Below are 57,278 nucleotides of genomic sequence, written 5' to 3'. Positions count from 1 at the left end.
GCAAGCCGCCGAAAAGGGAGGCGTCGTTGTCCAGGAGTCGGTCGATGGTATGCAGCGCATAGCAGAGGTCGTGAGGAAATCTGCCGGGACAGTTAAAGAACTGGGAAAATCAAGTGACCAGATCGGCGAGATCATCGGGGTCATCGACGATATCGCAGATCAGACAAATCTCCTTGCCTTGAACGCTGCCATCGAAGCGGCGCGGGCTGGCGAGCAGGGGCGGGGTTTCGCCGTGGTGGCGGACGAGGTTCGCAAACTGGCCGAACGCACGACGAAGGCGACAAAAGAGATCGCTCAGATGATCAAACAGATCCAGGCGGACACGCAGGGGGCTGTCTCTGCGATGGATGCCGGGACTCGTGAGGTGGAAGCGGGAATACAGCTCGCTGACAAGGCTGCATCCTCCCTTGGCGAAATCGTTCAGATAAGTCAGCAGGTCACGGACATGGTGACACAAATAGCAGCAGCGAGTGAGCAGCAATCGACCGCCAGCGAGCAAATCAGCAAGAATGTCGAAGGAATCAGCGCGGTCACGAACCAGACGGCATCGGGTACACAACAGATTGCGAAGGCGGCAGAGGATCTCAATCGTTTGACCGAAAATCTCCATCAGCTTGTGTCTCAATTTCAGCTGGGAGATCACGAGGAAAAGCGCCGTCCGGCAGCCGCTGGGACATCATCGCCGGCCAGGCAGTCTTACGCATCGCCGCACATCCAGTACGATGCTGCGTCGTTTGCCGAGGCAGTTTCATAACTGAGAGATTGACATAAACCAATAATTGCGAAAGTGAGGATCAGATGAAAAAAGCCCTTCTATTGTGCTGCGTTTGTTTCGCAGCGCTCGTAGGCGTATCAGCCCAGGACAAACCCGTGGAGGCCAAGAAGCCGGCGGAAAACGCAGCTGCTCCAAAACCGGCAGCGGGAATCGTGCCGACGTTCGGCGCCCAATTCTTCGGAAACTACACCTATGTCATCAATGGGACAGATGGAAAGGACTACAACAAGTTCGACATGGAACGCGTCTATTTCACCATGAAGAGCCAAATTGCGGACGATTGGAAGTTTCAGATAACGACCGATATCTACCGCAACGCAGCTGCGGGTTCGTACTATGCCGGGTTGGCGGTGCGTTTGAAGTTCGCATACCTGGATTATGCTCCTCTGCAGGGATTGTCGGTGAAGTTCGGTATGATTCCCGGCGTTTGGAACAGCACGGAAGAGACAGCGTGGCGGTACCGTGGAATCGAGAAAACGATCAGTGATAAGAACGGATATTTCTCGACTGCTGACGTTGGCTTGTCTGCAACCTATGCCCTTCCCAGTAAGCTCGGTGAAGTCGCGGCCTACATGGTGAACGGAGACGGGTTCAGCGCTGTTGAAGCCAATCGATTCAAGGACTATTCGGTCAGGGCAACTCTCACCCCCTTCGGATCTGTCGAATTGCTCAAGAGCTTTGCAGTGAGTGGAGTGGCCTCATTTGGTGCAGGAGGTACAACGCGAGCACTGCAACGGGACCGTTACGGTGCACTCGTGGGGTATTCCTATTCCATTTTCTCACTCGGCGCTGAGTATCTTGTCCGGAAAGATGCTCCAACCAATCCCGACACAGTCAGGACGGGCAATGTCTATTCGTTGATCGGTGAGATCAAAGCTCCGTTTGCCGACCTCCAGTCGAAACTGTCGCTCGTCGTCCGGTTTGATGGCATTGAACCGAACGTGGACAAAGGCGGGGATCAGACTCATTACCTGATCGCCGGGCTTGTCTGGAAAGTGACCGACAAACTCACGCTGGCACTCGACAACCAGATCCTGTTTTGTGAAACAAATTCGCTCAAACGTGCCCCTGACAACGTATTGCTCGATACCGACAGGCGGTGGTTCTTGCATACCATTCTGAATTTCTAACGCGAAGAACATCACAGGCCTAGCCGAAGAGAAGGGTACGGTCTGCGGACGCTCGAGCCTGGAGCGTACCCCTCTTTTACATAGGTTTCTTCAGGAGGACAAATGCAGTGGTTCTATGATTTGAGCATCGCCAAAAAGGTGATTGGGTGTTTCATGATTGTCGCTGTCATCGCTGCGGCAAACGGCTATCAAGGAATCACCAGCCTGCAAAAGGTGGGAGCCGCTGACCTCAAGCTCTATGAGGAAATGACGCTCCCACTCGCAAACTGCGAAGGGATCTCAACCAACTTTCACCGGTTACGATCGGATTTGTTCACGATTCTGCTTGCAACGGACCCGCAGCGGATAGCCGAATCCGCGAGCAAGATCTCCGACAGGAGGGCAGATATCGAAATGAATGTCCTGGAGCTCAATGCGAAGTTAAACACGGGAGCGGACAGGCAGTTGATGGAACAGTTCAATGTGTCACGCAAGCAGTTCTATGGATTGGTTGAACAGGTCATCGAATTGGCCAAGTCGAACCAAAGAGAACAGGCTATTGCATTGACCAACGGGGAAACCGACAAAGCGCGCAAGGTCGTCCAAGAACAGATCACCCAATTCGTGAAGTTGCAGAAGGATGAGGCGAAGCAGACGTCTGGGGAAAATCAAGCGACGGAAAACGCTTCAGTGATGGTGCAGTTAATCCTGGTGTCCGTTGGTGTTGCAGCTGCAATCGTGCTTGGCTTGTTCGTTGCCCGAATACTTAGCAAGCAAATACAAGAACTGGTAGGCAAGGTTGAGGCGATGGCGAGAGGCGACCTGAGTGTGACACTCACGCAGCATTCCCAGGATGAAATCGGACAGTTGACGGGAGCATTCAGCGAAATGGTGAAGAGCATTCGAGGCATACTTATTCAGGTGGCGGAGTCGTCGTCCGCTGTCGCAAGCGCCAGCAGCGAGATCTCAAGCAGCACAGAACAGATGGCCGCCGGTGCTCAGGAGCAAACGAGCCAGGCAGGAGAAGTTGCGAGTGCGGTCGAAGAGATGACTAAGACTATCATGGAGAATTCAAAAAACGCGGTCGATACAGCTGCGACTGCGAAGGATGCGAAGGAGGCTGCAAGGGTAGGAGGGGCGGTGGTCGAGGAAACAGTCGAAGGAATGAAGGGAATCGCCGAAGTCGTGAGGAAGTCTGCTGAAACTGTGCAGGCGCTGGGGAAATCGAGCGACCAGATTGGGGAGATCATTGGCGTTATCGATGACATCGCTGACCAAACCAACCTTCTTGCCCTGAATGCTGCGATCGAAGCCGCACGAGCCGGGGAACAGGGGCGGGGATTTGCAGTGGTGGCGGATGAAGTGCGGAAACTCGCCGAGCGGACGACCAAGGCGACGAAGGAAATCGCTTCGATGATCAAGTCGATTCAGAACGACACGGCCGGTGCGGTGGAATCGATGGAGCAGGGAACGAAGAAGGTCGATGCGGGAATTCAACTGGCTGACAAAGCGGGGGCATCGCTGAAGGAGATAGTCGGGATCTCACAGAGAGTGACCGATATGGTCTCTCAGATTGCCGCAGCGAGCGAAGAGCAATCAAGTGCCAGTGAACAGATTTCGAAGAATGTGGAGGCAATCAGTACGGTGACATCACAGACGGCAAGCGGCGTCCAGCAGGTTGCGCGTGCCGCAGAAGACCTCAATCGTCTCACGGAGACATTGCAGAGCTACATAGCGAGATTCAACTTGTCCGGCGGGCCTGCGCCGGCTTCGCGGAGTACGGATCATCACGATCCGGTAAAAACGAGAGAGCCGCTGGGGAGCATGACCGTACGCGCGAACGGAAAACTTGTTCACCATACCTAAGCATAGGCGAAGGGAACGCAGCGATGAATGCCTCAACAAGAGATGGTCGGCCTATGGGCGAGCTTCAGTTGGTCAGTTTCAACCTCAGCCAGGAGGAATATGGGATCGACATACTGAAAGTCCGGGAAATCAATCGGATGCTCGACGTGACGCACGTTCCGAATGCTCCTTCATTTGTCGATGGAATAATCAATCTGCGGGGTAAGGTAATCCCGATCATCGACCTTCGGGGACGCTTCGGGATGGAAAAGAAAGCCCACGACAAAAACACCCGCATCGTTGTCGTGGAGTTGTCTGAGAACGTCGTGGGTTTCGTAGTAGATGCGGTACGCGAAGTGCTGCGTATTCAAAGGGACGTCACAGAGCAAGCTCCCCAATTGAGCACCGCCGCCGGCGAAGAGTATATCACCGGCATTGCGAAGCTCGAGGACAGGCTGCTTATTCTGCTCGATCTCGACAAAGTGATTGACGCGGGCTCTCTGGGACAGTTGGATGGAGTCGCGAACAACCAGATGCAGGCATGAAATCCAAATCTAGAAAAGGGTGCATACCATGGCAGATGTGCATGATGCGAAAGCGGCCAGCCAGAACGGCGCCGAGGAACTTCTCCAATTGGTGAGTTTCAAGATCGGTGACGAGGAATTCGGCGTCGACATCCTGAAGGTTCAGGAAATCAACCGCATGCTCGATATCACGCGGGTTCCAAACGCCCCTCCCCATGTCGTGGGGGTCATCAACCTACGGGGGAAGGTGATCCCTGTTGTTGATCTGCGTGAGAAGTTTGGCATGGAACGAAAAGATCATGATAAGAACACCAGGATCGTCGTGATGGAACTCGGCGGCAGGATCATCGGCTTTGTGGTGGACGCCGTCAGCGAAGTGCTCCGTATTCCGCGGAGCGTGACCGAGCCGCCCCCTTCGGTGGCTTCCACGAGTAATGTTGATTACATCACGGCGATTGGCAAGCTCGACGACCGATTGTTGACTCTGCTCGATCTGGAGAAAGTGATCAATAATTAAGGTTGGCTGAGACGTAGAACTCGATCATCACGGGATGACTGTTGCAGCCACGTTCCGGTGACGCCATCCCGCATAATCAAAGTCCTGGAGAAAACGATGAAGCTCTCAAGCATTAGAATGAAAGTCTTCCTGCCGACGGCGCTCGTCATCGCAGCTTTCGTCACGGTGGCATTGGCATTCGCAATAACCTGGCAGAACAGGGAATTCGAGCATGTGTTCGGTGACAACGTCGCAACCATAGCCAGCACGTCAAGATTCATGATCCACAGCTCCGCTGACGATTTCGCGAAAAGCAGGGGTTACACGTTTCACCGGGTTGCAGAAGGGTCGCAGAACAAGAACTCAGAAGCGAATGCGGTGGAACGGGAAGCGCTCAAGGCGTTTGAAGCAGACCCGAAACTGGATTTGTTCTCGAAACAGGTCGATCAGAGTGGGAACAGGGTCATGTATGTGTTCGCTCCCGGACGGAATCTGGACGAATGCATGAGCTGTCACATGTCAATGGGAGTGGACACGTTCAAAGATCGCAAGGCGGGCGATCTTGTGGGGGCATTCGGAGTGTCAGCCTCGATGCAGGAATTGGATTCCCAGAAAGCCAAAATGCTTCTCGCTGCATCAATCGGGGGGGTGGTGCTTATTGTCAGCGTACTTCTGTTGATCGGGTACTTTCTGGACAAGGTTATTGTACGGCCTCTCAAGGAGTTTGCGGTTCAGTCTGAGCGAGTGGCAGAAGGTGATTTGACGGTTGTAGAGACCCCGGAGATCAGTAAGCGGATTGACGCTGCCGATGAAATCGGTCAAATGGCTCGTGCGTTTGCCAAGATGATAGGCGGACTGAGAACAATCATTGGAGAGGTACGTGAGGCGTCAGCTGCAGTAGCGAGCGCTAGCACAGAAATCAGCTCGAGCACGGAGCAGATGTCCGCAGGCTCGCAGGAGCAAAGCACACAGGCCGTGGAGGTGGCATCCGCCGTCGAGGAGATGTCTAAGACCATTGTCGAGAACTCCCGCAACGCCGCAGCCACCGCGGATACAGCGCGGAAGGCAAAAGATGCGGCCGCCAGCGGTGGCGAGATAGTCGCGGAAACCCTTCAAGGAATGACGCGGATCGCTGATGTCGTTCGCAAATCGGCCGTCACCGTACAAGCGTTGGGGAAATCGAGCGATCACATAGGTGAGATTACCGGAGTCATCGGGGACATCGCGGATCAGACTAATCTGCTTGCGTTGAATGCTGCCATCGAGGCGGCGCGGGCCGGGGAGCAGGGGCGGGGATTCGCTGTGGTGGCAGATGAAGTCAGGAAACTCGCAGAACGCACGACAAAAGCTACTCGGGAAATCGGATCGATGATCAAGAACATTCAAACGGAGACCACCGGGGCGGTGCAAACGATGGAAGCAGGCACGAAGGAGGTGGAGGAGGGGATCGCGCTTGCGGATAAAGCCGGAGCGTCCCTGCGTGGAATCGGCACGATCTCTGAGCAATTGATGGACATGGTCTCGCGCATCGCAGCCGCCAGTGAGCAGCAATCGAGCGCGAGTGAGCAGATTAGCAGGAATGTCGAAGCGATCAGCACGGTCAGCGGCGAAACGGCAGGCTCGACCCAGCAAATCTCTCACGCGGCTGAAGACCTCAACCGATTGACCGAGAACTTGCAGGGGCTCGTGGACAGATTTCGGCTGCCTGGAGAGAAGCAGGCCAGGCCGGTACGCCAGACAGGTCGACGGGACCAGGGTCTGGAGCAGAGGCAGGAAAAGGCCCGGCAGGCCGTAAATGAGGAAGGCGGTCTGGTCAGATACCAGGCGTGAATGTGGTGAGCATAGTACGGATTGTTTGAATCAGCTCGCGTTCAATCTGGGAGAATTGGGGTGAGATCATCGTTTGCAGCAGCCAATGTGATGCGCGGGGATCATACACCGGAGAGCACAATGGAAATCGATGCGCTGCCTGAATCGGCGCATCGATTTCTTTTTAGGCCGCGATAGAGTCTCGTTGATTCTCCGCCAGCGTCTATCAAGTTCCCGCTGAAATTGCCGATTATCTATGTGTGGAAGTGTGTCGATCGGTGTCTCATGATCGTACCCAGGGTAACTGCGGAATGCAATCTGAAAGGGCAGAGAGATCATATGGGCAAAATTGACATAGAAAGCTTGACGGAGGGGATGGTGTTGGAGGATCCGGTGAAGGATCTACACGGGCGCGTGTTGATGAAAGAGGGGAGCCTGATTACCGAAAAGTCCGCAAAGATCCTGAAGATGTGGGGAGTCGTCGAAGTCACCGTTGTGGATACAGCCGCCGCCGGAGAGCAAGTGACAGCGGTGAAGAGTCTTGACCCCAGGGTTATGGAACTCGCTGAGAACGAAGCAAAGGTTCTCTTCCGGCATACGGATCGGAAAAACCAATTTGTTGATGAATTGTTCCGGCTCGCAACTCTCCGTATCGCCAAGGCCAGGTCTAAGGAGGTGCACAATGCTCAGTAGTCCCCGGGATCTTCTGCGTGGAATGGAGAAACTGTCGTCGGTGCCGTTGGTGTACACCAAACTGAATGAAGCCATCAACAGCCCGCGCTCTTCGGTCGGTTACATGAGTACAATCATCAGCCAGGACCCCGGGCTGAGTGCGCGGTTGCTGCATGTTGTGAACAGCGCCTTCTTCGGGTTCCCGCGGAAAATCGACACAATTTCGCGCGCCGTCATAGTCGTTGGCACGCAGCAACTGCGGGATCTTGCGCTGGCGACTTCCGTGATCAAATCGTTCAAGCGAATCCCGGAGAAATTCGTCACGATCGAATCGTTCTGGAAACACAGCGTGGCGTGCGGAACAGCCGCACGCACGATCGCATCGCTCGTCGGTGAACAGAACGTGGAACAGTTTTTCGTCGCGGGCATTTTGCATGATGTCGGGCGGCTGATAATCTTCGAGAAAGCTCCCGAAAAGGCAGAAGAGATCTTCCAGAGAGTATCATCCTCAGACGAGCCGTTGTTTCAGGCAGAACGCAATGTCCTGGGGTATGACCACGCCGCCGTCGGAAGTTCACTGGTCCAAAACTGGAAACTCCCGCTGAGTCTGGAGCAGATCATTGGATTCCATCATGCCCCCGAGCTCGCAACGCGGTACAACGTGGAGACTGTCATCGTTCACCTCGCTGATGCTATCGTTCATGCCATGCGGATCGGGAGCAGCGGAGAACAATCGGTCCCCAGCATCAACGAAGATGCATGGGAATCTCTCGGGCTGTCGTTGGACGTTCTCCCAAGGTTGATGGACATGGTCGATCGCCAATCGACCGAAGTGTTCGACCGCTTCTTGTCGGAATGACGTATGATCGAATCGCACCATCATCAAAGCCCGAGTGATACGGATCTTGCAGAACGGGTGCGCTACCTTGAGGCGACCAACCAGTGGATGCTGGAGGCCTTCGAAGAGGTGGCAGCAGTCGATGAAATCCATGCTCAAACCGGGGGTGAAGAGGACCAACTGGCCCTGTTCAGTTCCGCCGACGTGCATCTGAGAAGACTCGCTGCGTTCGAGGCTGTTGCATTCTTCAAAGTGAAAGAGTCTGACAACGAGTTCGTCCTCGAGTACGTCGAACCGCGAATGGACGAGGAGCCTCTGCAGCAGAAGCTGAACAACATCATCGACGAAGGGCTGTTCGGATGGGCTGTGCAGCAGAACCGGGCCGTCACCATCCCCGTGCGCAATGAAGCAGGTCTTTTGATCATACAACGGCTCGCGACGCGTTCGCGTGTTGTGGGTGTTTTCGTGGGTGTTGTGAAGGAACCCGAGCTGATACCGAATGAGGTCACGCTGAACCTCATGTCGATCTTACTGTTCCGAACGGCAATTGGCCTCGAACAGCTTGAACTCTACAACCGGATCAGCAATCAGAACAAGCTGCTGGAACAGAAGGTGGCCGAGAGAACCACGGAGTTGTCGGAGGCCTTATCGAAGCAGCGCAGCATCGAAAGTGAGTTGCGGAAGACTATTGTGCGGGTGGAGGCGGCCATTGAAAGCAAGCTCGAAGTGGAACGTGAACTTGTCCGGTTCAATGAACAGCTGCTGAAAGCAAAGACGACCGCCGAGGAACAGGCGGCGGTGCTCGAGACGAAGGCGATTGAGCTGAAGGCTGCGAAAGAAGTCGCCTTGCAGGCTTCGCGGCTTAAGTCGGAGTTCGTTGCGAACATGAGTCACGAAATCCGCACGCCGCTGAATGGAATCGTTGGAATGGCGGAGTTGATGCTTGATACGCGGCTTGATCGGGAACAGCGCCGTTACCTAGACATCATGCGAAGCTCGAGCGATGTTTTGCTGACGCTCATTAACGATATTCTCGATTTCTCAAAGATTGAGGCTGGCAAGCTGTCCATGGAGTGTATTGAGTTCGATCTCGCCCGCGTTCTGGATGAGACACTCGCACCGCTCCTGCAGCGGGGACATGAGAAAGGCCTGCAGGTTGTCGGCAAAGTGTGCAGTGATTGCCCATCGCCCTTGAACGGTGATCCTACACGGCTTCGCCAGGTCGTCACCAACCTCGTTGGCAATGCGATCAAATTCACTGAGCGCGGTGCGGTGACCCTGACGATCGAAATGGTGTGTGAACACACTTCGTCGGTCGAGCTTCTCTTTTCCGTCGCGGACACGGGAATCGGTATTCCGGCGGACGTTCAGTCCGGCCTGTTTCAGGCATTCACACAAGCTGACGGTTCGACGACACGTAAGTACGGGGGAACCGGCCTCGGCCTCGCCATTTCGAAACGCCTTGTGGAAATGATGGAGGGGACGATTGGTGTCCGCAGCACCATTGGCGTGGGGAGCACTTTCTGGTTCTCGGCAAAGTTCAAGAAGGCTGTCCCCGCGAATACCACAGATATGCGCGAAGGAGGAGGGGGTAGCGGCGGAAGTGAGATGGGTATCACCCAGGGTTCAAGCTCTCTGATCAGCGTCAAAGCATGTCCCGCACCGCTCGGAAACGGGCAGGACAAAACGGAGAGCCGGCGCTCACGCCCGATCAGGATACTTGTCGCAGAAGACAATGCCATCAATCAGGAGGTCTGTGTTCGCATGCTCGAGAAAGCCGGTTTCCAGCCTTCAGTGGTTGGAAACGGTGAAGAGGCAGTGAACGCGCTTGAACGAAGTGTCTACGATCTTGTATTCATGGATTGTCAGATGCCCGTCATGGATGGGTACGAAGCGACAGGCCATATCCGAAAGAATGAACAACAGGGCAGGCGCACGATTATCGTAGCAATGACTGCTAATGCGCTGCAAGGTGACAGGGAGAAATGTCTCGCAGCGGGCATGGATGACTACGTCTCGAAGCCCATTAAACAAGAGGTACTGCGCAAAACTCTCCAGAAATGGGTCGCGAGGATTCTGCAATCAGTCAACGTGGAGTCAGAACCGGAAGGAATCGACGCGATGGGGGCGGAAGCTCCGGTGACGGTTCTCGACAAGGCACGGTTTGACGAGCTCGCGAGTATCGGATCCAACACACATCCTCCTCTTCTGGAACTGATCATCCAGCAATACGTGACGGATGCGCCGGAACGATTGGAAACGATGCACAAGAGTATTCAGGCACGCGATTTCACGTCCCTCGGCTTTGCTGCGCACAAGCTGCGTGGGAGCAGTGCCCAGTTGGGAGTCGTTGTTGTGACCAGGTTGTGCCAGGAGCTCGAGGTGCAGACGTTTGGTGACTCTCTGCAGGAAGCTTTCAGGTTGGTGGACGAACTGGAGCATGCTCTACAGACAGCGCTGATAGAACTTTCCAAACACTTGACAGGGGTAAAGCGAAATGAAAATCCTCATAGCTGATGACGAAGTTGTATCGCAACTGATTCTTTCCGAACAATTGAAATCACTCGGGCACACTGTCTCCATTGCTGCGGATGGACGGGAGGCATGGGAACTGTACCTGTCGACCAGGCCGCAGCTGGTGATCACAGATTGGATCATGCCAAATATTAACGGGCTCGAGTTCAGCCGCATGATACGAGCAGAGAACAGGGAGATCTATACGTACATCATCTTCCTCACAATTCTCAATGGCAAAGGGAGTTATCTCGAGGCGATGGATGCGGGAGCGGACGATTTCATTACCAAGCCGTTTGATGTCGACCAGCTCGCCGCGCGCTTGCATGTGGCTGAGCGAATCCTGGGTCTGCAGCGCGAAATCAAGCAGTTGCAGGGGCTGCTGCCGATTTGCTCATACTGCAAGAGAATACGTGAAGAGGATATGACGTGGCTCCCCATTGAGAAGTACATCACACAGCGGACCGATGCGCTGTTCTCCCACGGCGTCTGTCCAGATTGTTACGAACAACATCTCCGGCCCGAGATTGATGAGTTTCGTCGCACGAAGCAGGTGAAGGAGGAAAGCGTAGGGACCGGTGGGGATATCTCTGCTGAGACGGATCTTTGATAGGCAGCGTGTGGAAGATGTCCCTAGCGCTCGCTGCGTGCAGGAGCACGATAGCAGATGAATATCTAAAACATGATCGTGCCTAATGAAGATTCTATTGGCTGGTAGTGACAACGAATGGCGCGGTTTCCTGGCCCAATCCTTGGCGGATCAGGATCACAAAGTCCTCGAGGCGGCGACCGGAGAAAGCGCGTGGATGACGTTCAGGATTCAAACCCCTCGCGTTGTGATCACCGAACGGGCTCTTGGCGAGAGTGATGGCCTCGAACTGTGCAGGCGCATTCGGGGTCAGAAAGACACGAAGTATACCTATATCATCATTCTCACTTCGGAAGACGGCAAGGTCAAATACCTCGATGCGATGAATGCCGGGGCCGATGACGTCCTTGCCAAGCCATGCGAAGTCATGGACATCGTCCTGCGTCTCCGCGTAGCCGAGAGGCTCCTTCATCTGAAGACGAAAGTGAATCAACTCGAAGGCCTGCTTCCGATATGCTCCTACTGCAAACGGATCAGGGACGACCACGAAGAGTGGCAGCCCGTCGATCGCTTCGTCAAGTATCGCTCGGATGCTTCGTTTTCTCACGGCGTTTGCCCTGATTGCTATCACGAACACATCGTGCCCCAGCTGCAGCTGTTGGCTCGTGAAAAGTCCACTCCGGAACGATAAGTCCGGTTTTCTCGCATGCACCCGCCGCTTCAATTGCCTCGATATCTCATTAGTTCGCTTGCAATAACATTTTAGGCAAGTGTCTGCTTTTGGCCACCCCCTTTCAGTCACCTTTCGCCTTATTTCCAATTTGCACATTATTCGCGCCCTTTTGTTGGGCACGATACTTGTCAGATGATGAAAGAACAATTGTCAGGATCTCACTGCAAAATGGGACATGTGGAATCTGTGAGAAAGGGGCCGAAGTGCGTGATGCATCGGTGATGGCAGCAAAAATGTTGATCTCCGCTGACGGAATGGAGGCGTGCCTCTCTTGCAACGGCGAAGCTGAACCGATGTTGCCTTCGAGAGAAGAAATTGCCTCGTTGCTCCGCGACCATAACATCGTCTTTGGAATTCGTGAAGAGGCAGTGGAAAAGCTGATGCAGGCAGATCCGAGATCCGGACCATTTCTGATAGCTGAAGGCATGAGACCGATTCAGGGCCAGGACGGGTGGATAGAATACTCCCACGCAAAACATCCGCCGCCTCAGGAGGAAAAAGAGGCGAAAAAGGTCGATTTCCATGAGCTTGGATGGATCAACAACGTTTCGAAATCCGAAATTGTCGCAGAGGTACATCCGGCTGAGCCGGGAGTCCCTGGGACAAGCGTCACCGGTGAGAAAGTGGATCCGCAATCGGTAACAACGCCGTCCATCAAGCTGGGAAAAGGAGTCTCCCTCGATCCGGGGTATCCTGATCGTGTCATTGCTCTTGAAGACGGCAACGCCGTGCTCGACGCAGATGGCACCTTGCACGTGGAGACGACGATCACAATCAGCGGAGACGTGGACTATTCCACAGGCAACATTGACTTCGTCGGCTCGGTAATAATCACCGGAGACGTCAAGTCCGATTTTACGGTGAAGGCAAAAAAGTCAATCGAAATACACGGCAACGTGGAAGATGCCACGATCGAAGCTGGCGGAGACGTTGTTGTCAGGAATGGATTCATCGGAACCGGAAAAGGAGTTCTCCAGGCGGGAGGAAAAGCGACCGTCCATCACGTGCTTAATCAGAAGGTCACAGCGGGTTCAGAAGTAATTGTCGTGCGGGAAGCGGTGTGCGCGAAGATTGTCGCCGGGAACAGGATCACAGCCCCGACGGCAGTGTTTGTGGGATGTGTTCTGGAGGCAGGGAACGAAATCGAAGTCCTCAACCTCGGAAATGGTGAGGAGGGGCAGTCGAGAGCGCGCGTCGGCCGAAGAGGAATTCTGAATGAACGTGTGAACACGGTGGACAAGGATATCGCAGTTGTCCAGAAGCAAGCGAGTGACACAAAAGACACGCTCTACAAGATTGTCAGAATACAGCTCGACAAAGGGGGCTTGTCACCCGAACAGCAGCAGCTCAGTGCAAAGCTCAGGTTCCTGCAGACAGAGCTTCAACGGAAGATAGAACAACTGCAGAAAGACAAAGAAAGTCTCAAACTCGAGCTCAACAAAGACAGTATGGCACGCATCATCGTGCGGGATACGCTGTTCCCGAATGTTTCGCTTGAGATGAACGGCTTGAGGAAGCTGAATCACAACGCGCTCAAAGAGGTTATTCTCACCGAGTACGGCGGTAAGATCGAAGAAAAGCCTCTTGAATAATTCCAACAATCTGCTGGATGATGACACACAGCATGGACGAAACTAAACAACATCTGGCCGCAGTTTTGTCAGACAGCGATCCCGCTGCTCGGCGGCGGGCTGCCGAGGAACTGGCTGCGTGCACCGGATTTGCGCCCATAGCGGCACTCGCGGCTGCTCTGAGGGATGAGAACAAAGGGGTCCGTGACGCAGCATTGAGGTCCTTGTCCCAAATCGGCAACAAGAATGTTGCACGAGCGGTCGTCGAATACCTCGCCGATCCGAACATTACGACCAGGAACCTGGCCGCTGAACTTCTGATGCGGCTCCGCGAAGAGTCTCTGGAGGCTCTGCTTCCGTATCTATATGATGCCGACCAGGATGTCCGCAAGTTCGTGGTCGATATCCTGGGGGCAAATGGCAGCAATGATGCCATTCCGCATCTCATCAAATTGCTCGTCGACCCGGACGAAAACGTGGTGATCTCTGCCGTCGAAGCGCTCGGCAATGTCCGCTCGGAGTCTGCCATTCCCGCCCTTACGAAGGCGTTCAATGAAATCGGTTATGCCAAAGCCACAGCTGCAGAAGCCATCGGCAAGATTGGCGGCACCAAGGCGACCGATTTTCTTCTTTCACAGATCAGCACACATATCGGCGAACCGGGGTCGGACCCTCTGGTTCTCTATGCCTTGCTCGAAGCCATCAGTCTGATAGGGTACGACAAGGCATTCTACGAGCTCTGCAATCATCTCGCCGGGGTAAAAGGGAAACTTCGCCGGATCCTTCTCCATGCCATCATCAGGATTGGCGAACGGTGCACGATTGCGTTGGATCGTGCTCAGGCTGTCAAAACCGACCTCATCGACGCACTCAAAGATCGAAACTGCTCCATACAGGTGAGCGCTGTGAAGGGATTGGCAAATCTGGAGGGGGATGATGTGACAGCTGCGCTCGTCGAGGCAGTGAATCGATCCGAGGAGTGCGATTCTGTGCTGACTCCCATCCTCGAATACCGTGGAGGCGCGTTCCAGGTGATGGTGAACCTCCTGGAGGCGGGCACAATCACCCCGACAAAAGAAGTAATTTCGCTCATGGGCAAGCTGGTGTCGCACATCGAGTATGCGGCCATCCCGAAGGAATTGATCGAGTCCGATGGCCGGCTCTTGCAGCGGGCTTTTGATGCGGTGAAGGGTGCATGGGGCGATGCGACCGAGGAACTTCGGGCGGTCATCGTTGACACGCTCTTCAGGCTGGACGGGGACCAGGCCGTACAAGTCCTCGATGCGATCGTCGATGAGCCGGATCCATGGTTGCGGATTCACGTCATCGAGCTGCTCTCTCCCCTGAACGACCGTCGCATTCCTCAATTCATCGGCAGGTTCCTGGAAGATGAAGACGAGATGGTGCGCGATGTCGCCGCTTCCACGCTGGCGGGACGCTGAGCACGACATGGAGTGTTCGAGATGCGGGTAGAGGCTCAACACGTTGCAGTGAATAGTATCCACGGTTGATCATTAATCCACGGAGTCACGGTTGACGGTTACAACATCTCTCGCGAATCCATTGCAGACCACCAGCACGGTGAAGATGTCGGATGACATGTTCCGTCAAATCCGGGATTACATCTACACGCTGACGGGCATCATGTTCCAGGATACAAAAAAGTACCTTCTCGAAGGCCGCTTGTCGAAACGGCTGCAGGTGCTCAGTCTCCCGAACTACGAATCGTATCTTCAGCTGATAAAATTCGGAACCCGGCGGGCCGAGGAGTTGAAGTTCCTCTACGACGCCGTGACGATCAATGAGACGTTCTTCTTCCGTAACGAGCCGCAGTTCGAGGCATTTGAGCATACACTTGTCCCCCAGATTGTCGCGTCAAAACGCTCCTCCGGGAAGACGACGTTGCGCGTGTGGAGTGCAGCGAGCTCGTCGGGCGAGGAAGCGTACACGCTCGGCATGCTGTATCAAGAACGCCTGAAGCCGGCACATCCGGGGCTCGACATCGAGATTGTCGGGACAGACATCAATTCCACCGTGCTTGAGACCGCTCGCCAGGGTATCTACCGAGAGTACTCGATCCGGAATACCCCGAAGTACTATCTCCAGAAATACTTCAAAGCCGAAGATTCAAGGTACTACATCGATGAATCCGTGAAACGCCTGGCGAAGTTCCAACACCTCAATCTGTATGACCGTCCGAAAATGAGACTCATGGCGCGCTTCGACATTATCTTTTGTGCAAACGTGCTGATCTATTTCGACGCGAAATCGAAGATACAGGTGGTATCCGACCTCTATGATGCGCTCAACCCCGGCGGGTTTCTCTTCATCGGTTACGCGGAATCCCTGCATGGGATTTCGACGGCATTCAAGCTGATCAATTTTCCGAAGACTGTGGCTTACAAGAAGGAGTAAACTCCGTATGAACAAGACGGTCCTTGTGGTAGATGATTCCGCAACCGTGCGGAAGTTCGTTTCCGTATCGCTCGAGATGCAGGGGTTCGATGTCTCCATCGCTTGCGACGGCATGGATGCGCTGGAACAGCTCCCGAAACGCAAGTTCGATCTCGTCATTACCGATCTGAATATGCCCAACATGGACGGTTTCGAGTTCATCCGGGCGCTGCGGGAGAACCCGGAATACCACGACCTTCCGGTGATCATCCTGTCGTCCTTGTCTGATCAGGCGAACAGGGAAACAGGTTCACAGCTGGGGGTGTCCTCGTACGTCGTGAAGCCGTTCAGCCTTGAGAAAATCCAGTACGAAGTTGCAAAGTATGTAAGCTGGGCAGACTAGGAATTCGTTGCTGTTCTTTAACCATTATTGTGCAACCAGTCGAAGAGAGAACCATGGCAGACCTGAAATTTCTTATCGTTGACGATTCCCTGACGATGCGGCGTATCGTTGTCAACGCGCTCAAAGGGCAGGGATACGATCATGTCATTGAAGCATGCGACGGCAAGGATGCTGTTGCCAAGATGCTGAGCGAGGGGGCCGGTTTCGTCATTACGGACTGGAACATGCCCGAGATGAATGGCCTGGAACTGGCGAAATGGCTCCGGTCAAACGAACAATTTGAGAACACGCCGATCCTGATGATTACCACCCGGGGTAACAAGGACGATGTGATCGAAGCGTTGAAGGCGCGTGTGAACAACTACATTGTCAAACCGTTCACCCCGCAGGGGCTCAAGGAAAAAATTGACCAGATTTTGAAGTCCACGGAACTGAAACCAGCGTAGCCCTGACTTCGGTTCAGGACGAGGCAATCACTGTCACGGGAATTCGTAGAGTTCCCACTACTTTCAGGAGTACGAGATCATGGAGAACGGATCCGTCCACACGCTTTCATACGACGCGATGCGCCCGCCGGAAGAGCACAAATCAACTTTTGGCGTCGATGCGAACGATTTTGGGGTTATCGAAGACTTCATCAAGCATGTGCGCGGGGTAATCCCCCTCCTCGAAAACGTGAAGCATTCGATCGAAGAAAGCTCGAGCCGTATACCCAAGGCGTCGATGCAGCTTTCCAAAGTCACCGAGGCAACGGAATCCGCAACGGTGGAAATTCTCAATGTCGTCGAAGCTGTCACAGGCCAGATCGAAAAATGCGAGAAGGCGCTGGACGCCGTGAAGCGCTTCGTAGTGTCCGCAAGCCATGTCCCGGGGAGTGAGGAAACAGTTCAGATAATTACATCGATCCAAAAAACACTTTCGGAAACGAAAGACAATTCAATGAACATCGCCATCGCGCTCCAGGTGCAGGATATCACGAGCCAGCAGATCGCGGGAGTGTCACATACTATCGAGTCGATCCGCACACATCTGTTTCATGCACTCAAGCGCTTCGACGATCCGTCGCCGGAAGTCGAATCGGAGAATGGGGCAGGCAAGGAGAGCGAGTCAGCGGAAGGCAAGCCTTTTGACGGCGATGCCCATTTCACCAAGGCGCCCGATCGCCAGGACCTTGCCGATGAGATCATCAAGCAGTGGAACCAGACCAAAGCTGACTAAAAGCGACGTTGCGCGCGAGGATAACGACCCATGAGTACGAGCAATCCTGAGAATCAAAACGCCTTGCCGTCATTCGACAACGAAATGGCAGAAATTGTCGAAAGCTTCATCGTGGAATCAAATGAGATCCTGGACAAGCTTGGGCAGAACCTTATGGATCTCGAAAAAACACCGACGGATGCCGAGCTCCACAATGTCATTTTCCGGGCCGTGCACACACTGAAGGGGACTTCCTCGTTCCTTGGCTTTGAGCAGATGACAGGCCTCTCACACAAGTTCGAAGACGTTCTCAACAAGATTCGCAAAGGGGAACTGCAGGTCACGTCGGATAAAATGGACGTGATGTTTGAGGGGTATGATTTGTTGAAGGAACTCCTTCGTCGGATTGAGACAAAGGACGGCACTCCCGTCGATATCCATGACGTTGCTGCGAAACTCGAAGCGATCGCCCAGGGAAAAACCGTGGAGTCATCGCGGAAAGTGAACGCAGCGCCGGCCGTTGTAGCTCCGGTAGAACCCGAGAAAGAAGAGGCTGTGGTCGTCGAAGAGCCCACAGACAGCGCAAAACCCCCGGCCGAAGATCCGGCGATGAAAGCCGCAGATGGTCCGGTCGGTCAAACGGCGCAGGTTCAGCTCGCGAAAGCAGCGGATACTTCAATCCGAGTCGATGTAGCTCGGTTGGACTCGCTCATGGACCTGGTCGGGGAGCTCGTCCTTGGCAGAAACCGCCTTTCTCAGATCACCCACCAGATGAATGAGCATGAAGAAGGATTCGCCGCAGTACGGGAGCTCGCCGAGACGAATTCCCATATCGATTTCATCACGACGGAGCTGCAGATGGCCGTGATGAAAACCCGCATGCTCCCGATTGCGAAGGTGTTTAACAAACTGCCCCGCCTCATCCGCGAAGTGTCAAAAGAAATGGGGAAAGAGATAGACCTGATTGTTGTTGGGGAAGAAACCGAGCTGGACAAGACGTTGATCGAAGAGCTTAATGATCCCATGGTGCACCTCTTGCGGAACGCCGGGGATCATGGCGTGGAATGTCCGCAGGACAGAATTGCTGCCGGCAAGCCAGCGAGGGGAACCGTCACTGTCCGGGCTGAGCATGAGGGGAACCATATCGTGATATCCGTGCAGGATGATGGAAAAGGAATGGACCCTGACAAGCTCAGGCAGAAAGCGATCGAGAAAGGACTGACGACCGAAGCCCTGGCTCGTGAGTTGTCCACAAAGGAAATCTTCAATTTCGTCTTCGCGCCGGGTTTCAGCACGGCCCAGAAGGTGACTAACGTGTCGGGTCGCGGTGTGGGAATGGATGTGGTCAAGACGAACATCCTGAAGCTGAAGGGGACCATCGACATCGAATCGGAACTGAACAAGGGAAGCAAGTTCATCATCAAGCTGCCATTGACGCTCGCGATTATCCAGGCACTGCTGGTGGAAGTCAACAAAGAAGTGTTCAGCATCCCTCTTGATTCGGTCCATGAGGTCGTAAGGGTTGGACAACAGGAACTCTCAACGATCAACGGGAGAGAAGTGATCCGGTTGAGGAATTCGGTCCTTCCCCTGGCCCGTCTTTCGGAGATCTTCGGCATGCGGCAAAACGGAAATGGTAAGCGGGGGGGAGAAATGTATGTGGTCGTCGTGGGATTGGCCGAGCAGAGGCTGGGAATCGTTGTTGACTCGCTCCTCGGCCAGAAAGAAGTCGTCATCAAGAGCCTTGGTGACTATTTGGGCAACGTGCGCGGGATCGCCGGGTCGACAATCCTCGGTGACGGCAGGGTCATCATGATTGTGGATGTCGGGGAACTCATGAAGCTCTGCGCAACGATTGCCTGAGCTGACTCGTCAGGAAAGAGGTTATGACCAGGATTATCAACGCTATTGTGATCGACGATTCGGCGTTCATGCGAAAATCCATCTCCATGATGCTGGAATCGGACCCGGGGATCAAAGTGGTGGCGACGGCACGGGACGGCAAGGAAGGCATCGAGAAGGTCAAGCTCCTGCGTCCCGATATCGTCACGATGGACATCGAAATGCCCGTGATGGACGGCCTGACGGCGTTGGGGATCATCATGAAGGAAATGCCGCTGCCGGTTCTCATGATCAGCTCGTTGACCTCGGAAGGTGCCAAAGCGACAGTCGACGCGTTGAGCCTTGGTGCAGTGGATTTCATACCGAAAGAGCTCTCATACGTCTCGCTGGACATCGCCAAGATCCGGGATGAACTGGTCTTCAAGGTGAAGCAGATTGTCCAGAGCCGTTCCATGATGTTCCGCCTTCAGCGCATCAGGTCGGCGTCGTCCGGTATGCAGTCTTCATCCACCCCGTCAGCGCCGCGTCCAGGCACCTCGAAGGTTCCCGAGAGGGAGCTCAAAGCAGTGGTCCTTGGGATATCCACGGGTGGTCCATTTGCGCTGCTGCAGACGATCCCGAAGCTCCCTGAGAATTTCCCGGTTGGCATTGCCATCGTCCAGCATATGCCCCCGCGGTTTACAAAGTCCATGGCTGAGCGCCTCAACAGCCTCAGCAAGATCGAGGTCAGGGAAGCGGAAGATGGGGACGTGATGGAGAGGGGCGTGGCCTTGGTTGCCCCCGGCGGGAAACACATGACATTCAGCAAGTCCATGGGAACCGTCCGTGTCCAGATTTCCGATGAACCCCTTGGAACACTGTATCATCCATCGGCCGACGTCATGATGAAATCGGCGGTAGAAGTCTACAACGCTCCACTTCTCGGGCTCATAATGACGGGGATGGGCAAAGACGGGCTCGAGGGATTGAAGGATATCAAGAAAAAGGGGGGATTTGTGATAGCACAGGACGAAGCCTCTTGCGTTGTCTATGGAATGCCCAAAGCAGCGGTCGACGCGGGAGTCGCGGATGTCGTTCATCCGTTGGAGGAAATCCCTTCCGTATTGAGCAGAATCTTTAAAACAAACATCACTATATGAGCGGCTCAGCAAACAACAGCTCGTTTGTCGATCTCAACGCGTTCGAGAGCGTTCGAGCTGATGCAACCAGGACCAGTTCGAGCATCATCAAATCGACCGCCGTCAGCAATGCAGGTGTGGCAAAAATCGAGATCATCGAAGGTGATCAGGGCGCTCCGACCATCCAGGTCCAGCGCGAAGGCGACAGGATCAAGCAGATCGAGTTCATCTGCTCGTGTGGGAGGTCTGCCCACCTGGATTTGGAGTATGACGAAGAATAATGCTCAAGAGTTGAATATTAGCCAGCCCCCCAAGTTGCTTCCGCGTTCCATCCTTTCCATTTCCCCCTAATTTCGAATTCGAAGCCATTGCAGGTGTGGCACCATGATTGCATTGCGTTATGTGCATCTGAAAAAGGAATGGAGGGATTCAGTGGAACGTACATCCAGTCATCGCTTCGGTTCAAGCGTTGCACTTCTTATAGGCCTCGTCACCGCTGTTGCTGCAACAGCCGCTGTTATGGCATTCGTAACGCACGATGGTAGCGTGACAAACGGGTTGTCGGATGATTGGGACGACATCATTGGGGTGTAGTGCAGGACAGGACCCGATAACGATTACGATTGTCCGCAGGCAAGGGGAGGCACATCCATGAAAATGTTCGAAGACACCAAAATCCCGCTTCTTTCAAAGGCGCTCTCAGCATACACGCTGCGACACAAGGCCATTTCCTCAAATATTGCCAACATCACGACCGTCGGATATCACAGCCAAAACGTCAGCTTCGAGGAACAACTGAACGGAGCGATGTCAGGCAAAACAATTACAGGGACGACAACGAATCCAGACCATATCCCCGTCGGCGCAATGTCGGCAAGGGAATCATCACCAGAAATCGTAGAATCCGGACTGGATGGAAGCGCCGAGAGTGATCCGACAGCAAGCGGCATCAACGACGTCGATATCGATAGGGAGATGACTGAACTGGCAAAGAACCAGCTTCGTTTTAAGTTCGCATCCAAACTTCTCGGTGAGTCATTCCGGGGCATACAGAAGAGCATTCGAGGACAAGTATGAAGATTGACGGCATGTTTTCGGGACTGAACATCAGCGCGAGCGGACTGAGTGCACAGCGCAAACGCATGAACGCCATCGCGTCGAACGTTGCGAATGCGGAAACGACCCGGACGGAAGATGGCGGGCCGTACCGTCGTAAGATTGTCCTGCTCCACTCCAAGCTGCAGGAAACGTTCGGGAGTATGATGAAGAATGCGGGGGGACGCCTCACCGCCACAGATGGTGCCCATTTTTCGGAGGGCGAGGGTGAATCAATGCAGGGCGGCGCAAGTGCCCCGGCCGTAGACGCAGCGGAGTCGTTTGACTCATCGCCGTTCAGGTCGGTCTACGATCCGAGCCACCCGGATGCTGATGAGTCAGGATATGTGAAGATGCCAAACGTCAACGTCGTTACTGAAATGGTCGATATGATTTCTGCATCACGATCGTATGAAGCGAATGTCACAGCCGTGAACGCCGCGAAAACGATGGCGAAAGATTCCCTGGAGATCTGACAATGAACGTGAATACAAAATTCTCATCAGCTCAATTCCCCACCTACACGCCGCACGGGCAGTCGACGGTGATGAAGCAGCGCCGTCCCATGGCCGGCGAAGCGAAAGAAGTCGCTCCCGGGAAGAAGACGGCAAGTGAAAAGATTGTGAAGGGGGCGGCACATGAAGATGCAGCGGACAGCGTGATCTCGGACACTGAGAAACAGTATTTCGAAGACCTGTTCCCAACATCAGCGGACGAGATTCGGTCGTACTCGCCGTACGGCAGGAACGGGATGAAGCTATCTGCGGATGTCGGATCGCTGGTTGACATGAAAGGGTAATGGGCCATGAAGATTAGTCAAGGACTGACTGTACTTCCCACACTCGACGGACCGAGCAAGAGCACGATTAACAAGACTCTCAAAGAGACGAACGCATCGTTTGGCGACACGCTGAATCAGGCCATCGCCGATGTGAACGGTCTCCAGCAGCAGGCAGGCAAAGCCGTTGAGAAAATGGTGACGGGCGAGGCAACCGATCTTCACGAAGTGATGATCGCTGTCGAAAAAGCCCGGACAAGCTTTGACCTTCTGATGGAGATACGCAACAAGACGATCGACGTCTACCGGGAGATCATGCGTATGCAGGTGTGATGAATGGCCGAAAACAGGAATCTCGTTGCTGATCAGGCTTCACGACTGTTCACAAAGCTTACAGGCAGGCAGAAAGCTCTCATCGCTGCCGTGACCGTCGCAGTCGTCATCGGCATGGTTGTGCTGGTCAATGTTGTCAATCGTCCTACGTATGGATTGTTGTTCAGCAATCTGACCGAACAGGATGCCTCGAAAATTGTCGAGAAGCTCAAGGAAAAATCTGTTCCCTATACACTGGAAGACGGCGGCAAGTCCATCCTGGTCCCCCGACAGCAGCTGTACGAGCTCAGGCTTGCTCTTGCCTCCGACGGTCTGCCGCATTCGAGCACGATCGGATACGAAATATTCGATCGCACGAACCTCGGCGTCTCCGACTTTGTCCAGAGGATCAACTATCGGAGAGCGCTGGAAGGCGAGATCTCGAGGACCATTCTTCAGCTCGATGAAGTGGAAGGCGTGCGCGTCCACATCGTAACTCCGGAGAAGGCGTTGTTTCGCGATGATGAGAAGCCTCCGACGGCGTCCGTGGTCCTGAAATTGAAAAGCGGGAAGCCGCTTGCCCGCGGGAGCGCACAAGGCATTGCACACCTTATCGCCAGCAGTGTTGAAGGCATGGATGCCTCGAATGTGACCATCGTCGATTCGCGTGGATCGATGCTCTCCGAGAATACGAAATCCAACTCTCTCACAGCTCTCAGCTCCACACAGTACGACCTCCAGCATAAGGTTGAATCCTACCTGGCCCAGAAGGCTCAGACGCTGCTCGACGGCGCCCTCGGCAACGGAAACTCCATGGTTCAGATCAGCGCGGAGCTCGATTTCCGGCAGGTGGACCGGACGCTCGAGCAATACGATCCCGACAACACGGTTGTGCGCAGTGAGCAGACGACGGAAGAGAAAAGCGCCATGCGTGACTCTCTCCCGCCTTCGACGCGGTTGAACACCGTGACCAACTACGAGGTAAACAAGACTGTCGAGCGCATCGTAGAAAACGTCGGAAACATCAAGCGGATCTCCGTTGCGGCGATTGTCAATCAGAAACAACGTGTGGTGGAAAAGGACGGGGCAAAGTCCGTTGTGCATACACCGCGGCCCCAGGAAGAAATGGATCGGTTGACCGAACTCGTGAAGAAAGCGGTCGGGTTCAACTCCCAGCGGAACGACGAAGTGTCGGTTGTCAACCTTCAATTCGATCAGAACACGGAGGAAGGCTTCCTGCTGAAAGACTCGCCGTTTGCGAACTGGTACGACATCGGTGAAAAGGTTCTCATGCTCCTGGCGATGGCTGGTGCCGTCGTCGTGATGCGATCGCTGCTGAACCGCATACGCACGCCGTTCGAAATGGGAAGAGGAACCTTGGGTGATCCTGCGATCGGCTCGCTGAGCGCCGGATCGCCGTTGATGCCCCGAGAGCCTATCTATGTCCCTTCGCCTGAGGAAGAAATCTCCCAGGATGCGTTGGTACGTGCGGAACGGCGTAATCGCATCGGTGATTACATCAAAAAGTCCCCCGAGGATGCCTCCAGGCTTCTGAAGGTTTGGTTGGCGGAATAGTAACTCCAATTCAGAGGATTCAAGTCTCGACATGGATAAGAAAACATCTCCGAGCAGAGCGATCTCGAACAAGCAAAAAGCTGCACTCCTGATGCTTTCACTGGATGTGGAAGCCGCGACGCGGCTGATGAAAGGGCTGACGTCGGAAGAGATCGAGTTTCTGACAGTGGAGATCGCAAGCCTGAAAGGCGTGCATTCGCTTCAGATCGACACCGTTATCGAGGAGTTTCACCAGCTCATCACAGCCCAGGAGTACGTGGTGCAGGGGGGGTGGGAGTTCGCACAGAAACTACTCGAGAGCTCTCTCGGCGCATCGAAGGCCCGAAGCGTGATGGACAAGGTTAAAACGCTCACACACGTGACCGGTTTTGCCATGTTGAAAAAGGCAGATCCCAAACAGCTCGCGAGCTTTCTTCAGAAGGAGCATCCACAGACAATCGCGCTCGTGCTGTCCAATCTCTCCGGCGATCAGACCGCCGGCGTGTTGGCCGAGTTTCCTGATGATCTGCGCAATGAAGTCGTCCTCCGTATAGCGACGCTTGGAAAGGTATCGCCGACTCTGCTGACCGAAATCGAAGACGTGCTCTCAGAAGTCGCGGAAGCTGAGATCAGCCAGAACATGAGCACGGTCGGCGGGACGAAATCTGTCGCCAACGTGTTGAACAAAATCAACAATGCGACGGCGAAGGGAATTCTCGAGTTCATCGAGCTGAAAGACGGTAATCTTGCCAATGAAGTGAAGCGCCTTATGTTCATGTTCGAGGACCTTGTGTACATCGATGACAGGGGCATCCAGCGTCTGCTCCGTGAGGTCGACAAAAAAGATCTTGCACTGTCGATGAAAGTGGCGGACGAGAATTTGAAAGAGAAGATCTACAAAAACATGTCGGAACGTGCACAGGAATTGTTGAGAGAAGAGCTGCAATTCATGGGTCCTGTACGACTCAAAGAAGTCGAGGCAGCTCAAACCCGCATCGTGATGATTATCCGTCAGTTGGAAGACTCGGGAGAACTCGTTGTCGCCGGCCGCGGAGGCAAGGAGGAAGTGGTTGTCTGAGGTCATGAAACTTCGCTCATCGCATTCAAGGATCAGGGTAGTCCGCGCTGCCGCCGCGCTGCCTGAGATTACACCCATGAAAGGTACGCCGGTTCGCGATCAATTCTCCATCTCCGGCAAAGGGGACATCGAACATCGTCCGGCCAGGACAAGAGAAGATGAAATCGACGAATTGTGCAGAGCGGAATACAACAAGGGAGTCGCCCAGGGGAACCGCAATGCTGCCGAGCAGCTTGGAAACGAGTATGAGGAACGACTGCTTGCGGAAAAGGCCAGGATTGACGGCATCGTGAACGCTGTGCGTGAGCAGTTCTCTGCCCTGTATGGATCGACAGAAGAGGCAGTCGTGAAATTTGCATTCGGTGTGGCGGAACGGATTATTCGACGGGAAGTGAGCCTCGATCGCACGATTGTCCTGGGACAGATCAGGGAGAGCGTCCGTCGCGTCCTGGGTGTCGAGCGCTTGACCATCCGTGTACACCCGGACGAACTCGCGGCAGTGCGGGAGCAGAAAAGCGTTATTCAATCGAACGGCGATTCGATTCGTGAAATCGTCGTCGAAGGCGACGAGGGACTTGCACTGGGCGACTGTGTTCTCGAAAGCGACATGGGAAACATCGATGCGCGGCTTTCGACCCAGCTGAAGCAGATCGAGAACGTGCTGTTCGAGAGCAAGGTGGTGTCATGAGCCGGGGCGTAAGAGTCCAGAGGGAGAACGCGTGATGGAAGCCGCTACGCTATTCCAGACAGAAGGCAGTCCGAAGATTATCGGTTTCGCCGAGAACGTCGATACGTACTTGTCTCGCCTCAAACACGTTGACCTGATTAAAGTCAACGGCCGCGTCACGCAGGTTATCGGCTTGGTTGTAGAGTCGAACGGTCCGAATTCGTCCCTCGGTGAAGTCTGTGTCGTCAAGTCGAAGGGGGGCGAGGATGTGTGCTACGCCGAAGTCGTGGGATTCCGCAACAATCGCGTTCTATCGATGATCCTGGGGGATGCGGCAGCGATTAGTCCGGGAAGTGAGATCGTCGCAACGGGGCGTGCGCTGTCAGTGAGCGTCGGTAAATCGCTTCTTGGTCGTGTTATCGATGGATTGGGACGGCCATTGGACGGAAAAGGACCTATCGAGCCTGAGGAAATGCGCCCTATCAACAATGCTCCACCGAACCCGCTCGAACGTAAACGCATCGTGGAGCCTGTCGCCACCGGCATACGGTCGATCGATGCGCTTCTGACGTGTGGCAAGGGACAGCGTGTGGGTATATTTGCGGGAAGCGGAGTTGGAAAGAGCGTGGCGCTTGGCATGATTGCGAGGAACACAAGTGCAGATGTCAATGTCATCTGTCTTGTAGGTGAACGCGGCAGGGAAGTCGGAGAGTTTCTGGACAGGGAACTGGGGGTGGAAGGACTGAAACGGTCGGTCGTTCTTGTTGCAACGAGCGATCAGGCGGCCCTCATCCGGATCAAAGCGGTCTTCATGGCAACGACGATCGCAGAGTATTTCAGGGACAAGGGTTTGGATGTGATGTTGTTGATGGACTCCGTCACGCGGTTCGCCATGGCTCAGCGAGAGGTGGGTCTCGCAATTGGCGAACCGCCGACGACCAAGGGGTATACCCCGTCGGTGTTTGCGTTGCTGCCGAAAGTCCTCGAACGGGCCGGTAATTCGGTCACAGGAAGCATCACCGGTCTCTACACGGTGCTGGTGGAGGGGGATGACATGAACGAACCGGTGGCAGACGCCGTCCGCTCGATCCTCGATGGTCACATCGTGCTCTCGCGCAGATTAGCTTCCTCCGGGCACTATCCGGCCGTCGACGTTCTCGAAAGCGTGAGCAGAGTCATGCCGTCGGTTACGAGCGAAGAACAGCGGGATGCTGCACACAAGCTCCTGGACATGCTGGCGACCTATCGCGAGGCGGAGGATCTAATCAACATTGGCGCATACGTCAAAGGCAGCAATCCACGGATTGACGAGGCCATCAAGCGAATCGCACCGATCCGGTCCTTTTTGCGCCAGAAGTCAGAGGAGAAGGCGGAATTCGGCCGGAGCGTCCAATCGCTGATCACATTGATGCAGGAAGGCTAGCACGAATGATGACGGTTGACCAGAACAATACTTTCGCGACTGTCTCCGCTTCTTCAAAGTTCAGAACTGTTTTGAAGGTGAAGAAGATCCAGGAGAGGAAGGCTCAATCGGAATTGTATCAACTGGAGCTTGTCCACGCTCGGGAAGAAGCGACGCTGACAGAGATCAAGGAAACCCAGAAGACCGCGCTCACCGATGCGGTCAGGAACATGAAAATCAAAGCCACCGAAGCTCAGACGAGCAGGGCTTTTATCAAACAGCTTTCACGCGAGATCGATGAACAGAAACAAAAGGTTGCCCAGGTTCGGGCGGAGAAATTCGAGAAGCGTGAGGAATTGGTTGAGCGGTCGAAATCGTCGAACATGATCGAGAAGCTGGACAAGAAAATGCAGGCGGAAGAGACCAAAGAAACCGAACGGAAAGAACAACGTCTCATCGACGTTCTCGCTCAAAGAATACGCACCGAGATATCATGAAAACTGCAGTCATTCTCGTAGTGGGCTCGCTGATCTCATTTCTGACGCTGCTCACGGCGGGGTTGGCACTGAGGTCCGCAAAGCCGGAATGGTTCGGAGGAGCCGCGAAGGCGCAGCAGCCGGCAGCAACGACAACAAATGCCGCAACACGGGCATCGCGCGATTCACTCCTCGCCAGTGGTGGGGCGGACACGTCACAGACCGCTGCTCAGGATGTCAAAAATGACTCCTCGATGGCTCGCGTCGACACGATGCTTGTTGCGAAACTCTCATCGAAAGCTATGGACCTGGAATCCCAGGTAGATTCGCTGAAGCGACAGCTTCAGGGAGTGAAAACGAAAACCGATACGACGGCGCAGCAAGACTGGAAATCGACTGCAAAGCTGATCGAATCGATGGGCGCAGAGGAAGCATGTAAGATTCTCAAAGAAATGAACGACGCCGATGTTAAACAGGTGCTGGGAAAGGTCAAGAAAAGACAGGCGGGGAAAATCCTCGCAATTCTTGATCCGGTCCGTGCAGCCAAACTTCTGAGGTGAACAGTGGCAGATATCGTATCGATCCTGGGTGTAGCGCAGAGTCCAACTTCTCTCTCGCCGAAGAAGAGCCAAAATGAAACGGATGCCGGAATTGGTTCCGCGCAGGATGTTGCCGCTCCGCCGGGCAACACGTTTAATCCCATTCTTGAGCAGATGATCGCTGCGTCGCAGGCCGGGACCACACCAAAGGTTTCCGAATCGTCGGGCGATGCTGTGGAGACTCAGATACAATCTGCTCCTGATGAAAGTGACCAAGCTTCAGTCTCTGTGCCCTGCATCAGCGAAGAGTTGATGAAGGTAGCAGTATCAGCGCAGGGACTCATGGTTCTTCCTTCGGGAGCACAACCGGCTGCGAAGACGGACAGCGCGGCATCGACAGTCTCAGAAACTCTCATTACCGGGATCGGTATTGCGGTCAGTACGGCCGCCGCGGGAGGCGGAGCCGGGATCTCTCTTGCCAGGGACCTCGAACTTTCGCCTTCCGCAGTTGTGAATCCTCAGGCGGATTCTTCAGCCACCGTCCTGACGTATTCAGATTCGCTTCCAGCGAACGTGGCTGCGATCGCGTCCGCAGTCGACGAACCGAACTCCGGCAGCGAAACTGCGGTATCCGCCACGCTGTCGCCAGCGGGCCACGCCGATGCGATCTCTCAACTCATGGTCAAGACCAGTCCAGATCAGGTGCTGACCGAAGACGAACAGAACGCACTCTCTTCGTTGCGCCTGGTTCGTCCGACTGGCGATTCCGGTTTGAGTCAGGCCCGGGAATCGGTTCCTGATCGGACGATGAAATTTGAACCCGCGTCTGCACGAGAGAATACAATGCAGAATGCTCCAGCGAAACCGAAAGGTCAGCTCGAGTCCACCGGAACGAAATCGGAGTCGCCGTCATCACCACAGGGAAAGGTTGACGCCACACAATGGACGGCTCGCGTGACGTCTCAGAAGGACGCGGTCACACCGAAGTCGGAACCGGGGAATCAGAAGGTTGAGGTGGAGAGGCCTTTTGGAGCATCTGCCAACGCAATCAGGAAGAGCGATGTCCCCGGCATACAGCTGCCGCCTTCGCCGAGGATGGTCCAGGCGGATCTTGACTCTGGAAAATCGAATCCTGCGGAGGTCATAGCGCCAAGTGGGTCGGGAAGTCCTGTCACATTGACGCAGGTGAGTCGCGAATTGCTGAAGCTGGTTCAGGACAGACTCGGTTTGACGCGGGTTGCGAGCGGCAAGCCCGCGGTAAAAGCAGAGAACTCTTCCCATGGTGCGGTTGACATCGCTTCCTTCGCGACTGGTAATGGAACGACGGAGGTTCCGATTGTCCCTGATGGGGAACTGCCGGTTATCGATGTTGCGAAGCCGTCGCTGCAATCAGAAACCTCGAACATGCCTGGTGGCAAGCATGGCAGCATTAGGCTGGCTGAATCGGCCGTGGATGTGGTTGATCGAAGCGATGAAGACAGCCGGAGCAGTGGCGGGGTGAGGCGGAGTGCCGGGACCAATGCGGCGTCTGCCAGTGTTGACGTGGCAACGGCAGGCGGGATTGTTGGAGCAGGCGACCGTCCGATCAGTCTGCTGGAACGGAAGGAAGGTGGTGCGATCCCGTCCGGTGCTTCCGTTAGCTCAATCGTGAAGCCTGAGGTGAAACAGCAGGAGTTAGGGGCTGAAGTCGGGGAAAAGGAGAAAGAGCAGGATCAGCCGGCAACGTCCGAGAAGAGCGTTTCAAAGCAGGATGCCTCGACTAAGACTTCAGTTGATTCCAAAGGACCATCCGCCGCCGGAACCACATTCAAGGAAGCCGCTGAGATCCAGAGAAACCAGCCGACAGCGTTTCAGGCGAGGATAGAACGTCACGAGACTGTGACCGTGCAGCAGAAGCAGGCGACGTTTTCTCCAGAGCTATTGAACAGCGTCCCCGATCAGGTGGCGAAAGAAATATCTCTCAAGCTCCTCGACAAAGTGTCTGAAATGAGGCTTGTCCTGAAGCCCGAGTCCCTCGGAGAAGTTGAGCTCAACGTGAGGATGGAAGAGGGTTCGATGGTAGCCCGCATCGAGGTGAGCCATAATCAGGTCCGTACGGCACTGGAGGCGAATCTTGCTCAGCTGAGTGATGCTCTGGCCAACAAAGGTATCCGGGTCGATCGCATCGACATCCTGACGTCCTCGAATTCTTCATCCCGCGAGTCACAGAGCCAGGGTCGGGAAAAGAGCAAGGGGGGATCAAAACGCCGCGCAGATGTAGAAGGAGTGGAAGCCTACGAGTCAACCCGCTTTCTGGGTTACAATACAGTGGAATACCTCATCTGATCAGTCAGGAGAAAAACCATGGGAAACGTTCAGCCACTGACAAGCGGACAAACGGTTACTCCGGCCCGAACGCCGAAGAGCACGCTGGGTAAGGATGATTTTCTGAACCTGCTTGTAACGCAGATGCAGCATCAGGACCCTCTTGATCCTATGAAAGGCACCGAGTTCGCTGCGCAACTCGCGCAATTCAGCTCGCTTGAACAGTTGACGAACATCAATTCGAACCTCACGCAGAGTCTGACGGCTAACGCATTCCTGGCCTCCTCGATCAACAACGCCCTGGCCGCGACATTCATCGGCAAAGAGGTGCGGGCCTCAGCGAGTTCGTTCCAATACAATAACACGGGAAATGTGAAACTGGGGTACTCGTTGAGCACTCCAGCGTCGTCTGTAACCGTGAAGATCTACGATGGCGCAGGCAATCTTGTAAAAACGCTGGCCGGCTCAAAAGGAGTTGGCGAGAACAACGTTACGTGGGACGGAACGGACGAGAATGGTCAGAGGGTGGGGACAGGCAACTACACATTCAAGGTGGATGCGGCGGACAGCACCGGCGCCAGCATTGATGCGAAAACGTACGTATTCGGGAAAGTCTCGGGCGTACGGTTCAAACCAGAGGGAACTGTGTTTGTGATCGATGACGTCGAGATCTCGCTCGCAAACATACTTGAAATCATGCAAGGATAGTATATGTCGACAACCAACATCAATGGAGTCAATGTCCCCTTCCTGCCGATCGGCGGTGTGGGTGGACTAGCACAGAAGAAGCCGTTTGATGTGCCCGAGGAACGTTCGTTCAGAAAAGTCCTCGACAGCGAGTTGAGCGGGCTGAAGTTCTCGAAACACGCGCAGGACCGGCTTCAGCAGCGTCATATCGAGCTGACTGACGCGGATAAACAACAACTGGAAAAGGCCGTAACGCTCGCTGAACAGAAAGGCGCTCAGGATTCATTGGTGTTCTTGCGGGACTTGGCGTTCATCGTCAGCGTGAAGAACAAAACCGTCGTTACGGCGATTGACAATGAGCATCTGCGGGAAAACGTGTTCACAAACATAGATAGCGCGATTGTAGCATCATAACCAACAACCAGGGCTGGCCCTTTACGCCGCACACGCGGTCACAAAGGAGGCCCCTCCGCCAGGTTGACCGACCGATATCTGGCGAAGCATACACACAAAACTCTCAGGAGGGTACTACTATGGCATTTCTTCGGTCTCTTTCGGCAGGCGTCACTGGTCTGCAAAACTACACCACCATGATGGACGTAATCGGTAATAACGTCGCCAACATCAACACTATCGGTTTCAAGAGCAGCCGTATCACGTTTGGTGAATTGTTCTCTCAGACGGTACGTGGAGCGACGCAGAACACCGGAACCACAGGTGGCACGAACCCGGTTCAGGTTGGTCTTGGAGCATCTGTGATGTCGATCGATACGATTTTCTCACAGGGAGTTATCGAGTCCACTGGCAATCAGTCCGACCTCGCAATTGAAGGGTCTGGTTTGTTCATCGTCAGGAATGGCAACAAGAATCTCTACACTCGCGTCGGAGCATACGAACGCGATTCGACTGGTGCGCTCGTGATGAAAGGTACGGGAGCCGTGCTTCAGGGAAAGCTGGCCAATGGGCAGGGTGTTATTCCCGCAGGTGCCAGTTTGGGTGACGTGGTCATTGACATGTCAAGGAAGTCGGCACCAAAAGCGACGGACGTTGCGAAAATTGCCGGAAACCTGGACGCTTCGGCTGCCACGTACGTCCCGGCAGCGGCGGGCCCGCCGGCGGTTCCTGAATCTGGTGGCAAGGTCAACACGACGTTCAACGTGTTCGATTCACTCGGCATCACGCACGCATTCACTGCGACGCTGACCAAGAACGCGACGGCCAACAAATGGGACTACAAGGTGACTGACGCCGCAGGGGTATCGCTCGGGACGGGGAGTGTGACCTTCAACGCGGACGGTTCCGTCGCTACGGGATCGCCCGCTGTGATCCCGGCGGTTGCACTCACAAACGGTGCATCGAGCCTCAATGTCAGTCTTGATTTCAGTACGCTTACGCAGACCCAGGGAACTTCGGTGCTGACCCCGACCAATATTGCGGGATACGCGTCCGGAGATATGTCAAGTTGGGCAATTGACCAGAACGGCTACATCACCGGAAGTTTCACGAATGGCCAGGTCATGACGCTGGGTCGTATTGTACTCGGTGAGCCGACGAATCCGTCGGGCCTGAGCAGGGTCGGCGATGGTTTGTACGACATCTCGCCGAATTCCGGAACAATATCGATCATCAACCCGGGTGCCGGATCAACATCCCGGATCCTGCCATCATCCCTCGAGCAGTCGAACGTCGATCTGCCGGAGGAGTTCACGAAGATGATTGTGGCACAGCGCGGTTTCCAGGCGAATTCGAGGGTCATCACAACGAGTGATGAAATCCTGAATGAAGTGGTCAACTTGAAGCGGTAATCGTTTTCGCTCCGGGGAAGTCCGCGTGACTTCCCCGGAGTACTTGTTTTCTTGTCAAGAACAGAACGGATCCGGTCCGTCACCTGGCAGTTTACTGCCGTGACCTTCCGGTTCAAATACAGGAGCATCCATGATTGAGCTGCACAGGTTGCAGAATCAGAAGATCATTGTCAGTGCAGACCTGATCGAATTCCTCGAATCGACCCCGGACACTATCATCAGCACGACGACCGGGAAGAAGATCATTGTGAAGGAGTCGGTCGATGAGGTCATTCAGAAGGTGATAGCCTACAAGAAGGAGTTCACATCGCCCAGGAAACGCAAAGCCTGATCGCCACAGGCTTTCAATAATCCACATCTGCCTACTATTAGCCAACAAGCTCGACACTCCCCGGTTTCTCCCCTTTCAGATCTTCACAGTATCCAACGATTCAGCCATTTCTGGCCTTTGAGAGCGCCGACCGGTTGGCACGAGGTTTGCCCGACTAGGTCTGGATAAACGGAGACCAATCATGGCAAAAGATACGCCCGCACTCGATCCTAAAGCACCACAACCAGCACCAGCAGCGCCGCCGGCGAAAGAAGGTCTGTCAATGAAGAAGATCCTGATGTTCGGCGGGCCGATCATCCTTGTACAAATCGTCGTCATTTACTTCCTCGTGACGAAATTCCTCGCCCCGTCGCCGGCACAGGGTGGACAGGAAGTCGTTGCAGCGGAACATGACGAGAAGAAGGGAGAAGGGGGAGAACAGACGACGCAAATCGTTGTCATTAAGGATGTTATTGTCAATCCGGCAGGGACAAATGGCAATCGTCTGCTGGTCACAACTGTCGGCATCGAAGTGCTGACCGCAGAGGCGAAAACGGAATTGGAGCAGAAAGAAGTTCAAACGCGCGACGTGCTCGTCACGATACTCACCGGCAAACGCCTGGAAGAACTGGCGGCCCCGGAACAACGGGATGCCCTCCGCGAAGAAATCGGCAAGAGCGTCAGCAAGCTGCTGCGCAGCGGTAAACTGAAAAACGTCTACATCAGCAAGTTCATCATCCAATAAGAACCTGATCACGCATGCCTGAGATTCTTTCACAACAAGAGATCGATAGTCTTCTCGCCGGGATCTCGACCGGTGTTGTCGAGCCCGTCGTGCCTGAAGAAACGGAACGGAAGGCTGTGCGTGACATCATCACGTTCGATTTCCGGCTTCCGCACCGCCTTTCGAAAAATCAGCTGAGAACGCTTCAGGCGGTGCACGAAGGCTTCAGCGAGACATTTGGCTCCTACCTGATTTCGAGGTTACAGACAAACCTGAATGTGTCAGTGACTTCAGTGGACCAGATCTTCTACTCGGAATATGTCCTTTCTATCGGCAATCCAAGCTGTCTGTATTTGTTCCGCATTGTCGAATCAGACGCCCTTGCAGTGATTGAGCTTTCCCCGCAGCTCGTTCTTTCGATCGTTTCCCGGCTGCTCGGCGGCTCGCTGGAGTCTGAGAAAGACCCAAGACTTATTACGCAGATCGAACAGAGCATCATCAAAGGAATCGTTCTCAGAGCGCTCTCTGACCTGCAGAAGGCGTGGAAAACAGTCGGCTCGCTCACATTCCAGCTCGAACGGTACGAGTCGGAGGGTGATTTCGTCCAGATTGCACCGATGAGCGAAATCGTTCTCCTGGTGTCGCTCGAACTGTCATTCGGGGACCAGAAATATCTCATGAATATCTGCTTTCCGACATTTGCTCTCGATGAAGTGCTCTCGAAGTTGAACACACAATCGCTGAAGAGCATGACGATCTCGAGCAAGAGCGGGAAATGGTCCACCGCCTTGATGAAGGACATCTCGACAACCACGGTCCCGGCAACGGCTGTGCTCGGTTACACAACGATCGCGCTGAGTGAACTCTTGGAACTCGAGCCTGGTGATATTCTTCGGACGAACCTTCCCATTTCGGGCGAGGTGGAAGTGGACATCGGAGGTAAGCCCTGGCTGTGGGGCAGACCTGGTGTTTCGAACGGCCGGATGGCGGTCAAGGTTCAGCGCGTAGGGTCGGAAGCACAAAAGGATTCTCAATAATCACCAACGAAGAGATGGCACTATGGATGCACATGATGAAGAAGCGAAGGCAGAAGAACTGATGCTCGAGGCGTTTGCAGCCGGGCAGGCTCAGACGCAGGAGAGTGTGCAGGCGGCTCAACCGGCAGCGGAAGTACAGACTGCCCAGTTCCAGAAAGTCGACCCGAGTCCGCACAGCGGTTCGAAGGACCGGAAGATGGACATGCTGATGGACCTGACACTGCAGGTGTCCATCGAGCTGGGCCGGACCACGATGTTGATCAAGGATATTCTCGATCTGCAGCGTGGCTCCGTAGTGGAGTTTGAAAAGCTAGCCAGCGAGCCGGTCGACATTCTGATCAACGGCAAGAAAATGGCTGAAGGAGAAGTGGTCGTCATCGAGAAGCACTTCGGAATCCGCATCACAAGCCTGGTCGAGACGGCCGAGCGTGTCAAAGCACTGGGGAGGTAAGTATGGAATTCGCACTTGTCAAGACGATCTTCTCCCTGATAGCTGTGCTTGGGTTGATGGTCGTGGTACTGCTAGCGGTGAAGAAGTTCTCGCATATAGGCTCCGGGAGCAGGGCAAATCTGGTCGATATCGAGGTCCTGAGCCAGAAGGTTCTTCAGCCGAAGCGCATGCTGTACGTCGTCAAGGTCCTGAACAAAGTTCTGGTGATCAGTTCCACCGAGCAGGGTATCCAGCCGGTTGGGGAGATCGATGACGCGGCCGTAGTTCTATCGCTGGAAGCCCGGCAGGAAAGCGCCCGGGATCAGAAGGAGTCCTCGTTTGTGAGCTTCAAGCAAAGACTCCGCACCGCCGAGACGCTCGGTGATTTCTTCCACAAACCTTTCAATGTCATCCTCTGGAGAGGGGATAAGCCGGGGATTGCTTCCTCCGTCGACGCAGGCAAGGTAGTACACTCGTAATCCACGGGCACAGGGACTGCAGGGACGCGTCGTTCAATACGCTAAGGAACCATGATTAGAAAACTCGCAGTTGTATGTTTGTTGCTCGCCGTTCTGGCGGCAGAATTGCCGGCTCAGCAAAAGATTCTTCCGATGCCGAAAATTTCCTTCGAGGTGGGTAAAGCGACAAAGCCGGAGGATGTCTCCGTCACGCTGCAGATCCTGTTTCTGATGACGATCCTGTCGCTTGCGCCGGCGTTGCTGATTCTCACGACCGCGTTCACACGCATCATCGTTGTGCTCCATTTCCTGAAGCAGGCCATGGGAACGCCGCAGATGCCTCCAGCGCAGGTGCTCCTGGGGTTGGCGATGTTCCTCACGTTCTTCGTCATGGCTCCCGTCTGGAACAAAGTTAACACCGAGGCACTCCAGCCCTACCTCCAGAACAAGATGACGATGAACAATGCATACGACAAGGGCGTGGAACCGCTGCGCGAATTCATGTTCAAACAGACCCGGGAGGAAGATCTTGCCTTGTTCGTCAAGATGGCGAACCTGGAAAAACCGAAGAACAGAACGGAAATTCCAACCTATGTGTTGATTCCGGCGTTTTCTATAAGCGAGCTGCGGATCGGGTTCCAGATCGGCCTGGTGCTCTTCGTTCCGTTCCTGATTATCGATATGGTTGTGGCAAGCATTCTCATGGCCATGGGCATGATGATGCTGCCCCCGGCGATGATCTCGATGCCGTTCAAAATACTCCTGTTCATTCTCGTGGATGGCTGGCACCTCGTGATCGGATCTCTGATCGCCAGCTTCCATGTGTAAGTCCCCGCATTCGGTTCACAGCAGACAGAGAACATAGCATGACAGAAGATTTCATCATCCACGTGTTTCGGGAAGCATTTTATACCCTCATCCTCGTCTCAGGTCCGACGCTTCTGATATCGCTTGTTATCGGCTTGTTGATTTCGATCTTTCAGGCCGCGACGTCGATCCAGGAGGCAACACTTACCTTCGTGCCGAAGATCATTGTGATGGCTGCAGTCATCGTCCTGACGCTCCCCTGGATTCTTGATATCCTGATGTCGTTCACAATCAACTTGTTCAGCCAAATACCCACGCTGGGACACTGACCGCATGGAAGTGTATGTTTCACAATTCATGGTCTTTATTCTGATGTTTGCGAGGATCGCGTCGCTGATCGTGGTCGCACCAATCCTCGGCCATCAGGCGATTCCGGCGCAGCTCAAAGTGGCCCTGGCGCTCTTTCTGACGTTTGTGCTCTTCCCCATGCAGTCATCCGTGGCATTGAAAATCGATATCAAGTTAATCGGCATGATTGTGCTTGTTCTGCAGGAGATTTGTGTAGGACTTATCATCGGGTTTGCAGTTGGGTTGTTGTTCGCCGGCATCCATTACGCCGGTGAACTCATCGGCTTCGATATGGGATATTCCATCGCCAGCGTGTACGACCCTGAGATGAACGCTACGATTCCCGTTGTGGGTGAAGTCCTCTATACGTTTATGGCGCTGGTGTTTCTCGCTCTGAATGGACATCATTTCATACTGCAGGCACTGCAGCTGAGCTACAAAGCGGTTCCCATCGGTGGATTCTCCCTTGCGGCAGCCGCATACCAGAAGATGGTGAGTCTCTCCGGACTGATGTTTGCCGTTGCAGTCAAGTTCGCCGCCCCGGTCATCGTTGCAATGTTCCTCACCAACATAGCCCTTGCGATCATCACTAGGGTGATGCCGCAGATGAATATCTTCGGTGTCGCATTTCCATTGAAAATCGGAGTCGGCCTTGTCGTCCTGATGACGTCGGCACCCGTGATGGTATTCGTGTTCAAGAAGCTCCTGTTGGTGTTTGAAAACAATATTCTTGAACTGGTGAGGGCATTGTAGAGATGGCAGAAGAGATGCCAAATGCCGACGAACGCTCTGAACCGGCGTCGGACCGCAAGAAGGAAGAATCCCGGAAGAAGGGACAGGTTGCGAAGAGCATGGAGCTGAACTCCGCCCTGGTGCTCATCTTCGGCCTGATGATCATTTACTTCTCCGGCGGTATGATCGCACAGCAGCTCAGCGCGGCTGCAAAATCGTTTTTCGCTCACGCTGCAGAGATGGAGATTACGCGCAACACGCTGCAGAATGAATTCGCCCGCGTGTTCGCTATCATCGGTATCGCAGTCGCTCCTCTGGCAATAGGTCTGGTCCTCGTCGGACTCCTGGCGAACTTCGCTCAGGTCGGCTTTCTTCTGACGTTTGAGACCATCCGCCCAAAATGGAGCAAACTCAATCCGTTGTCCGGAATACGAAACATCCTCATTTCACGCCGTTCGGCCGTCGAGCTCGGCAAAGGGGTTGTCAAGATCTCGCTCATCGGCCTTGTCTCATATTTCACGCTCGATTCAATCCTCTCCGATTCCCTGCAGTTGATCGACGCCGACGCCAATGCCGTCATGGCCTTCATGGCAAAAGGGGCGTTTGCGGTAGGGTTAAAGGCCAGTGCAGTCATGCTCGTCCTGGCCGGGTTTGATTACGCGTTCCAGAGGCTTGAGTACGAACGCAACCTGCGGATGACGAAGCAGGAAGTGAAGGAAGAGTATAAGATGCTGGAGGGAGATCCTCTGGTGAAGGGGCGGATCAAAACCATCCAGCGTCAGATCGCCTACAAGCGCATGATGACAGACGTCCCTAAAGCTGACGTTGTGGTGACGAACCCCACGCACCTTGCGCTGGCATTGAAATACGACCTGGCAAAGATGACGGCACCGAAGGTTGTTGCGAAAGGCGCAGACCTGATTGCCCAGAAAATCAAAGAGGTCGCCAAGCAGAACAATGTTCCCATTGTTGAAGACAAGCCGCTTGCGCAGGCGCTGTACAAGGCGGTTGACATAGGCGATGAAGTGCCTGAACAGCTGTTTCAGGCGGTTGCTCAGGTGCTCGCATACATCTATCGTATGCGCGATCAACACAATCGAACTCACAGGCGGTAGGAAACTGTGGACGAACGAGCCCCCAACGGTGTCAGTGTATTGATGAATTCAGGCGCGATGAAGGCGCTTGCCCGGAACACCGATGTCTTTCTCGCTGTAGCGGTTATCATGATCATTGCGCTCATGATTATCCCGCTGCCTGCGATGCTGCTCGACATCTTCCTTTCCGCGAATATTACCATCGCAATCGTAATTCTCATGGTCTCGATGTACATCACGAGCCCGCTGGAGATCTCCGTGTTCCCGGCGATGCTGCTCGTGATCACGATCTTCAGGCTGTCCCTTAATGTTGCCTCGACGCGCCTCATCCTCGGAACAGGATACGCGGGAGACGTGATCAGCTCGTTCGGCACGTTTGTGGTCCAGGGTAACTACGTCGTTGGATTTATCGTCTTCCTCATCCTTGTGCTCATTCAGTTCATCGTCATTGTGAAAGGATCGGGGCGTATCTCGGAGGTCGCCGCCCGGTTTACACTGGATGCGATGCCCGGAAAACAAATGGCCATCGACGCCGACATGAACGCCGGACTGATAACCGAGATGGAAGCACGCCAGCGCAGGTTGCAGATCACCCGGGAGGCGGAATTCTATGGCGCGATGGACGGCGCCAGCAAGTTCGTCAAGGGGGACGCGATCGCCGGATTGGTCATCAACGTGATCAATATCGTCGGTGGTTTTGTGATTGGGGTAGCGCAGCGGGGGATGAGCTTCACCGACGCGCTGAAGAGCTACACGCTGTTGACGATCGGCGATGGACTCGTCACGCAGATACCGTCGCTGATTATCGCGACGGCGGCTGGCATGATCGTCACGCGCAGCGCTTCCGGTGAACACCTGGAGCAGGAGTTGAGGGGACAGATCCTTGGCAAGCCAAAGGCGCTTCTCATCGCTTCGGGAGCTCTCCTGGCTTTCGCAATTGTACCGGGCCTTCCGACGGTCCCATTCCTGATTCTCTCCGGCCTGTCCGGGGTTGTCGGCTACGTGAACCTGAAGAACGGTCCTGCCGTCTCCGTCGCGGTGCCCGAAGGTGGACAAACGCCGAAGGAGATCAAAAAGAAAGAGGAGCAAATTGAGGATTTCCTTCAGGTGGATCCGGTCGAATTGGAAATTGGTTACGGCCTGATCTCGATGGTCGATGAGGCCAAAGGGGGGGACCTTTTCAACCGCATCACCAATCTGAGGAAGCAGCTCGCGCTCGAGTTCGGCATCATCATTCCCCCGGTTCGGGTGCGGGACAATCTGCAGCTCGAGCCAAGTGAATATGTGTTCAAGATCCGCGGGAATGTCGTCGCCACCGACCGGATAGTGATGGATAAGTTCCTTGCCATGAACCCGGGCTTTGCGGCGGAAGAAATCGCCGGCATCGCGGTGAAAGAACCGGCATTCGGACTTCCTGCCGTGTGGGTGTCGGAACGCGAACGCGAAGAGGCGGAGCTCAAGGGATACACGGTCGTCGATCCGTGCACCGTGCTTGCGACGCATCTGCAGGAAATTCTGAAGCGCAACGCCGACAAGATTCTGAGCCGTCAGGATACCAAGAAACTGATCGAGAATCTCAAAAAGGAATACCCTGCAGTCGTCGAAGAGCTCAATCCTGACACACTGCCTCTCGGCACTGTACAAAAGGTGCTTCAGAACCTCCTGAAGGAAGGTATCCCGATTCGCGATCTCGCCACGATCCTCGAAGCACTCATCGACTATTCAAGGGTCACGAAGAATGTGGAGGTCCTGACGGAATACGTCAGACACTCCCTTTCTGAAACGATTGCAAGGATGTACGGTGACGAACGCGGGATCATTCACGCGATCGCAATGGACCCCGCGCTGGAGCAGGTGTTAACGCACGCGTTGCAGAGTAATCGCGAGAGCAGCCCGAGTCTCGGCCTTTCCCCTGTCACGGTCCAGGGTATCCATCAGAGTCTGCAGGAGAATGTGAAGACTGCAACGATTGCCGGTTATCAGCCCGTCGTCCTCTGCGTTGCAACGGTTCGACCGTATTTCTACAGGCTTGTTCATACGACGTTCCCGAATGTTGCTGTGCTTTCGTTCACCGAACTCCCACCCGAAACGGATATCGAATTCCTAGGAAAGCTGGAGGCAAGCGATGAGAATTAAGAAATTTGTCGGTCCGGACATCAAGAGCGTTACACAACAGATGAAGAACGAACTTGGTCCGGACGCTATCGTCTTGAATACGCACCGGGTCTCAAAGGGGGGTGTACTCGGAGTCCTCGGGAAAGAACTCATAGAAATCACCGCAGCAATCGACGAGCAGGTGGACCTGCAGCATTCCACGTACTCCCCGGGGGGAAGCCGTGACGCAGACGGGCGGCACGCAAGGAGCTTCGAGGCCCTGCTGAAGAATACCGGCCTCCAGGTGCCAACGGGAAATGTGCGCGGTGAAAGCCATCAGACTGTCGACGGTTTGAGAAAAGTGGCTGAGCATTTCGAAAAGCGGCATACGGAGAGCTCCAAATTGATTCCGCCGCAGGCGAGAGAAGCGGCCGAATACTACCACCTGAAATCCGAAGTGGAGGATATCAAATCCACAGTGACAGAAATTGCGCACACGCTGAGATTCAGCCAGACGCCCGCCCTGCCGGATCATCTGAAACGGGCGTATGTGGATCTGATTGAACAAGATGTCAGTGAGGAATCGGCAACCAGGTTGACGGATGCTGTCTTCAAGAGCGTGCCTCCCGGGCATCTGGACAGGAAAGAGATCATAGACCGGCGCCTGATCGAGACGATCGCCGCTTTGGTGAAAACCGGAGCCCCCCCCAGGCACAAGACGAAGCGTTCCCGGGTCGTCGCGCTCGTTGGTCCCACCGGGGCAGGCAAGACAACGACGATTGCCAAGCTTGCTGCCATTGAGAAGTTCCTGAACAGCGCGCGGGTTGGTTTGATCACCGTAGACACATTTCGGATCGGAGCAATTGAACAGCTCCGGACGTTTGCCTCCATTGCTGATATTCCCATGGAAGTAGTCTACAGGCCGTCGGAAATGAGCGCAGCACTGAAGAAATTCTCGGACAAGGACGTAATCCTCGTCGATACGGTCGGCAGAAGCCAGCGCTCCTCAAAGGACCTGACGGAGTTGAGGAAATTCGTGGAAGCTGCCAAACCGGACGAGGTACACCTGGTCCTGAGTGCTTCCACCGGCGCCAGAACACTCCTCGAAATCGTCGAGAAGTTCAAGGTTCTTCGCCCGAACAACATCATTTTTTCGAAAATTGATGAGGCGGTTACTTTCGGACCACTGTTCAATATTGCGCAGAAGGCAAATGTGAACGTTTCTTATCTGACGACAGGACAAGGAGTTCCGGACGATATCGTCGTAGCCGATGGCATCAAGTTTGCATCATTGGTGTATCAAGGCGCATTGGCTCATGCATGACGAGACACACATACAGGATCAAGCTTCAGGGTTGCGGCGGATGACATCCAGGCGTCATGTCGAAGTCGGCCGCGTCCGACCTCATGTCGTCACGATTACCTCTGGAAAGGGGGGCGTTGGCAAGAGCACTGTCGCGTTGAACCTGGCCATCACACTCTCGGAAACAGGCAAGAATGTTCTCCTGCTCGACGCGGACGCAAACCTCGCAAACCTGGACGTGATGCTCGGCATCTCACCGAAATGGAGACTGAACAACGTGTTGAGGGGCGAGCTTGGGATTGAGGACGCAGTGGTGAGCCCGTACCAGCGGCTGAAGATTCTCGCAGGGAGTTCAGGCGATCCTGCGTATCCGCAGCTCGATCTGGAGCACCAGAACCGGTTGATGCATGACCTCGTATCGACAGAGGAACATTTTGATCTCGTCGTAATTGACACGGCGGCGGGACTGAGCAGAGAGATTGTGAATTTCGCCATTCATTCAGACGACGTCTTGGTCGTCACAAACGTCGAACCGACGTCGGTGATGGATGCCTACGCGATGATGAAGATCATCCTTGCGGGAAATCCCGGCATTCCAATCAGTTTTCTCATGAACGCCGTGCGGCTCGCTCAATGTGCCAACGAGGCTGCGGAGAAACTGCAGACTGCGCTCTGTCACTTCCTGAACGCGCAGGCCAGCTACATCGGCTTCATTCCCTATGATGACAACACACTGCGGGCGGTCGTGCAACAGCAGCCATTGGTGAAGCTCTATCCTTACTCACCAGCAGCGCTGTCTCTTCGGGCACTCGCAAGGACATTTGGTGCTCAGGTACCATCCCACACGGAAGCAAGGAGGCTGGAGCCGGTATGAACAAGATCATCTTCCAAATTGGAGCATTGGCGTTCTTCGTTTCCCTTGTGGCGTTCTCGACGGAACGCTATCCGGTTCTTGACACCGTTGCCCGTGCGTTTATTGTATTTGTCATTGTCACGGTTGCACTTTCAGCGCTCCTTGCCCTTGCAGTGTTGATCGCAAGCAAAGAGCGGAGTCCGCAAAAAGAGGAGCCGCGCCCTGTGAGTAAACCATCGCAGACTGCGGCCTAGTCAGGGGGTTCCAGAATATTCATGATGACCATGTCTGCACAGAGATCCATGGAGCACCGGTCGATGTCCGGCGAAGATCTATGCTGCTCAAAGAAAGATCTGGTCGAGAGCAATCTCGGGCTTGTCCGTTATGTGACGAGCCGGTTTGGCTTTATTCATACAGCACAGGAGCGTGTTCTTGAAGAGAAGGATCTGATCCAATTCGGACTCCTCGGATTGCTGGACGCTATCGAGAAGTTTGATCCGGCAAAGAATGTACGGTTTGAGACGTATGCGGTAACCAGGATCCGGGGCACCATCCTCGACGAATTGAGAAAACTCGACTGGATTCCGCGATCTGTTCGGAAGAAGGGGCGGCAGGGAAACCGGGTAGTTCAGGAATCTGAGAGCGCGGACAACCAGACGCTCACGGCCGGGGAAATTGCGACGAAACTCTCGTTAACGATTGAGGAATATCAGGAATTGCTGACCGCAGCGAAAGGTGCCACCATGGATCACCGTGTCAGTTACGACGACGAAACCGATGTTATTCAGAACATCGCAGCCGATCCGTCCACCGACCCCCATGAGATTCTGTGTGCCGAAGATACGCGGAGCCGGTTGATCGGAGCGCTGGAGTCGCTGGAAGAGCGGGATCGCCTGGTGATGGCACTGTACTATTACGAAGAGTTGACATTCCGGGAGATCGGCCGGATCCTTCGGATTTCGGAGTCACGCGTATTTCAAATCCACACAGCTGTTCTGCAAGAATTGCGCACATACTTAGAGGACACGGTATGACAACAACGTCCGATCAGTTGGTGTCCGAAAGCTACGTCTCCCTGGTGAGGCGTCCCTCGATTTCGAATCGCGTGAATGAGATCATCGAACTCGTCGACAATCCGCTCACGAGTGTGGCGAAACTCACGTCGGCAATTTCAAAGGACCAAACGCTCGTCAGACGGGTGTTGCGGCAGGCGAATTCGCCCATTTACGGGTTTTCGCGACGCGTCAAGGACCCTAATTTTGCCGTTATCCTGCTCGGATTTGACGCTCTCCGCGAAATGGTGGTTCGTTCCATCGTCACGGGGGCGTTCCGACGCATGGTGAACAGTATGATTCGGTTCGAGGCGTTCTGGGACCATTCCATCGGATGTGGGCTCGGGGCACGCTTCATCTCTGAGCAGACCGGCCTTTGCGACCCGAACGACGCGTTTGTCGCCGGGTTGCTCCATGATATTGGCTATGTCATTCTCAATGAGCACGTCAGTGATGATGGGATGAACAAGGGGGGCGCAGGCACTTCGAAAGGGTTAGTCTCCGCGTCCCTCCCGAAACAGGATCATGCTGATGTAGGTGCCTGGCTGGCGACGCACTGGCATCTGTCGGATGATATCGTCACGGCGATCAGGCTTCACCACAAGCCGGCCTCCGCGACGACGCACAGGACCTTGGTCTCCATCGTTCATACCGCTGAAGTTCTCTGCCATCGTCTCCAGATTCACAAGACGGATTACGAATCGATCGAAGGATATGACCCTCAGGCGCTTGCGACTCTAGGGCTGACGGAAGCGGCGCTGACCAACGATTCTGCCTCAGGATACGTTGCCTCAATCCGCGAGGACCTTTCCCACGCTCCGAAGTTTGCAACCCTGATCACGGAACTGAAGCAGAACCTCGTTGAGGTAATGCAGGAGCTGTCAGAACAGGAACGGGTCGTACTCGCCCTGCTGTACTATGAGGGGCTTCCGATTGTGGACATTTCCAGAGTGTTGGGCGTTTCAGTTCCGGATGTCGAGCAGTTGCAGACCACAGCCCTTGCCAGACTGCGCGCAGCAATAACCCTAATTGTGTAGCTTCTCCCATGCTCTCTGCTGACTACATACGCGATAAAGTTAAAACCATTATCAACCTGCCAGCGCTTCCGTCGATTGCGATGGAGGTTGTGGAGATGGTGGATAATCCGAAGACTAGCGCCTCGCAACTTGGAAAGATCATTTCCACCGACCAGGCGCTGACCGCGAAAGTCCTGAAGATCGCGAATTCCCCGTTCTACGGGTTCCCCAAGAAGATCGCGACGATCGATTTTGCGATCATTGTCCTCGGTTTTGATGCGCTGAAGGAGATTGTCATCAGCATCTCCCTGGTGAGTTCGCTGCAGAAAAAGTCGGACAAGTATTTCGATTCGAAGGCCTTCTGGGACCATTCCATTGCAACCGGAGTCATCGGACGAAGGCTCGCGAGGGATCTCGGCTACCGTGTGAGCGGAGAAGTGTTTGTCGGAGGACTGCTGCACGACATGGGCATTTCGGTCATGCATCGCTACTTCAACAATGAGTTTAAGCGCATTGTCGATATTGCACGCGAAAGCGATCTGACGTTTATGGAAGCGGAGGAGAGCGTTTTGGGTGTCACGCATGCGGACATCGGCAGCTGGCTTGCCGAACGATGGAACCTGCCCGATCACCTTGCCGAAGGCGTGCTGCTGCACAGCGACCCGGGCAAAGCGGAGAAGAACCCTGATCTGGTTGCCATTATCCACTGCGCGGACGTGTTCGCGGCGAGAATCAACGGCGGAGCAGTCGAGTTTGATAAAGGAATCGAGTTTGACGCCGGGGCCCTCACGCGGCTGCAGCTGGACGATCCAAACGTGCTTGAGGAATACATCAGAAACTACACCGAAGTGATCAACGCCGATATCCGTGAAGCGGCGATGCTTGCGCATCTGAATGTGATGTAAAAATGACATCGAACAAACATAATAATCCATCAGAGGACCGACCCCGCCTGCATCTCGTGGATGAGGCTGAGCCGCGGATAGAGCAGTTCATCGAAAACAGGGAGATGTACATCAAGGCCCTGGAACAGACGATCGATGCCCTGAAGCGGGAGAACAATCAGTTCAACAAGAACAACCTCGACATTCGGTCGTCGATCGACGAGCTGGTCGCGATGCAGCGGCTGTCGAACACGATCAGCACGGCCGTCGAGCCGGAGCGCATTGTGAGCACGCTCATCGAGCTGAGCCAGCAGGTGCTCCCCATCATCGAAGCGAACGTCTTCTTGTTTGACATGTCGGATAAGCGCTTGCTCCCGTTGACATCTCATGGCTCGGAGCTCCTTGTGGCCGAGGCCCAGCAGCACCTCGAATCAGGCATCGTGGACTGGGTGTTCTCGGAAAAGAAGACCGTGATTATCCCCGATCTCTCTCATATGATGGGAGACGGATCGCCCCAGAACTTTGTGATCGTCCCGTTGGTGCTGCGTAACAAGGATGTCGGTATCTACCTGATCCACACACAGAAGCCGCAGCAGGAATTCTCCAACCAGGACATGCAGCTCCTCACCGTGCTCGCAAACCAGGCCGCGGCCGGGGTCGAGAACTGGCGCTCCTATCACCAGCTCGTGAAGGCCAACCAGGAATTGAAGGCCTCCCACGCGCAGATGATGCAGGCGGCGAAGCTCGTCGCACTCGGCGAGTTGGCAGCAAGTATCGTCCACGAGATAAAGAATCCAATCCAGATCCTCATGATGCATCTGGACATGGCGATGAAGGGAAAACCGGTACCAAACTGGCTTGAGATGTTCAACCAGCAGGTGCGGCGGCTCGCGGAGATCACGAAACGGCTGATGACATTCTCCCGGAAAGTGTCGGACGATTTCCAGATCGAGCTCGTGGATGTTAACAAAGCCATCGAGGATGTCGTTGCAATTGTCAAGCATGATTTCCAGAACAACAGGGTCGCAATTTCCACGGACTTGGCTGCGACGCTGCCAACGATCCCCGGGAACGCCAACTATCTCCAGCAGGTGTTTCTTAATTTGCTCATCAACGCCCGGGATGCCATGCCGGACGGAGGCAAGGTGGCGGTCTCTACGGAGTCGAAAGGATTCAAAGTGCTTGTCCACGTGGCAGACACCGGCACTGGAATTCCGAAGGAAGTTATTGAGAAGATCTTCGCTCCGTTTTTCACCACGAAGGAAGCCGGCAAGGGAACGGGACTCGGTCTCTCGATTTGCAGCAAGATCATATCGCAGCATAAGGGGGAGATCAAGGTGCAATCGTCCCCCGAAATGGGGACTACGTTTTCTATCAGCTTGCCTGTGAGGAGGACTGCCCAATGAGATCTCGCACAACTGCTCTCATGGTTTCGATGATTCTGCTCTCCTGTGCGGCTGCCGGGATGCAGGATGACGCCGCGAAAGGAAATGTGCGCTATGCCGTTCGTCCCGAGTACACCCGCCTCCTGGTGTTCTTCAAGGGACCGTTGAAGTATTCTCAGGAACTACGCGGCAATGTCCTGACGCTGACCGTGACTGATATCAAATCGGCGCTTTCTCAGAGCGGGTGGAACAAGCAGTTCCGTAACGGCCTCATAGAGAACGCATCAGTCGAACCGGTTGTCAACGCGACTTCTAAAATAGTCATGCTGCTGCGGAATGGCTACGCGAGGTTCCAGGTAACCCAGCACGACCGTCACGAGGCAATCTGGATCGATGTGTTCGCGAAGAACACCGTAGCCCCAGCCGCGAGCATCGTCGCAAATGAATCTCCGGTAAAGACGAGGGTTGCTCCAACTCAGACGAAAGAAGCAAAGCAGAGTCGGCCTCAGGCCGCAGCGAAGAGATCACAGGACAGAGCATTGCCGGACGATCCACACCATCCGTCGCCGCTGTTCGACATCGCTGCCCTCGCCCGTCAACAGCTCGAGGATGCTGGTCATCCGAAAGCAGCAGGTAATGCACCGGCGCAGGCGAATCTGACATTGCAGAGCTCGAAGTCCGGTTCGGAGCCAACTCCCGCAGGTAGGAAGCTCCTGGTGTGGCTTGTCGTGGCAGGCTTTTCTCTCCTGACCTCCATCGCCGCATTGGCTATCCTCATCAAGCGGAAGATGACCAGGGCAAACAAACTCGAACAGCTGCTCTTCGCATCAGCGCAGGCGCGGTCGTTACAGACGCGCACGCCGAACGACGAAGAGAGGGGTGAGGCCGCTGTCCCCGAGCGCTCACGGGAAGAACGGAAGTATGAATTCGAACCGGAGGAGAGGATTGAGCGGGACGGAGTGCCTGCACTGACGTTCGCAGAACAGTATCATAGGAATCAGGGAGACGTCGAACTCGCAATGAGAATTCGGGACAACGCACGGACGCAGGGTCATCTCAGCGTCACACGTACGATAGGAACTACCATCATACCGGCCAAGGGTAGAATCTCGGCTGCCAAAAAGCTTGGCGTTGGCAAGGGTGAGCTCGAATTGGCGTCGAAGCTCTTGCGGTTATCTCTCGCTCAGAAGGAGACGGAGGACGCAGCATGATCAAAGGAATCTACAATTCAGGTACAGGGATGCAGCCGCGGATGACGCGCCTCGAGGTCCTCGCAAACAATATCGCGAACTCGGCCACGACGGGGTACAAGAGAGACAGCCTTTTCATCCAGGCCATGAAGGATGCAGGGCTGTCGCAGGTCGAAGGGCTTGCGGATTTGAAAGGGTTGGACAGCAAGCAGTTTACCGACTTTTCAGAAGGTTCCTTTGCCCAGACACACAACCCTCTGGATCTGGCGATCCAGGGAAAGGGATTCTTCGTCGTCGAAACGCCGCAGGGGATCAAGTACACTCGCAATGGCGGGTTCTCGCTTTCGCAGGACGGGACGGTGGTCAATGCTGAGGGATATCCCGTGCTAAGCACGTCGGGCCATATTCAGATTCCGCGGCCCGAGAAAGCTGTTGGTTCGTCGATTACGATTAACGAGCGGGGCGAGGTGACGGTGGGAAAGGCAGTCCTTGGGCAATTGCGCATTGCCGACTTCCGCGACATGTCACAGCTGAGGAAAGCCGGCCAGACGATGTTTACGACCGATGCTCCCGAACAGCGCGCCGCAGTTGATGGTCATTCAGTAGTAATCCGTCAGGGGTTTCTGGAAGAATCGAACGTGGAGGCCCTGGGCGAAATGATTCAACTCGTGGAACTGAGCAGAAGTTTCGAAACGGACCAACGAACGATCAAAGCCCAGGACACGACGCTCGAGCGTGCGCTCGATGTCGGCAGGGTTTGATGATTTCCATTGATGAGGAGAGAGCATGAACAGAGCACTTCGAACAGCGGCAACCGGGATGTTGGCCCAGCAAATGAATGTGGACCTGATCTCGCACAACCTCGCAAACGTCAACACGACCGGTTTTAAGAAGAGCCGTGCAGAGTTCCAGGATCTTATGTATCAGACGATCAAAGCCAGTTCCACGTCTCCCGACGGGCAAACGCAGGAAGCAACGGAGATCCAGATTGGAAACGGTACGATGCCAGCTGCGGTCGTGAAGTCGTTCAGCCAGGGCGATGTGCAGCCGACAAACAACCCACTCGATCTGATGATCCAGGGAGAGGGATTCCTGCAGGTGAGGCGGCCGGACGGCACGATCGCATACACGAGAGATGGTGCGCTGAAGATTTCAGGAGAAGGCCAGCTCGTGACATCCCTCGGAGATATGATAGAGCCGGGGATCAGCTTCGGCACAGATACGGCAAGCGTCAAGATAGGAAAAGAAGGGACCATCGAGGCGACCATCGTGGGACAAACGACCCCGACGAAGGTTGGGCAACTCGAACTCGCAAAGTTCGTGAACCCCGGGGGTCTGAGGGCAATCGGGAACAACCTGTTTGTCGAGACTCCCGCCTCGGGGAAACCCAATCTGGGCGTTGCAGGGGGAGAGGGATTTGGAGATCTGATGCAGGGTTCGCTCGAGTCCTCCAATGTCGATGTGGTCGAAGAGATGATAAGCATGATCGTCGCTCAACGGGCATACGAAATAAACTCGAAGACGGTGAAAACTGTCGAGGATATGCTCGCCATGGCGAATAATTTGCAGCGGTAACGGATCAGACTCCTCGGGAGCGTACAAAGTGATGACGGCTTTTCTATCAATACTGCTCTGCCTCAATACCGGTGTGACGATTGTTCATCCCGACAGGATAAAGAAGGCGGTCGAGGCATATGTCGCCGGTCGATGGGAGTCAAAACGTGAGCAATTCCAGGTGGAGTTCCGGGAAGTTCCGTCGGCCATCAAGGTGTCATCATCGTCGTATTCCGTCCGCGTCGGGATCGGGTCAGTCCCGAAATTGAAGGGGTACGTCGGCATACCGGTTGAAATTGTATGCAACGACCGGGTCGAGCGAAGGATAGTAATCCCTGCACAAGTCAGGACGTATGGGAATGTCGTGGCGACGAACCGGCAGCTGCAGCGTCACGAGGCGATCACCGGCGGGGGCATGATGTCGCGGCGTCTTGAAACCACCGGCCTTCCGGAAGACGTCATTTTTGAGGGAACGGAGCTCGAAGGAATGCGGTCAGTCCGGATCGTTGGGGCGAATTCCGTTCTCTGTGCGAGCATGCTGGAACGATTGCCCGTTGTCAGGCAGGAGGATGCGGTGACGATATCCATTCGGACTGGCAAGGCGGTCGTGACTGCACAGGGGGTGGCGAAACAGGAGGGATGTGTCGGTGATATTATTGCAGTCCAGCGATCCGGTTCGAAAGAACGGCTCAAGGCGACTGTGCTTGATGCCCGCACGGTCTTCGTCGAAATCGGACAGCCCGTTCCCGGCATACAGAACAATTAGGTGAGAGAGGATGAAGATGATCAGGACGTGGGCTATGAGATGTGTGGTGTTGGTATGCGCAGCAGCAGTGGGCAGCATGGTGCAAGCACAGGATCTGCGGGAAAATCTGAGTCGATCTCTCTTTTCTGACCAGAAGGCAAATCATGTTGGCGACGCAGTTACGGTGCTCGTCGTGGAGGCATCGAGTGCATCAAATGATTCCAAGACCTCCTCGTCCCGTGAAAGCGGCATCTCACTTTCCGGATCAGCGAAAGCCGGCGCAACGCCGATTCCAGATGCCGGATTCAACCTCGGATCGGGAAACACCTTCAAGGGGTCTGGCGCCACGCAGAGCCAGGGCTTGGTGCGTGCAAGTATCAGCGCCCGGGTCGACTCTATTCTTTCCAACGGAAACATGTGGATCAACGGCAGCCGACTGATCAGCATCAACGGCGAGGAACAGGTAATCAAAATCTCCGGCATCATCCGTCCAACGGATGTTCAGGCAGACAACAGCGTCTACTCCTCCAGCATCTCCGATGCGAAGATAGTCTTTGAGGGGAGCGGGATGATCGACAGGTCGCAGGGCCCCGGTTGGCTGACGAAGCTCTTTCATTGGCTATTCTGAGCGTGACTATGAAATGCACATCGAAACTGGTTTTCGTTCTGCTGATAGTGTCGTTCCAGGCCGGTTGGTCTGCGACGAGGATCAAGGACATCGCGTACGTCAAGGGAGTGCGCGGTCAGCAGCTTATCGGGTACGGGCTGGTTGTCGGTCTCAACGGTACCGGAGACACGCAGCGATCGACATTTACGATCCAGTCTGTGACCAGTATGCTGAAACGATTCGGTATCACCGTTCCATCGAGTGACGTCCGGACGCGCAATGCGGCCGCCGTGATGGTGACCGCCACGGTCCCTGCCTTCTCAAAGGAAGGGGGCGCCATTGACGTGATGGTTTCTTCGCTCGGTGACGCGACGGGATTGCAGGGGGGCACGTTGTTGATGACGCCGCTGTCAGGGCTTGATGGCGCTGTCTATGCGACAGCCCAGGGAGCTCTCTCGGTGGGCGGCATGAGCGTGCGGGCCGGCGGAAGCGAAGTACGCCGCAACCACACCGCTGCGGGGAGAATCCCGAGCGGCGCAGTGCTCGAAAAATCCGTTACCACGGATTACGCGAAAGGCTGGAAGGTTGCCATAGTGTTGTTGCAGTCGGATTTCACGACGGCGAGCCGCATAGCCGAGGGAATCAACGCAAAGCTCGGGAAGAAGATCGCATGGGCGACGGATGCTTCCACGGTAGCTGTCGAAGTGCCGGACAGCTCCCGTACTGACGGCAAGCTTGTGGAATTTATCTCCATCATCGAGATACTTGAAATCAATCCCGACGTCGCTGCGCGCGTTGTCATCAATGAGCGGACGGGAACAATCGTGGTCGGCGGAAATGTCTCCATCCTGCCCGTGGCGATCTCCCATGGCGGTGTCAACATCGAGATTCAGCAGACTCCGGTCATATCTCAGCCGAATGCGTTTTCCAGCGGCAAAACCGTCTCTACATCAATGACGACTGTGGCTGCCGGGATTGACAGTTCGTCGGTCGTGGCGCTCGAAGGGGCTGCAACAGTGCAGGATATTGCGAAATCGTTGAACGCTCTCAAGGTGTCTCCAAGGGATATCATCGCCATTTTCCAGGCACTCAAAGAAGCTGGCGCTCTCAAAGCAGATCTTGTCATCATCTAAGCATGGGCAGGACATGATACCTGATGTCACAAATGCTGCAGCCACAGTTGAGGCCACTCCGAAGACGAAAGTCCTCGACGAGAAAGCCAAGCTGAAGCTCCAGAAGGCCGTCCAGGATTTCGAGGCGATCTTCGTCAATTACCTGCTGCAAAACATGCGGAAGACGGTGCAGAAATCGGAAGACGAGAGCTCCGATTTCGGCGGTGAGATGATGCAGGGGATGTTTGATCTGGAAATCGCAAAACATGTCGCCCGCAAGAGCAGCCTTGGAATGGGGGACATGTTGTACAGGCAGCTCACGGGCGAGAGCCTTCCGAAGCAGGCGCCGAGGCCGGCAAGTGCACCTGTCAGTCTGCCGGACCATGTGAAAGTGTCACTCCCCCCGCCTCCCCGTGCAACCGTGTCCATCGCTCCGGCCGACACGAGTTCGAAGAGCATGCCGAAAAGGATTGATCAGCTCCAGAACATCATTAAGGATGCGTCCACGAAGTATGACGTTGATGCGAATTTGATCAAGGCCGTCATCGCCGCCGAATCGGCCGGAAACCCCCGTGCGATGTCACCGAAAAGCGCGAAGGGGCTGATGCAGCTGATCGATTCAACGGCGACCGCCATGGGTGTCAAGGATGTGTGGAATCCGCAACAGAATGTCTTTGGAGGATCGAAATATCTCAAGCAGCTCCTTGACCGGTTTGATGGTGATGTGCGCCTGGCGGTCGCGTCGTATAATGCCGGACCCCAGGCTGTCGAAAAGCACCAGGGCGTTCCTCCTTTTCCTGAAACGAACCAGTACGTGAACAGAGTCATGAAGTACATCCGTCTCTTCGAACAACAAGGGAGTGCCGAGTAATGAGGACAGCCGAACAGCTCGCTGATGTGCTGCAAACCGAGGCAGACGTCTCGGACGAACTGCTCAACGCGATGGAAAGGAAACAAGAATCGCTCATCTATTTCAAAGCGGATGTCATGGCTGACGCTGTGGATCGTGAACGCTCGCTGCTCAATCGAATGCGGGATCTCGAGCTGGAGCGTGTGACAATTGTGGCGGACATCGTTTCTGCCTTGCCTGCGTTCAAAGACAAGCGTGGGGGCGCGACGGTGAGCGATGTCGTACACTACGTCGGCGGAAACACCGGGACGCGGCTCTCTGAGCTTGCGCAGAGGATCAAGACCGTGGGCCTGCGCGTCCAGCATACGAACCAGCAGAACCGCCTACTGCTCGATAGCTCGGCCCGGTTCATCAAGCACACACTCCGGATACTGACTGACGACAATGCCCGTCAGCTTGTGGACAAGACAATCTAACTCGAGGAGCAAGCGCTGTGGGCGGACTGAATGGAATATTGGATGTCGCAAAACGTGCATTGTCTGCGCAGCGGGCGGGGATTGACGTCACGAGCCATAATATTTCCAATGCAAGCACGGCAGGGTATACACGCCAGAGGCTGCAGCTCGCGGCGACGCCGCCGACGAGGGAGGGGTTCGGCTATGTCGGTACTGGTGTTGCTGCGATAGGAGTCCAGAGAATTCGCCAGAGCTTTGTCGACCAGCAGATTTGGAATACGAACCAGTTCCTGAGCAAGTCCTCGACGCAAGAGAATGTTCTGAGTCAGATCGAAGCGGCGTTTAATGAACCTACCGATGCCGGGGTGGGATCACTGATCAACAGCTTCTTCAATTCGTTTCAGGATCTCTCCCTTCATCCCGAAGACAGCTCGTTCAGGAATGCGGTGGTGCAGAAGGCGGGAGCGATGAATGACGGGTTCCATCGCATTACTTCGAGCCTTGACCAGCTGAAAAACGATCTGGTCCTCGACGCACAGACGAAAGTCGATCAAATCAATGTGCTCGTCAGGGAAATCTACGATACTGGCAAGCGGATTACGGCTTTGGAGGCGGGTGGACTCGATGCGAACGATATGCGAGATTCAAGGGACGGCAAAATTGAAGAACTCGCGAAGCTTGCGAATATCAAGGTGTCAGATGACGGCCAGGGAGGCACGCTCATTACGCTTGGCACGGCGTTCGTTGAAGACAAGGCGGGGTACAGCACGCTGCAGGTGGGTGTGTCGGGTTCGCAGTTGCAGGTTACGGTTTCGGGTACATCGAGCGTAGTCGACATTTCCAGCGGCGATCTGGGGGGAATTCTGGAAACCCGTAATGCCCAGATCCCGGCATACCAGTCCAAATTGGACAGTCTTGCATCGGCGATCATCACGTCGATCAATGCCGTCCATACGACGGGATATGGTCTTGGAACGCCACCTCCGACTGGAAACAACTTCTTCACCGGCGTCGATGCCCGTTCTGTCAATGTAGATCCGGCAATTGTGGCAAACCTGAATCTCGTGGCCGCGTCCGGCGATGGCGCTCCAGGCAACAATACGATAGCGCTCGCATTGTCGGCTGTTTCTTCGCAGAAAGTTCTGAGCGGCGGGTCCACCACGATTCAGCAGTACTACGCGAACCTGGTAAGTGACATCGGATCGACGATCCAGACTGTGAGGAATACTTCCGAGTCGCAGACGCTGGTGTTGAAACAGTTGGAGAACCAGCGCGACTCGATTTCAGGTGTCTCCATTGATGAGGAGATGGTCCAACTGCTCAAATTTCAGAATGGATTCAACGCAGCTGCCAAAGTCATTACAACAGTCAATCAGATGTATCAAACTATGCTTGGGATGGTGTCATAATGAGAGTGACCGAGAAAGCAGTGTCGGATAGTTACCTGTCGAGCGTGAATCAGGCGAGGGGGAGAATAGTAGACCTTCAATCGAAGATCGCCACGGGGAAAAGCATACTGAAACCATCGGATGATCCCCGCGCCACGAACTCAATCCTGCGGCTGAGGGTTGCCTTGGACGCCAACGAGCAGTATTCGAATAACGTGGCTGATGGAAGCGGCATAGCGGAATCGACGGCAAATGCGCTGGATGGTTTTGCTTCGCTGTTTATTGACGTGAAGGATGTTGTGACGAGGGCGTCGAGCCCCTCGTCGATCGGCGAATATTCGACATTCGCAGAGCAGGTCGACCAGCTGTTGAGTGAGGCGGTGAATTACGCCAACACGAAGTTCAACGGAAAGTATCTCTTTGGCGGGACACAGACCACGGATCCTCCGTACACCCTCGCGGCGGATCACTCCTCCGTGACGAAGAACCCGAATGGGATCAATGGGACGATCAGCTACCAGGTGGGCGACGGCCTGAGCCAGCAGGTGAATATCTCCGGTGAGGAAGCTTTTCAGGGGACAGCGCTATTTGACATCCTGATCCAGATAAAGAACAATCTTCAGGGGGGGATTCCTCCAACTGCCGCGCAGGTCGACAGTGTCAACAATGGGTTTGACCATATCATTCTCAAGACGAGTAAAGCGGGCACGTACGTACAGAACATGCAAAACTTGACAAAGCACCTGGATGATCAGAAGACGCAGCTGACGCAGTTTCTCTCCAACGACCAGGATGCTGACCTTGCAGCTTCGGTGACACAATTGAAACAGCAGGAGACGATGCTGGAAGCGGCGCTGAATGCCGGTGCCAGGACCATTCCAAAAACGCTTGTCGATTTCCTGCAATAACGATGAAACGAAGCATGGACATAGGAATGGCCGGCGGTCTTCTCTTCGGATTGCTCTCGATTTTCGGTTCGTTCCTGCTTGAGGGGGGACAGGTGGGGGCGCTGTTTCTGATACCTGCGATGACAATCGTCTTCGGCGGTACGTTCGCCGCTGCGATGATAGGAACGCCGCTCAGAGTGTTCTCGAAAGTCGGGACGCTCATGCGGATCGCTCTGTTTCCTCCAAGATTTGAGGTCAAGTCTGCCATGTCTCAGATTGTCCAGTTTTCCACAATAGCACGGAAGGAAGGACTGCTGGTGCTCGAGAGGGAAAGCGGGAAAATCGAGGACCCGTTCATGGCAAAGATGCTCCGATTTCTGATCGACGGGGCGGACCCTGAAGTCCTTCGGGGCGTGGCTGAAGCGGAGACAGTATATGTCACGCAGAGGCACAACCAGTACATCGCGATCTTCCAGCGCATGGGGGGGTATTCACCGACCATGGGCATCATAGGGACAGTCATGGGTCTCATCGCAACCCTGGCGTCCGCCGGAGCCGATCCCAATACGTTGATCAAACATATCGGCAGCGCGTTTATTGCAACCCTCTGGGGTGTTTTCATGGCAAACATCGTGTGGCTTCCGGTGGCTGACCGGCTTAAGAATATCAATAACGATGAGCGGTTCTACATGGAGATGATCACGGAGGGGATCCTGGAAATCCAGGGGGGTGAAGTGCCGACAGTGATCAAGGCAAAGCTGAACAGTATGCTGGCGAAATCAGAGCAGGTGAAAGAATGAGGCGCCGTAAGCAGGTCGAAGAGGGAGAGCACGAGAA

At 54.7% G+C, this 57,278-nt stretch carries 63 protein-coding genes (1 of these 63 running past the window's edge); all 63 read left to right on the top strand.

Features of this window, described 5'->3' with window-relative positions; genetic code table 11:
- A protein-coding gene (locus NTU47_16255; protein MCX6135359.1) for a methyl-accepting chemotaxis protein crosses the window boundary here: on the top strand, positions 1-754 show its 3' end. The gene continues 1,001 nt to the left of window position 1, outside the view; 754 of the gene's 1,755 nt are visible here — the last part of the coding sequence; its start codon lies beyond the left edge, outside the window; the stop codon is at positions 752-754.
- A 44-nt stretch (positions 755-798) separates the two neighbouring features.
- A complete protein-coding gene (locus NTU47_16250; protein ID MCX6135358.1) occupies positions 799-1,905 on the top strand; it encodes a hypothetical protein in 1,107 nt (368 codons plus the stop codon).
- A 102-nt stretch (positions 1,906-2,007) separates the two neighbouring features.
- On the top strand, positions 2,008-3,750 hold the full coding sequence (locus NTU47_16245) for a methyl-accepting chemotaxis protein (protein ID MCX6135357.1): 1,743 nt from the start codon (positions 2,008-2,010) through the stop codon (positions 3,748-3,750).
- Between the two features lie 23 nt (positions 3,751-3,773).
- Entirely contained in the window at positions 3,774-4,274 is a 501-nt protein-coding gene (locus tag NTU47_16240) for a chemotaxis protein CheW (protein MCX6135356.1), read from the top strand.
- A gap of 28 nt (positions 4,275-4,302) precedes the next feature.
- Positions 4,303-4,770, top strand: a complete 468-nt coding sequence (locus NTU47_16235; protein ID MCX6135355.1) for a chemotaxis protein CheW — start codon at positions 4,303-4,305, stop codon at positions 4,768-4,770.
- A 96-nt stretch (positions 4,771-4,866) separates the two neighbouring features.
- Positions 4,867-6,579 (top strand): methyl-accepting chemotaxis protein, encoded by a 1,713-nt coding sequence (locus NTU47_16230; GenBank protein ID MCX6135354.1) that lies wholly within the window; start codon positions 4,867-4,869, stop codon positions 6,577-6,579.
- 318 nt (positions 6,580-6,897) lie between these two features.
- Entirely contained in the window at positions 6,898-7,251 is a 354-nt protein-coding gene (locus NTU47_16225) for a hypothetical protein (protein MCX6135353.1), read from the top strand.
- Positions 7,241-8,089, top strand: coding sequence for an HDOD domain-containing protein (locus NTU47_16220; protein MCX6135352.1), 849 nt, complete (start codon positions 7,241-7,243; stop codon positions 8,087-8,089). The genes NTU47_16225 and NTU47_16220 overlap by 11 nt, the downstream gene beginning before the upstream one ends.
- 3 nt (positions 8,090-8,092) lie before the next feature.
- Complete coding sequence (locus NTU47_16215; GenBank protein MCX6135351.1) at positions 8,093-10,585, top strand: ATP-binding protein; 2,493 nt, start codon at positions 8,093-8,095, stop codon at positions 10,583-10,585.
- Complete coding sequence (locus NTU47_16210) at positions 10,566-11,192, top strand: response regulator (GenBank protein MCX6135350.1); 627 nt, start codon at positions 10,566-10,568, stop codon at positions 11,190-11,192. Before NTU47_16215 ends, NTU47_16210 begins: the two co-directional genes overlap by 20 nt.
- A gap of 85 nt (positions 11,193-11,277) precedes the next feature.
- Entirely contained in the window at positions 11,278-11,862 is a 585-nt protein-coding gene (locus NTU47_16205) for a response regulator (GenBank protein MCX6135349.1), read from the top strand.
- A gap of 245 nt (positions 11,863-12,107) precedes the next feature.
- Entirely contained in the window at positions 12,108-13,496 is a 1,389-nt protein-coding gene (locus NTU47_16200) for a FapA family protein (protein ID MCX6135348.1), read from the top strand.
- A 32-nt stretch (positions 13,497-13,528) separates the two neighbouring features.
- Positions 13,529-14,917 (top strand): HEAT repeat domain-containing protein, encoded by a 1,389-nt coding sequence (locus NTU47_16195; protein MCX6135347.1) that lies wholly within the window; start codon positions 13,529-13,531, stop codon positions 14,915-14,917.
- A gap of 91 nt (positions 14,918-15,008) precedes the next feature.
- Entirely contained in the window at positions 15,009-15,890 is an 882-nt protein-coding gene (locus tag NTU47_16190; GenBank protein ID MCX6135346.1) for a protein-glutamate O-methyltransferase CheR, read from the top strand.
- A 7-nt stretch (positions 15,891-15,897) separates the two neighbouring features.
- Positions 15,898-16,272 carry a response regulator gene (locus NTU47_16185; GenBank protein ID MCX6135345.1) on the top strand — a complete coding sequence of 125 codons (375 nt, stop codon included), beginning with the start codon at positions 15,898-15,900 and terminating at the stop codon, positions 16,270-16,272.
- A 53-nt stretch (positions 16,273-16,325) separates the two neighbouring features.
- Positions 16,326-16,718, top strand: a complete 393-nt coding sequence (locus tag NTU47_16180; GenBank protein ID MCX6135344.1) for a response regulator — start codon at positions 16,326-16,328, stop codon at positions 16,716-16,718.
- A gap of 79 nt (positions 16,719-16,797) precedes the next feature.
- Entirely contained in the window at positions 16,798-17,490 is a 693-nt protein-coding gene (locus tag NTU47_16175; protein MCX6135343.1) for a protein phosphatase CheZ, read from the top strand.
- Between the two features lie 30 nt (positions 17,491-17,520).
- Positions 17,521-19,332: a chemotaxis protein CheA gene (locus tag NTU47_16170; protein MCX6135342.1), complete on the top strand. Its 1,812-nt coding sequence runs from the start codon at positions 17,521-17,523 to the stop codon at positions 19,330-19,332.
- 23 nt (positions 19,333-19,355) lie between these two features.
- Positions 19,356-20,450 (top strand): chemotaxis response regulator protein-glutamate methylesterase, encoded by a 1,095-nt coding sequence (locus NTU47_16165; protein MCX6135341.1) that lies wholly within the window; start codon positions 19,356-19,358, stop codon positions 20,448-20,450.
- Entirely contained in the window at positions 20,447-20,710 is a 264-nt protein-coding gene (locus NTU47_16160; protein MCX6135340.1) for a hypothetical protein, read from the top strand. The genes NTU47_16165 and NTU47_16160 overlap by 4 nt, the downstream gene beginning before the upstream one ends.
- A gap of 103 nt (positions 20,711-20,813) precedes the next feature.
- A complete protein-coding gene (locus NTU47_16155; GenBank protein MCX6135339.1) occupies positions 20,814-21,023 on the top strand; it encodes a hypothetical protein in 210 nt (69 codons plus the stop codon).
- A gap of 57 nt (positions 21,024-21,080) precedes the next feature.
- The gene (gene flgB, locus NTU47_16150; GenBank protein MCX6135338.1) at positions 21,081-21,506 is read left to right on the top strand and encodes a flagellar basal body rod protein FlgB; all 426 of its coding nucleotides are present in this window, start codon (positions 21,081-21,083) and stop codon (positions 21,504-21,506) included.
- The gene (flgC, locus tag NTU47_16145; protein MCX6135337.1) at positions 21,503-22,000 is read left to right on the top strand and encodes a flagellar basal body rod protein FlgC; all 498 of its coding nucleotides are present in this window, start codon (positions 21,503-21,505) and stop codon (positions 21,998-22,000) included. Before flgB ends, flgC begins: the two co-directional genes overlap by 4 nt.
- A gap of 2 nt (positions 22,001-22,002) precedes the next feature.
- Positions 22,003-22,323 (top strand): hypothetical protein, encoded by a 321-nt coding sequence (locus NTU47_16140; protein MCX6135336.1) that lies wholly within the window; start codon positions 22,003-22,005, stop codon positions 22,321-22,323.
- A 6-nt stretch (positions 22,324-22,329) separates the two neighbouring features.
- Positions 22,330-22,635: a flagellar hook-basal body complex protein FliE gene (gene fliE / locus NTU47_16135; GenBank protein MCX6135335.1), complete on the top strand. Its 306-nt coding sequence runs from the start codon at positions 22,330-22,332 to the stop codon at positions 22,633-22,635.
- Between the two features lie 3 nt (positions 22,636-22,638).
- A complete protein-coding gene (fliF, locus tag NTU47_16130; protein MCX6135334.1) occupies positions 22,639-24,189 on the top strand; it encodes a flagellar basal-body MS-ring/collar protein FliF in 1,551 nt (516 codons plus the stop codon).
- A 31-nt stretch (positions 24,190-24,220) separates the two neighbouring features.
- Positions 24,221-25,246 (top strand): flagellar motor switch protein FliG, encoded by a 1,026-nt coding sequence (gene fliG / locus NTU47_16125; GenBank protein ID MCX6135333.1) that lies wholly within the window; start codon positions 24,221-24,223, stop codon positions 25,244-25,246.
- 4 nt (positions 25,247-25,250) lie between these two features.
- On the top strand, positions 25,251-25,934 hold the full coding sequence (locus NTU47_16120; protein ID MCX6135332.1) for a FliH/SctL family protein: 684 nt from the start codon (positions 25,251-25,253) through the stop codon (positions 25,932-25,934).
- A gap of 34 nt (positions 25,935-25,968) precedes the next feature.
- Positions 25,969-27,336: a flagellar protein export ATPase FliI gene (fliI, locus tag NTU47_16115; protein MCX6135331.1), complete on the top strand. Its 1,368-nt coding sequence runs from the start codon at positions 25,969-25,971 to the stop codon at positions 27,334-27,336.
- Positions 27,337-27,341: 5 nt separating this feature from the next.
- On the top strand, positions 27,342-27,812 hold the full coding sequence (gene fliJ / locus NTU47_16110; GenBank protein MCX6135330.1) for a flagellar export protein FliJ: 471 nt from the start codon (positions 27,342-27,344) through the stop codon (positions 27,810-27,812).
- Positions 27,809-28,351 (top strand): hypothetical protein, encoded by a 543-nt coding sequence (locus NTU47_16105; protein MCX6135329.1) that lies wholly within the window; start codon positions 27,809-27,811, stop codon positions 28,349-28,351. Before fliJ ends, NTU47_16105 begins: the two co-directional genes overlap by 4 nt.
- A 3-nt stretch (positions 28,352-28,354) precedes the next feature.
- A complete protein-coding gene (locus NTU47_16100) occupies positions 28,355-30,655 on the top strand; it encodes a flagellar hook-length control protein FliK (protein ID MCX6135328.1) in 2,301 nt (766 codons plus the stop codon).
- Between the two features lie 18 nt (positions 30,656-30,673).
- Entirely contained in the window at positions 30,674-31,342 is a 669-nt protein-coding gene (locus NTU47_16095; GenBank protein ID MCX6135327.1) for a flagellar hook capping protein, read from the top strand.
- 3 nt (positions 31,343-31,345) lie between these two features.
- Complete coding sequence (locus NTU47_16090) at positions 31,346-31,735, top strand: flagellar protein (GenBank protein MCX6135326.1); 390 nt, start codon at positions 31,346-31,348, stop codon at positions 31,733-31,735.
- A gap of 119 nt (positions 31,736-31,854) precedes the next feature.
- Positions 31,855-33,126, top strand: a complete 1,272-nt coding sequence (locus NTU47_16085) for a flagellar hook protein FlgE (protein ID MCX6135325.1) — start codon at positions 31,855-31,857, stop codon at positions 33,124-33,126.
- Between the two features lie 130 nt (positions 33,127-33,256).
- Positions 33,257-33,457, top strand: a complete 201-nt coding sequence (locus NTU47_16080; protein ID MCX6135324.1) for a flagellar FlbD family protein — start codon at positions 33,257-33,259, stop codon at positions 33,455-33,457.
- Between the two features lie 181 nt (positions 33,458-33,638).
- Entirely contained in the window at positions 33,639-34,181 is a 543-nt protein-coding gene (locus NTU47_16075; GenBank protein MCX6135323.1) for a flagellar basal body-associated FliL family protein, read from the top strand.
- Between the two features lie 14 nt (positions 34,182-34,195).
- On the top strand, positions 34,196-35,197 hold the full coding sequence (gene fliM, locus NTU47_16070) for a flagellar motor switch protein FliM (protein MCX6135322.1): 1,002 nt from the start codon (positions 34,196-34,198) through the stop codon (positions 35,195-35,197).
- 22 nt (positions 35,198-35,219) lie between these two features.
- Positions 35,220-35,648 carry a flagellar motor switch protein FliN gene (gene fliN / locus NTU47_16065; GenBank protein MCX6135321.1) on the top strand — a complete coding sequence of 143 codons (429 nt, stop codon included), beginning with the start codon at positions 35,220-35,222 and terminating at the stop codon, positions 35,646-35,648.
- A gap of 2 nt (positions 35,649-35,650) precedes the next feature.
- Positions 35,651-36,106 (top strand): flagellar biosynthetic protein FliO, encoded by a 456-nt coding sequence (locus NTU47_16060; GenBank protein ID MCX6135320.1) that lies wholly within the window; start codon positions 35,651-35,653, stop codon positions 36,104-36,106.
- Between the two features lie 51 nt (positions 36,107-36,157).
- On the top strand, positions 36,158-36,913 hold the full coding sequence (gene fliP, locus NTU47_16055) for a flagellar type III secretion system pore protein FliP (protein MCX6135319.1): 756 nt from the start codon (positions 36,158-36,160) through the stop codon (positions 36,911-36,913).
- A gap of 38 nt (positions 36,914-36,951) precedes the next feature.
- A complete protein-coding gene (gene fliQ / locus NTU47_16050; GenBank protein MCX6135318.1) occupies positions 36,952-37,221 on the top strand; it encodes a flagellar biosynthesis protein FliQ in 270 nt (89 codons plus the stop codon).
- A 4-nt stretch (positions 37,222-37,225) separates the two neighbouring features.
- Positions 37,226-37,993, top strand: a complete 768-nt coding sequence (fliR, locus tag NTU47_16045) for a flagellar biosynthetic protein FliR (protein MCX6135317.1) — start codon at positions 37,226-37,228, stop codon at positions 37,991-37,993.
- A 2-nt stretch (positions 37,994-37,995) separates the two neighbouring features.
- A complete protein-coding gene (flhB, locus tag NTU47_16040; GenBank protein MCX6135316.1) occupies positions 37,996-39,087 on the top strand; it encodes a flagellar biosynthesis protein FlhB in 1,092 nt (363 codons plus the stop codon).
- A 6-nt stretch (positions 39,088-39,093) separates the two neighbouring features.
- Positions 39,094-41,202 (top strand): flagellar biosynthesis protein FlhA, encoded by a 2,109-nt coding sequence (gene flhA / locus NTU47_16035; GenBank protein ID MCX6135315.1) that lies wholly within the window; start codon positions 39,094-39,096, stop codon positions 41,200-41,202.
- Positions 41,192-42,484 (top strand): flagellar biosynthesis protein FlhF, encoded by a 1,293-nt coding sequence (gene flhF / locus NTU47_16030; GenBank protein MCX6135314.1) that lies wholly within the window; start codon positions 41,192-41,194, stop codon positions 42,482-42,484. Before flhA ends, flhF begins: the two co-directional genes overlap by 11 nt.
- Before the next feature lie 40 nt (positions 42,485-42,524).
- A complete protein-coding gene (locus NTU47_16025) occupies positions 42,525-43,337 on the top strand; it encodes a MinD/ParA family protein (GenBank protein ID MCX6135313.1) in 813 nt (270 codons plus the stop codon).
- Positions 43,334-43,570, top strand: coding sequence for a hypothetical protein (locus NTU47_16020; protein ID MCX6135312.1), 237 nt, complete (start codon positions 43,334-43,336; stop codon positions 43,568-43,570). Before NTU47_16025 ends, NTU47_16020 begins: the two co-directional genes overlap by 4 nt.
- Positions 43,571-43,591: 21 nt before the next feature.
- A complete protein-coding gene (locus NTU47_16015; protein ID MCX6135311.1) occupies positions 43,592-44,350 on the top strand; it encodes a FliA/WhiG family RNA polymerase sigma factor in 759 nt (252 codons plus the stop codon).
- Positions 44,347-45,405 carry a sigma-70 family RNA polymerase sigma factor gene (locus NTU47_16010; GenBank protein MCX6135310.1) on the top strand — a complete coding sequence of 353 codons (1,059 nt, stop codon included), beginning with the start codon at positions 44,347-44,349 and terminating at the stop codon, positions 45,403-45,405. Before NTU47_16015 ends, NTU47_16010 begins: the two co-directional genes overlap by 4 nt.
- Positions 45,406-45,413: 8 nt before the next feature.
- A complete protein-coding gene (locus tag NTU47_16005; GenBank protein ID MCX6135309.1) occupies positions 45,414-46,289 on the top strand; it encodes an HDOD domain-containing protein in 876 nt (291 codons plus the stop codon).
- 2 nt (positions 46,290-46,291) lie between these two features.
- Positions 46,292-47,674 (top strand): ATP-binding protein, encoded by a 1,383-nt coding sequence (locus NTU47_16000; GenBank protein ID MCX6135308.1) that lies wholly within the window; start codon positions 46,292-46,294, stop codon positions 47,672-47,674.
- Positions 47,671-48,864 (top strand): hypothetical protein, encoded by a 1,194-nt coding sequence (locus NTU47_15995; GenBank protein ID MCX6135307.1) that lies wholly within the window; start codon positions 47,671-47,673, stop codon positions 48,862-48,864. The genes NTU47_16000 and NTU47_15995 overlap by 4 nt, the downstream gene beginning before the upstream one ends.
- A complete protein-coding gene (flgF, locus tag NTU47_15990) occupies positions 48,861-49,604 on the top strand; it encodes a flagellar basal-body rod protein FlgF (protein MCX6135306.1) in 744 nt (247 codons plus the stop codon). Before NTU47_15995 ends, flgF begins: the two co-directional genes overlap by 4 nt.
- Positions 49,605-49,629: 25 nt before the next feature.
- Complete coding sequence (flgG, locus tag NTU47_15985; protein MCX6135305.1) at positions 49,630-50,418, top strand: flagellar basal-body rod protein FlgG; 789 nt, start codon at positions 49,630-49,632, stop codon at positions 50,416-50,418.
- Positions 50,419-50,449: 31 nt separating this feature from the next.
- Positions 50,450-51,163 carry a flagellar basal body P-ring formation chaperone FlgA gene (flgA, locus tag NTU47_15980; GenBank protein ID MCX6135304.1) on the top strand — a complete coding sequence of 238 codons (714 nt, stop codon included), beginning with the start codon at positions 50,450-50,452 and terminating at the stop codon, positions 51,161-51,163.
- A 16-nt stretch (positions 51,164-51,179) separates the two neighbouring features.
- Positions 51,180-51,770 (top strand): flagellar basal body L-ring protein FlgH, encoded by a 591-nt coding sequence (locus tag NTU47_15975; protein ID MCX6135303.1) that lies wholly within the window; start codon positions 51,180-51,182, stop codon positions 51,768-51,770.
- 8 nt (positions 51,771-51,778) lie between these two features.
- The gene (locus tag NTU47_15970; GenBank protein ID MCX6135302.1) at positions 51,779-52,882 is read left to right on the top strand and encodes a flagellar basal body P-ring protein FlgI; all 1,104 of its coding nucleotides are present in this window, start codon (positions 51,779-51,781) and stop codon (positions 52,880-52,882) included.
- Positions 52,869-53,732 carry a transglycosylase SLT domain-containing protein gene (locus tag NTU47_15965; GenBank protein MCX6135301.1) on the top strand — a complete coding sequence of 288 codons (864 nt, stop codon included), beginning with the start codon at positions 52,869-52,871 and terminating at the stop codon, positions 53,730-53,732. Before NTU47_15970 ends, NTU47_15965 begins: the two co-directional genes overlap by 14 nt.
- Positions 53,732-54,187, top strand: a complete 456-nt coding sequence (locus NTU47_15960) for a flagellar protein FlgN (protein MCX6135300.1) — start codon at positions 53,732-53,734, stop codon at positions 54,185-54,187. The genes NTU47_15965 and NTU47_15960 overlap by 1 nt, the downstream gene beginning before the upstream one ends.
- 17 nt (positions 54,188-54,204) lie before the next feature.
- Positions 54,205-55,575 (top strand): flagellar hook-associated protein FlgK, encoded by a 1,371-nt coding sequence (gene flgK, locus NTU47_15955; GenBank protein ID MCX6135299.1) that lies wholly within the window; start codon positions 54,205-54,207, stop codon positions 55,573-55,575.
- On the top strand, positions 55,575-56,462 hold the full coding sequence (locus NTU47_15950; protein MCX6135298.1) for a hypothetical protein: 888 nt from the start codon (positions 55,575-55,577) through the stop codon (positions 56,460-56,462). Before flgK ends, NTU47_15950 begins: the two co-directional genes overlap by 1 nt.
- A gap of 2 nt (positions 56,463-56,464) precedes the next feature.
- The gene (locus tag NTU47_15945) at positions 56,465-57,241 is read left to right on the top strand and encodes a MotA/TolQ/ExbB proton channel family protein (protein MCX6135297.1); all 777 of its coding nucleotides are present in this window, start codon (positions 56,465-56,467) and stop codon (positions 57,239-57,241) included.
- Positions 57,242-57,278: the final 37 nt, after the last annotated feature.

This window comes from Ignavibacteriales bacterium, assembly GCA_026390595.1.
In the GTDB taxonomy this organism is placed as follows: Bacteria; Bacteroidota; Ignavibacteria; order UBA10030; family UBA10030; genus UBA9647.
Note: the sequence above shows the minus strand (reverse complement) of the source record. Positions and strands in the feature narration are given on the sequence as shown.

What these genes read in the sequence shown, in the direction of transcription:
- NTU47_16250 (MCX6135358.1), top strand. Translation starts at nt 799, where the DNA reads ATGAAAAAAGCCCTTCTATTGTGCTGCGTTTGTTTCGCAGCGCTCGTA.
- NTU47_16245 (MCX6135357.1), top strand. Translation starts at nt 2,008, where the DNA reads ATGCAGTGGTTCTATGATTTGAGCATCGCCAAAAAGGTGATTGGGTGT.
- NTU47_16240 (MCX6135356.1), top strand. Translation starts at nt 3,774, where the DNA reads ATGAATGCCTCAACAAGAGATGGTCGGCCTATGGGCGAGCTTCAGTTG.
- NTU47_16235 (MCX6135355.1), top strand. Translation starts at nt 4,303, where the DNA reads ATGGCAGATGTGCATGATGCGAAAGCGGCCAGCCAGAACGGCGCCGAG.
- NTU47_16230 (MCX6135354.1), top strand. Translation starts at nt 4,867, where the DNA reads ATGAAGCTCTCAAGCATTAGAATGAAAGTCTTCCTGCCGACGGCGCTC.
- NTU47_16225 (MCX6135353.1), top strand. Translation starts at nt 6,898, where the DNA reads ATGGGCAAAATTGACATAGAAAGCTTGACGGAGGGGATGGTGTTGGAG.
- NTU47_16220 (MCX6135352.1), top strand. Translation starts at nt 7,241, where the DNA reads ATGCTCAGTAGTCCCCGGGATCTTCTGCGTGGAATGGAGAAACTGTCG.
- NTU47_16215 (MCX6135351.1), top strand. Translation starts at nt 8,093, where the DNA reads ATGATCGAATCGCACCATCATCAAAGCCCGAGTGATACGGATCTTGCA.
- NTU47_16210 (MCX6135350.1), top strand. Translation starts at nt 10,566, where the DNA reads ATGAAAATCCTCATAGCTGATGACGAAGTTGTATCGCAACTGATTCTT.
- NTU47_16205 (MCX6135349.1), top strand. Translation starts at nt 11,278, where the DNA reads ATGAAGATTCTATTGGCTGGTAGTGACAACGAATGGCGCGGTTTCCTG.
- NTU47_16195 (MCX6135347.1), top strand. Translation starts at nt 13,529, where the DNA reads ATGGACGAAACTAAACAACATCTGGCCGCAGTTTTGTCAGACAGCGAT.
- NTU47_16185 (MCX6135345.1), top strand. Translation starts at nt 15,898, where the DNA reads ATGAACAAGACGGTCCTTGTGGTAGATGATTCCGCAACCGTGCGGAAG.
- NTU47_16180 (MCX6135344.1), top strand. Translation starts at nt 16,326, where the DNA reads ATGGCAGACCTGAAATTTCTTATCGTTGACGATTCCCTGACGATGCGG.
- NTU47_16175 (MCX6135343.1), top strand. Translation starts at nt 16,798, where the DNA reads ATGGAGAACGGATCCGTCCACACGCTTTCATACGACGCGATGCGCCCG.
- NTU47_16170 (MCX6135342.1), top strand. Translation starts at nt 17,521, where the DNA reads ATGAGTACGAGCAATCCTGAGAATCAAAACGCCTTGCCGTCATTCGAC.
- NTU47_16165 (MCX6135341.1), top strand. Translation starts at nt 19,356, where the DNA reads ATGACCAGGATTATCAACGCTATTGTGATCGACGATTCGGCGTTCATG.
- NTU47_16160 (MCX6135340.1), top strand. Translation starts at nt 20,447, where the DNA reads ATGAGCGGCTCAGCAAACAACAGCTCGTTTGTCGATCTCAACGCGTTC.
- NTU47_16155 (MCX6135339.1), top strand. Translation starts at nt 20,814, where the DNA reads ATGATTGCATTGCGTTATGTGCATCTGAAAAAGGAATGGAGGGATTCA.
- flgB (MCX6135338.1), top strand. Translation starts at nt 21,081, where the DNA reads ATGAAAATGTTCGAAGACACCAAAATCCCGCTTCTTTCAAAGGCGCTC.
- flgC (MCX6135337.1), top strand. Translation starts at nt 21,503, where the DNA reads ATGAAGATTGACGGCATGTTTTCGGGACTGAACATCAGCGCGAGCGGA.
- NTU47_16140 (MCX6135336.1), top strand. Translation starts at nt 22,003, where the DNA reads ATGAACGTGAATACAAAATTCTCATCAGCTCAATTCCCCACCTACACG.
- fliE (MCX6135335.1), top strand. Translation starts at nt 22,330, where the DNA reads ATGAAGATTAGTCAAGGACTGACTGTACTTCCCACACTCGACGGACCG.
- fliF (MCX6135334.1), top strand. Translation starts at nt 22,639, where the DNA reads ATGGCCGAAAACAGGAATCTCGTTGCTGATCAGGCTTCACGACTGTTC.
- fliG (MCX6135333.1), top strand. Translation starts at nt 24,221, where the DNA reads ATGGATAAGAAAACATCTCCGAGCAGAGCGATCTCGAACAAGCAAAAA.
- NTU47_16120 (MCX6135332.1), top strand. Translation starts at nt 25,251, where the DNA reads ATGAAACTTCGCTCATCGCATTCAAGGATCAGGGTAGTCCGCGCTGCC.
- fliI (MCX6135331.1), top strand. Translation starts at nt 25,969, where the DNA reads ATGGAAGCCGCTACGCTATTCCAGACAGAAGGCAGTCCGAAGATTATC.
- fliJ (MCX6135330.1), top strand. Translation starts at nt 27,342, where the DNA reads ATGATGACGGTTGACCAGAACAATACTTTCGCGACTGTCTCCGCTTCT.
- NTU47_16105 (MCX6135329.1), top strand. Translation starts at nt 27,809, where the DNA reads ATGAAAACTGCAGTCATTCTCGTAGTGGGCTCGCTGATCTCATTTCTG.
- NTU47_16095 (MCX6135327.1), top strand. Translation starts at nt 30,674, where the DNA reads ATGGGAAACGTTCAGCCACTGACAAGCGGACAAACGGTTACTCCGGCC.
- NTU47_16090 (MCX6135326.1), top strand. Translation starts at nt 31,346, where the DNA reads ATGTCGACAACCAACATCAATGGAGTCAATGTCCCCTTCCTGCCGATC.
- NTU47_16085 (MCX6135325.1), top strand. Translation starts at nt 31,855, where the DNA reads ATGGCATTTCTTCGGTCTCTTTCGGCAGGCGTCACTGGTCTGCAAAAC.
- NTU47_16080 (MCX6135324.1), top strand. Translation starts at nt 33,257, where the DNA reads ATGATTGAGCTGCACAGGTTGCAGAATCAGAAGATCATTGTCAGTGCA.
- NTU47_16075 (MCX6135323.1), top strand. Translation starts at nt 33,639, where the DNA reads ATGGCAAAAGATACGCCCGCACTCGATCCTAAAGCACCACAACCAGCA.
- fliM (MCX6135322.1), top strand. Translation starts at nt 34,196, where the DNA reads ATGCCTGAGATTCTTTCACAACAAGAGATCGATAGTCTTCTCGCCGGG.
- fliN (MCX6135321.1), top strand. Translation starts at nt 35,220, where the DNA reads ATGGATGCACATGATGAAGAAGCGAAGGCAGAAGAACTGATGCTCGAG.
- NTU47_16060 (MCX6135320.1), top strand. Translation starts at nt 35,651, where the DNA reads ATGGAATTCGCACTTGTCAAGACGATCTTCTCCCTGATAGCTGTGCTT.
- fliP (MCX6135319.1), top strand. Translation starts at nt 36,158, where the DNA reads ATGATTAGAAAACTCGCAGTTGTATGTTTGTTGCTCGCCGTTCTGGCG.
- fliQ (MCX6135318.1), top strand. Translation starts at nt 36,952, where the DNA reads ATGACAGAAGATTTCATCATCCACGTGTTTCGGGAAGCATTTTATACC.
- fliR (MCX6135317.1), top strand. Translation starts at nt 37,226, where the DNA reads ATGGAAGTGTATGTTTCACAATTCATGGTCTTTATTCTGATGTTTGCG.
- flhB (MCX6135316.1), top strand. Translation starts at nt 37,996, where the DNA reads ATGGCAGAAGAGATGCCAAATGCCGACGAACGCTCTGAACCGGCGTCG.
- flhF (MCX6135314.1), top strand. Translation starts at nt 41,192, where the DNA reads ATGAGAATTAAGAAATTTGTCGGTCCGGACATCAAGAGCGTTACACAA.
- NTU47_16025 (MCX6135313.1), top strand. Translation starts at nt 42,525, where the DNA reads ATGACATCCAGGCGTCATGTCGAAGTCGGCCGCGTCCGACCTCATGTC.
- NTU47_16020 (MCX6135312.1), top strand. Translation starts at nt 43,334, where the DNA reads ATGAACAAGATCATCTTCCAAATTGGAGCATTGGCGTTCTTCGTTTCC.
- NTU47_16015 (MCX6135311.1), top strand. Translation starts at nt 43,592, where the DNA reads ATGATGACCATGTCTGCACAGAGATCCATGGAGCACCGGTCGATGTCC.
- NTU47_16010 (MCX6135310.1), top strand. Translation starts at nt 44,347, where the DNA reads ATGACAACAACGTCCGATCAGTTGGTGTCCGAAAGCTACGTCTCCCTG.
- NTU47_16005 (MCX6135309.1), top strand. Translation starts at nt 45,414, where the DNA reads ATGCTCTCTGCTGACTACATACGCGATAAAGTTAAAACCATTATCAAC.
- NTU47_16000 (MCX6135308.1), top strand. Translation starts at nt 46,292, where the DNA reads ATGACATCGAACAAACATAATAATCCATCAGAGGACCGACCCCGCCTG.
- NTU47_15995 (MCX6135307.1), top strand. Translation starts at nt 47,671, where the DNA reads ATGAGATCTCGCACAACTGCTCTCATGGTTTCGATGATTCTGCTCTCC.
- flgF (MCX6135306.1), top strand. Translation starts at nt 48,861, where the DNA reads ATGATCAAAGGAATCTACAATTCAGGTACAGGGATGCAGCCGCGGATG.
- flgG (MCX6135305.1), top strand. Translation starts at nt 49,630, where the DNA reads ATGAACAGAGCACTTCGAACAGCGGCAACCGGGATGTTGGCCCAGCAA.
- flgA (MCX6135304.1), top strand. Translation starts at nt 50,450, where the DNA reads ATGACGGCTTTTCTATCAATACTGCTCTGCCTCAATACCGGTGTGACG.
- NTU47_15975 (MCX6135303.1), top strand. Translation starts at nt 51,180, where the DNA reads ATGATCAGGACGTGGGCTATGAGATGTGTGGTGTTGGTATGCGCAGCA.
- NTU47_15970 (MCX6135302.1), top strand. Translation starts at nt 51,779, where the DNA reads ATGAAATGCACATCGAAACTGGTTTTCGTTCTGCTGATAGTGTCGTTC.
- NTU47_15960 (MCX6135300.1), top strand. Translation starts at nt 53,732, where the DNA reads ATGAGGACAGCCGAACAGCTCGCTGATGTGCTGCAAACCGAGGCAGAC.
- NTU47_15950 (MCX6135298.1), top strand. Translation starts at nt 55,575, where the DNA reads ATGAGAGTGACCGAGAAAGCAGTGTCGGATAGTTACCTGTCGAGCGTG.
- NTU47_15945 (MCX6135297.1), top strand. Translation starts at nt 56,465, where the DNA reads ATGAAACGAAGCATGGACATAGGAATGGCCGGCGGTCTTCTCTTCGGA.